The 52697-nt window shown below is 65.3% G+C and carries 38 protein-coding genes; 26 read left to right on the top strand and 12 right to left on the bottom strand.

Annotated features, from left to right (window positions below; all coding sequences use genetic code 11):
* On the bottom strand, window positions 1-1848 hold a 1848-nt coding region (locus J6500_RS27350), incomplete at its 3' end, for an efflux RND transporter permease subunit (protein WP_225715806.1).
* Window positions 1845-2999 carry an efflux RND transporter periplasmic adaptor subunit gene (locus J6500_RS27345; protein ID WP_225715808.1) on the bottom strand — a complete coding sequence of 385 codons (1155 nt, stop codon included), beginning with the start codon at window positions 2997-2999 and terminating at the stop codon, window positions 1845-1847. The genes J6500_RS27350 and J6500_RS27345, both read right to left, overlap by 4 nt.
* Before the next feature lie 845 nt (window positions 3000-3844).
* Between J6500_RS27345 and J6500_RS27340 the strand changes: the two genes are divergently transcribed.
* The 5 genes from J6500_RS27340 to J6500_RS27320 all read left to right on the top strand — a co-directional run bounded on the left by J6500_RS27340 (window position 3845) and on the right by J6500_RS27320 (window position 14649).
* Complete coding sequence (locus J6500_RS27340; RefSeq protein ID WP_225715805.1) at window positions 3845-12157, top strand: cadherin domain-containing protein; 8313 nt, start codon at window positions 3845-3847, stop codon at window positions 12155-12157.
* A gap of 341 nt (window positions 12158-12498) precedes the next feature.
* Window positions 12499-13011: a phage tail protein gene (locus J6500_RS27335; RefSeq protein ID WP_225715804.1), complete on the top strand. Its 513-nt coding sequence runs from the start codon at window positions 12499-12501 to the stop codon at window positions 13009-13011.
* A 41-nt stretch (window positions 13012-13052) separates the two neighbouring features.
* On the top strand, window positions 13053-13544 hold the full coding sequence (locus J6500_RS27330) for a phage tail protein (RefSeq protein WP_249781687.1): 492 nt from the start codon (window positions 13053-13055) through the stop codon (window positions 13542-13544).
* Window positions 13545-13556: 12 nt separating this feature from the next.
* The gene (locus J6500_RS27325; RefSeq protein ID WP_225715802.1) at window positions 13557-14084 is read left to right on the top strand and encodes a phage tail protein; all 528 of its coding nucleotides are present in this window, start codon (window positions 13557-13559) and stop codon (window positions 14082-14084) included.
* 82 nt (window positions 14085-14166) lie between these two features.
* Entirely contained in the window at window positions 14167-14649 is a 483-nt protein-coding gene (locus J6500_RS27320) for a GNAT family N-acetyltransferase (RefSeq protein WP_225715801.1), read from the top strand.
* Here the strand turns inward: J6500_RS27320 and J6500_RS27315 are convergent.
* Complete coding sequence (locus J6500_RS27315; RefSeq protein WP_225715800.1) at window positions 14642-14944, bottom strand: DUF6916 family protein; 303 nt, start codon at window positions 14942-14944, stop codon at window positions 14642-14644. The genes J6500_RS27320 and J6500_RS27315 overlap by 8 nt on opposite strands.
* Before the next feature lie 560 nt (window positions 14945-15504).
* Between J6500_RS27315 and J6500_RS27310 the strand changes: the two genes are divergently transcribed.
* From J6500_RS27310 to J6500_RS27275, 8 genes are all read left to right on the top strand, one after another.
* Complete coding sequence (locus tag J6500_RS27310) at window positions 15505-16659, top strand: iron-containing alcohol dehydrogenase (RefSeq protein WP_225715799.1); 1155 nt, start codon at window positions 15505-15507, stop codon at window positions 16657-16659.
* A gap of 109 nt (window positions 16660-16768) precedes the next feature.
* Complete coding sequence (locus J6500_RS27305; RefSeq protein WP_225715798.1) at window positions 16769-18319, top strand: AMP-binding protein; 1551 nt, start codon at window positions 16769-16771, stop codon at window positions 18317-18319.
* A gap of 97 nt (window positions 18320-18416) precedes the next feature.
* The gene (locus J6500_RS27300; protein WP_225715797.1) at window positions 18417-19304 is read left to right on the top strand and encodes a TauD/TfdA dioxygenase family protein; all 888 of its coding nucleotides are present in this window, start codon (window positions 18417-18419) and stop codon (window positions 19302-19304) included.
* A 404-nt stretch (window positions 19305-19708) separates the two neighbouring features.
* Window positions 19709-21307 carry an ABC transporter substrate-binding protein gene (locus tag J6500_RS27295; RefSeq protein WP_225715796.1) on the top strand — a complete coding sequence of 533 codons (1599 nt, stop codon included), beginning with the start codon at window positions 19709-19711 and terminating at the stop codon, window positions 21305-21307.
* Window positions 21308-21539: 232 nt separating this feature from the next.
* Entirely contained in the window at window positions 21540-22487 is a 948-nt protein-coding gene (locus J6500_RS27290; protein WP_225715795.1) for an ABC transporter permease, read from the top strand.
* A gap of 473 nt (window positions 22488-22960) precedes the next feature.
* A complete protein-coding gene (locus J6500_RS27285; RefSeq protein ID WP_225715794.1) occupies window positions 22961-23854 on the top strand; it encodes an ABC transporter permease in 894 nt (297 codons plus the stop codon).
* Entirely contained in the window at window positions 23854-24867 is a 1014-nt protein-coding gene (locus J6500_RS27280) for an ABC transporter ATP-binding protein (RefSeq protein ID WP_225715793.1), read from the top strand. Before J6500_RS27285 ends, J6500_RS27280 begins: the two co-directional genes overlap by 1 nt.
* Window positions 24864-25859: an ABC transporter ATP-binding protein gene (locus J6500_RS27275; RefSeq protein WP_225715792.1), complete on the top strand. Its 996-nt coding sequence runs from the start codon at window positions 24864-24866 to the stop codon at window positions 25857-25859. Before J6500_RS27280 ends, J6500_RS27275 begins: the two co-directional genes overlap by 4 nt.
* A 141-nt stretch (window positions 25860-26000) precedes the next feature.
* Here J6500_RS27275 and J6500_RS27270 read toward each other — a convergent pair whose 3' ends face one another.
* The 3 genes from J6500_RS27270 to J6500_RS27260 all read right to left on the bottom strand — a co-directional run bounded on the left by J6500_RS27270 (window position 26001) and on the right by J6500_RS27260 (window position 30576).
* Window positions 26001-27980, bottom strand: a complete 1980-nt coding sequence (locus J6500_RS27270) for an acetyl/propionyl/methylcrotonyl-CoA carboxylase subunit alpha (protein ID WP_225715791.1) — start codon at window positions 27978-27980, stop codon at window positions 26001-26003.
* Window positions 27977-29593: an acyl-CoA carboxylase subunit beta gene (locus tag J6500_RS27265; protein ID WP_225715790.1), complete on the bottom strand. Its 1617-nt coding sequence runs from the start codon at window positions 29591-29593 to the stop codon at window positions 27977-27979. Before J6500_RS27265 ends, J6500_RS27270 begins: the two co-directional genes overlap by 4 nt.
* Before the next feature lie 116 nt (window positions 29594-29709).
* Window positions 29710-30576: a beta-keto acid cleavage family enzyme gene (locus J6500_RS27260; protein WP_225715789.1), complete on the bottom strand. Its 867-nt coding sequence runs from the start codon at window positions 30574-30576 to the stop codon at window positions 29710-29712.
* A gap of 212 nt (window positions 30577-30788) precedes the next feature.
* Here J6500_RS27260 and J6500_RS27255 point away from each other — a divergent pair, with 212 nt between their 5' ends.
* Complete coding sequence (locus tag J6500_RS27255) at window positions 30789-32012, top strand: ABC transporter substrate-binding protein (protein WP_225715788.1); 1224 nt, start codon at window positions 30789-30791, stop codon at window positions 32010-32012.
* A gap of 18 nt (window positions 32013-32030) precedes the next feature.
* Here the strand turns inward: J6500_RS27255 and J6500_RS27250 are convergent, their stop codons facing one another.
* Window positions 32031-32849: a helix-turn-helix domain-containing protein gene (locus tag J6500_RS27250; protein WP_249781686.1), complete on the bottom strand. Its 819-nt coding sequence runs from the start codon at window positions 32847-32849 to the stop codon at window positions 32031-32033.
* Between the two features lie 115 nt (window positions 32850-32964).
* A complete protein-coding gene (locus tag J6500_RS27245; RefSeq protein ID WP_225715787.1) occupies window positions 32965-33621 on the bottom strand; it encodes a glutathione S-transferase family protein in 657 nt (218 codons plus the stop codon).
* A 173-nt stretch (window positions 33622-33794) separates the two neighbouring features.
* Here J6500_RS27245 and J6500_RS32025 point away from each other — a divergent pair, with 173 nt between their 5' ends.
* Window positions 33795-34568 carry a helix-turn-helix transcriptional regulator gene (locus J6500_RS32025; RefSeq protein WP_225715786.1) on the top strand — a complete coding sequence of 258 codons (774 nt, stop codon included), beginning with the start codon at window positions 33795-33797 and terminating at the stop codon, window positions 34566-34568.
* 293 nt (window positions 34569-34861) lie between these two features.
* Here J6500_RS32025 and J6500_RS27235 read toward each other — a convergent pair whose 3' ends face one another.
* Window positions 34862-35998, bottom strand: coding sequence for an acyl-CoA dehydrogenase family protein (locus J6500_RS27235; protein ID WP_225715785.1), 1137 nt, complete (start codon window positions 35996-35998; stop codon window positions 34862-34864).
* A gap of 218 nt (window positions 35999-36216) precedes the next feature.
* Between J6500_RS27235 and J6500_RS27230 the strand changes: the two genes are divergently transcribed.
* From J6500_RS27230 to J6500_RS27220, 3 genes are all read left to right on the top strand, one after another.
* Complete coding sequence (locus J6500_RS27230; RefSeq protein ID WP_225715784.1) at window positions 36217-37758, top strand: acyl-CoA synthetase; 1542 nt, start codon at window positions 36217-36219, stop codon at window positions 37756-37758.
* 127 nt (window positions 37759-37885) lie between these two features.
* Entirely contained in the window at window positions 37886-39106 is a 1221-nt protein-coding gene (locus J6500_RS27225) for an ABC transporter substrate-binding protein (RefSeq protein WP_225715783.1), read from the top strand.
* Window positions 39107-39642: 536 nt separating this feature from the next.
* Complete coding sequence (locus J6500_RS27220) at window positions 39643-39804, top strand: hypothetical protein (RefSeq protein WP_225715782.1); 162 nt, start codon at window positions 39643-39645, stop codon at window positions 39802-39804.
* 2 nt (window positions 39805-39806) lie between these two features.
* Here J6500_RS27220 and J6500_RS27215 read toward each other — a convergent pair whose 3' ends face one another.
* Entirely contained in the window at window positions 39807-40571 is a 765-nt protein-coding gene (locus J6500_RS27215) for a helix-turn-helix domain-containing protein (protein ID WP_225715781.1), read from the bottom strand.
* A 248-nt stretch (window positions 40572-40819) separates the two neighbouring features.
* Here J6500_RS27215 and J6500_RS27210 point away from each other — a divergent pair, with 248 nt between their 5' ends.
* The 3 genes from J6500_RS27210 to J6500_RS27200 all read left to right on the top strand — a co-directional run bounded on the left by J6500_RS27210 (window position 40820) and on the right by J6500_RS27200 (window position 46228).
* Entirely contained in the window at window positions 40820-43042 is a 2223-nt protein-coding gene (locus J6500_RS27210; RefSeq protein ID WP_376707867.1) for a marine proteobacterial sortase target protein, read from the top strand.
* A 199-nt stretch (window positions 43043-43241) separates the two neighbouring features.
* The gene (locus tag J6500_RS27205) at window positions 43242-43832 is read left to right on the top strand and encodes a class GN sortase (protein ID WP_225715779.1); all 591 of its coding nucleotides are present in this window, start codon (window positions 43242-43244) and stop codon (window positions 43830-43832) included.
* 173 nt (window positions 43833-44005) lie between these two features.
* A complete protein-coding gene (locus J6500_RS27200) occupies window positions 44006-46228 on the top strand; it encodes an acetate--CoA ligase family protein (RefSeq protein ID WP_225715778.1) in 2223 nt (740 codons plus the stop codon).
* 178 nt (window positions 46229-46406) lie between these two features.
* On the opposite strand, the gene J6500_RS27195 is transcribed toward J6500_RS27200, so the two are convergent.
* Window positions 46407-47168 carry a S1 family peptidase gene (locus J6500_RS27195; RefSeq protein WP_225715777.1) on the bottom strand — a complete coding sequence of 254 codons (762 nt, stop codon included), beginning with the start codon at window positions 47166-47168 and terminating at the stop codon, window positions 46407-46409.
* 110 nt (window positions 47169-47278) lie between these two features.
* Here J6500_RS27195 and J6500_RS27190 point away from each other — a divergent pair, with 110 nt between their 5' ends.
* From J6500_RS27190 to J6500_RS27180, 3 genes are all read left to right on the top strand, one after another.
* A complete protein-coding gene (locus J6500_RS27190) occupies window positions 47279-47911 on the top strand; it encodes an HAD-IA family hydrolase (RefSeq protein ID WP_225715776.1) in 633 nt (210 codons plus the stop codon).
* A 145-nt stretch (window positions 47912-48056) separates the two neighbouring features.
* On the top strand, window positions 48057-49004 hold the full coding sequence (locus J6500_RS27185) for an AAA family ATPase (RefSeq protein WP_225715775.1): 948 nt from the start codon (window positions 48057-48059) through the stop codon (window positions 49002-49004).
* Window positions 49005-49010: 6 nt separating this feature from the next.
* Window positions 49011-50390, top strand: a complete 1380-nt coding sequence (locus tag J6500_RS27180) for a vWA domain-containing protein (RefSeq protein WP_225715774.1) — start codon at window positions 49011-49013, stop codon at window positions 50388-50390.
* A gap of 2 nt (window positions 50391-50392) precedes the next feature.
* On the opposite strand, the gene J6500_RS27175 is transcribed toward J6500_RS27180, so the two are convergent.
* Window positions 50393-51148, bottom strand: coding sequence for a hypothetical protein (locus tag J6500_RS27175; protein WP_225715773.1), 756 nt, complete (start codon window positions 51146-51148; stop codon window positions 50393-50395).
* A gap of 98 nt (window positions 51149-51246) precedes the next feature.
* On the opposite strand from J6500_RS27175, the gene J6500_RS27170 reads away from it, so the two are divergent.
* Together J6500_RS27170 and J6500_RS32125 are read left to right on the top strand one after the other, a co-directional pair.
* The gene (locus tag J6500_RS27170) at window positions 51247-52326 is read left to right on the top strand and encodes a T6SS phospholipase effector Tle1-like catalytic domain-containing protein (protein ID WP_312018243.1); all 1080 of its coding nucleotides are present in this window, start codon (window positions 51247-51249) and stop codon (window positions 52324-52326) included.
* The gene (locus J6500_RS32125) at window positions 52269-52478 is read left to right on the top strand and encodes a hypothetical protein (RefSeq protein ID WP_312018242.1); all 210 of its coding nucleotides are present in this window, start codon (window positions 52269-52271) and stop codon (window positions 52476-52478) included. Before J6500_RS27170 ends, J6500_RS32125 begins: the two co-directional genes overlap by 58 nt.
* The last annotated feature ends 219 nt before the right edge of the window (window positions 52479-52697 follow it).

Genomic DNA, 52697 nt, shown 5'->3' with positions numbered 1-52697 from the left:
CGCGACGCGGACGATGCCCGGCGTATCCAGTGCAATGCGCTCGATCTCGCGCACCACCGCCGTGGTCCGGGCCAGCGACGCGGCGCCGGGCAGCTGCGCCGAGATGATGACGTAGCCGCGATCCTGCGCCGGAATGAATCCCTGCGGGGTGGTGGCGAGCAGCCAGCCGGCGCTGCCGATCAGCACGAGATAGATCGCGAGCATCACCACCGTATGCCGGATCACGAAGTCGGCGGCGGCTGCGTAGCCGTGCGCCAGGCGATCGAACACGCGGTTGAACAGCGCAGTGAAGCTGCCCCAGCCGCGCGCGAGGATGTTCCAGCGTGCCGGCGGCCGTTTCTCCTCGTGCGGCACCAGGATCTGCGAGGCCAGCGCCGGCGACAGCGTCAGCGAGCAGAAGCAGGAGATCGCGGTCGCAACCGCAATCGTCACGGCGAATTGCTGGAAGAACTGCCCGGAGATGCCGCCGAGGAAGGCGGTCGGCACGAACACCGCGCACAGCACCAGCGCGATCGAGACCAGCGCACCGCCGACCTCTTCCATCGTCTTGAGCGCGGCTTCGCGCCGGCTCATGCCATGCTCGAGATGGCGTTCGACATTCTCAACCACCACGATGGCGTCGTCGACCACGATGCCGACCGCGAGCACGAGGCCGAACAGCGTCAGATTGTTGATCGAGAAGCCGAGCGCGGCCATCACCGCGAAGGTGCCGACCAGCGACACTGGGATCGCGATGATCGGGATGATGGCGGGCCGCCAGCCCTGCAGGAACACCAGCACCACGATGACGACGAGCGCCATCGCCTCGTAGATCGTCTTGATCAGCTCATGGACCGACTGCGCGATGAATTCGGTCGGGTTGTAGCCGATATTGTAGTCGAGCCCCTTCGGGAAGCTCGTCTTGAGCTGCGCCATCGCGTCGGAGATGTGCTTGGCGGTGGCCAGCGCGTTCGATCCCGGCCGCTGCGTCACCAGCAGGGCGACGGCAGACTTGCGCAGCAGAAAACTGTTGGTGGCGTAGGACAGCGCGCCGAGCTCGACGCGGGCGACATCGCGCAATCGCACGGTACGGCCGTCGGAGCCGGCCTTCACCACGATATCCTCGAACTGCCTGATATCCTTGAGGCGCCCGGTAAAGACGAGATTCGGCTGGAACGCGCGATCGGCGATCGGCGGCTCCGCGATCTGGCCGCCCGCGATCTGCAGGTTCTGCGCCCGGATTGCCGCCAGCACCTCGGCCGAGGTCAGGCCGAGATTGGCAATCCTGTCGGGGTCGAGCCACAGCCGCATCGAATAGTCGCGCGCGCCGAACATCTGGATGTCGCCGACGCCGTCGATCCGCAGCAACTGGTCGCGGACCTGGAGCAGCGCGTAATTGGAGATGTAGAGCTGGTCGAAACTGTCGTCGGGCGACAGCATGAACACGACCATCAAGATGTCGGGCGAGTTCTTGCGGGTGACGACGCCGTTGCGTTGCACCTCCTCAGGCAAGCGCGGCTGCGCGATCGCGACGCGGTTCTGCACCAGCACCTGGGCCTTGTCGAGGTCGGTGCCGAGCTTGAAGGTGACAGTGATGGTGAGCTGGCCGTTCGAGGTCGCCTGGCTGTAGAGATACAGCATGTCCTCGACGCCGTTGATCTCCTGCTCGATCGGCGCAGCGACAGTGTCGGACACCGTCTGCGCCGAGGCGCCCGGATATTGCGTCGTGACCGTGACGGTCGGCGGCACCACTTGCGGATATTCCGAGACCGGCAGCGTCTGGTAGGCGATCGCGCCGACGATCAGCAGCACGATCGACAGCACCATCGCCAGGATGGGCTGGTTGATGGAAAGCCTTCCGAGATTCATGGTTTGCCACCTGCCGCAGGCGCAGCTCCTGCCGCTGGCTTGGCCTCGGCCATTTTCGGCGTCACCTTGGCGCCGACGCGGGCGCGCTGCAGCCCGTCGACGATCACGTGGTCCTCCGCCTTGAGGCCCTCGCGGATCACCCGCAGGCCGTCATCGAGCGGGCCGAGCACGACCGGCCTTGCCTCCACCGTGTTGTCGTCCTTGACCACGAACACGATCTTGCGCGACTGGTCGGTGGCAATAGCGGTGTCCGGGATCAGCAGCGCCTCATAGGGCGCCGAGCCGATGATCCGGACACGGCCGAACTGACCGGGCAGCACCGAGAGATCCTTGTTCGGAATGATGGCGCGGCTGCGCAGCGTCGCGGTCGACACGTCGAGCCGGTTGTCGAGAAAGTCCATCTTGCCCTCATGCGAGGGTTTCGTTTCGCCGGTCAGCGTGACCTGCACCGGGTTCGGCGTGTCGCGCGAGCTCGGCCGCTTGCCTTCGAACCAGAGCCGGCTGTTGCGCTGATAGGTCGCCTCGTCGACGTCGAAATAGATGTAGATCGGATCGAGCGACACGATCGAGGTCAGGAGCGTCGAGCCACCGTCGCTGCCCTGCACGAGATTGCCCGGCGTCACCAGATGCCGGCTGACCCGGCCGGTGATCGGCGCCAGCACATGGGTGAATTCGACATTGAGCTGGGCGGCCTTCAGCGCGCCCTCGGCCTGGGTCTCGGCGGCACGCGCCGCCTGCAACGCCTGCCGGCGCTGGTCGACGACCTGCTCGGAGACCGCGCTGGTCTGCACCAGGTTCAGGCCGCGCTCGAGGTCGCGCTTGGCAAGCTCGCCTTTGGCACGCGCGTCGGCGAGCTGTCCTTCGGCTTGCAGTTTGACCGCCTCGAACGGCCGCGGATCGATGATGTAGAGCAAATCGCCGGCCTTGACGATCGCGCCGTCCTTGAACTCGACGCTGTTGACGAAGCCGCCGACGCGGGCGCGGACCTGGACCTCCTCGATCGCCTCGAAGCGGCCGGTGAACTCGTCCCAGTCGGTGACGGTGCGTTTGACCGGCTGCGCGACAGTGACCGGCGGCGGCGGTGGCGCGGCCTGCGATTGCGCCGCCTTGTCGTCGCAGCCGCCGAGCGCGAGCGCCAACAGCACAGCGATCGAGGCAGCACTGCGCCCTGCAAGACGGCGAAACGATTCCCGATTTAGGCCGGCCGCCGGAGCCGGATACTCCGTTCTGTCAGTCGCACTCACTTCCGTCTCCCCAAGGACTTCGAATCAAGGACTTCGAGCGTTGCAATTGAAATTGCAGTGATTCGGCGAAAGGTGGGTCGCCGCAAACATCCGCGGCGGACGTCACAGATGTAGCCGCCCCCCAGTCTGTTCAAGATGGCCCGGGGATCAAGCAAATAGTTGCGTTATCTGAAAGCCTTACGAGGACGTCGCAGGCTATGCTGCCGATCAAAGGGGCAGAATCATTGGCCTATCCGGAAATTGGCCGCTCACGGATTCCGGTCTGGAACAATTAGAAGGCGAATCGACGTCACAATCGCGTCATGCGCATGGGATCGTGCGCGGCGGCAGCAAGAACGTCCGGTTGTGGACCGGAAAAACCGTCCAGCAATCGCCTCGCTCTACCTCTCGCTGCATCGCGCCATCGTGGTTAACGCGGCGCATGTCATGCGGACACACATTGACACTCAGAAGCATCGTCAATACGGTGATAGTTGCCAAAGGGTAAATTTTCTTGGCCGCCGCATTTTTCTTGAACATTCATAGGGTTTCGGTCGCGGCGTGAGTGAGTGAGGCGACTACGGTAATGGCAAGCGAATTCGACCTTGCTGATGTGATGGCTCCGCCGCCAGCGCGGACTTCTTCCGATACGGATGGCCCCATGCGATCTCCGGTCGCGGCTAATCAACCTGCAGATGTGAACGAATTCACATCTCCGCTTTCCCAGAAAATGTAATTCTTGACCGGCTTTCATACCGGTCGCGGGAGTGCCCATGACGACCATACCTGCTTTTACAATCGGTGGTTTCACCCGTCCCGAACTCTATCTCGATCCGAGCGGCAACATCATTCTCGACCCGACCGCGCAAGCGTTCGTAGACACGTATGGTCTGCAATACCTCTACATCGGCTGCCCTCCCGGCACGCCGTTTCCGCCGGTCCCCGGCTTTCTGTCGACGCCGACCGACACCAATGCCGCCAGCAATACCGTCGTCGAGGGCGCCGCGGCCAACACCTCGGTCAACCTCACCGCACATTCGACCAGCCTGATCGGCCTGCCGGTCACCTATTCGCTGACCTCGGATTCCTCCAGCGGCGGCTTCAAGATCGATTCGCAGACCGGCGTGGTGTCGATCTCCGATCCCTCCAAGGTCGATTTCGAAAGCTCGGGCGGCAGCTACACCGTTACGGTGCGGGCGACCGACGGCATCTTCGTGTCGTCGCAAAGTTTCACCATCGCGGTCACCAATGCCGCGCCGTCGACGCCGGTCGACAGCTTCACCGGCGACACCGTCGCGGTATATGAAGGTGCCGCTGCCGGCACCGTTGTCGGCATCAACGCGTTCTCGACCGACGTCAACGGTCCGGCCGTCACCTATTCGCTCACCGCGGATACGTCCAACGGCGGCTTCAAGATCGATCCGAACAGCGGCATCGTCACCGTCAATGATCCGACCAAGATCGATTTCGAATCCGCGCCGGGTCACGCCTACGTCGTCACCGTCACGGCCAGCGACGGCCATGGCGGCACCAGCTCGCAGAATTTCACGATCGGTGTCTACGACGTCGCGCCGGCGGTCCCGACCGACAGCAACGCTGCAGCCGACAGCGTGACCGAAGGCGCCGCCGCGGGCAGCGCCGTCGGCATCACCGCATCCGCGCCCGACGTCAATGGCGGCACGGTGCACTACGCGCTGACCAACAGCGCCAACGGCGCATTCCAGATCGATGCCAATACCGGCGTCATCACCGTCGCCGATCCCACCAAGATCGATTACGAGTCCGCGCCCGGCCACGCCTACACCGTGACGGTGCAGGCCTCCGACGGCACGCTGACCAGCACCAAGAACTTCACCATCGCCGTCGCCGACGCCGCGCCGTCGACGCTGACCGACAGCAACGCGGCCGCCAACACCGTGGTCGAAGGCGCTGCCGCCGGCACCATCGTCGGCATCACCGCGGCAGCCACCGATGTCAATGGCGGTACGGTTCACTACGCGCTGACCAACAGCGCCAACGGCGCATTCCAGATCGATGCCAATACCGGCGTCATCACCGTCGCCGATCCGAGCAAGATCGATTTCGAAACCGCGCCCGGCCACGCCTACACGGTGACGGCGCAGGCCAGCGACGGCACGCTGACCAGCTCGCAGAATTTCACGATCGCGGTGACCGACGTCGCGCCGTCGACGCCCGTCGACAGCAATGCCTCGGCCAATACGGTGGCGGAAGGCGCCGCCGCGGGCACCACCGTCGGCATCACGGCATCCTCGACCGACATCAACGGACCGGCCGTGACCTGGTCGCTGACCGGAGACACATCAGGCGGCGGCTTCACCATCAATGCCACCACGGGCGTCATCACGGTCGCCGATCCGACCAAGATCGACTACGAAACCTCGCCCGGCCACGCCTACACCGTGACCGCGCAGGCCAGCGACGGTACGCTGACAAGCTCGCAGACCTTCACTATCGGCGTCAGCAACGTCTCGATCAGCACGCCGGTCGACGCCAATGCCGCGGCCAACAGCATCGCCGAGGGCGCCGCCGCCGGCAGCACGGTCGGCATCACCGCATCCGCGGTCGACCCGAACGGACCCGCGACCACCTATGCCCTGGTGGCCGACAGCTCGCTCGGCGGCTTCACCATCAATGCCACGACCGGCGTCGTCACGGTCGCCGACCCCAGCAAGCTCGACTATGAAAGCGCGCCGGGCCACGCTCACAGCATCACCGTGCAGGCCACCAGCGGCGCCGACGTCACCACGCAGACTTTCACAATCGCGCTTAGCGATGTCGCGCCGTCCGCTCCGGTCGACAGCGACGCCACAGCCAATTCGGTCATCGAAGGCGCCGCGGCCGGGACCGCGGTCGGCATCACCGCCACCGCGAGCGACATCAACGGCGGCGCCGTGACTTATTCGCTGGTCGGCGACACCTCCGGCGGCGGCTTCACCATCAATGCCGCCACCGGCGTCATCACCGTCGCCGATCCCAGCAAGCTCGACTTCGAGACCGCGGCTGGCCACGCCTACACCGTGACCGCGCAGGCCAGCGACGGCACGCTGTCGAGCACGCAGACCTTCTCCATCGCGATCGGCGACATCGCGCCGTCGCTTCCGGTCGACAGCGATCCTGCGACCAATTCGGTCGTGGAAGGCGCGGCTGCCGGTACCACCGTCGGCGTCACGGCGTCCGCCACCGACGTCAACGGACCGCCGGTGACCTGGTCGCTGACTGGCGACACGTCCGGCGGCGGCTTCACCATCGATGCCAACACTGGCGTCATCACCGTCGCCGATCCCTCCAAGCTCGACTTCGAGACTTCCGGCGGCAGCTACAGCGTCACCGCGCAAGCCACCGACGGCACGCTGGTATCCTCGCAGACCTTCACCATCACCGTCGCCGACGTCGCGCCATCGACCCCAGTCGACAGCAATGCCGGCACCAACACCGTCGCGGAAGGCGCCGCCAACGGCTCGACCGTCGGCATCACCGCGTCCTCGACCGACGTCAACGGGGCGGCCGTCACCTACTCGCTGATCGGCGACACCTCCGGCGGTGGCTTCACCATCAATGCCGCCACCGGCGTCATCACGGTCGCCGATTCCACCAAGCTCGACTACGAAAGCTCCGGCGGCAGCTACACCGTCATCGCGCAGGCCAGCGACGGCACGCTGGCTTCCTCGCAAACGTTTACGATCGCCGTCTCCGATGTCGCGCCGTCGACGCCGGTCGACAGCGACCCCGGCGCCAACCAGGTTGCGATCAACTCGTCCACCGGCGCCTCGGTTGGGGTCACCGCGTCCTCGACCGACGTCAACGGCCCGCCCGTGACCTATTCGCTGGTCGGCGACACCTCGGGCGGCGGCTTCACCATCGATGCCACCACCGGCAAGGTGACAGTTGCCGATCCGAGCAAGATCCTGCTCGCCGATCCGTTCTATGACATCACGGTCGATGCCAGCGACGGCACGCTGCACAGTCAGCAGACCTTCACGATCGCCGTCGTGATCGATGCGGCGCCGGTCGTCACCGCCGGCCATACGCTGAACTACACCGAGAACCAGGCCGCCACCGCATTCGATCCGGCGATCACGGTCACCGATTCCGACACCGCCACCCTCACCCATGCGACGGTCCAGATCACCGGCGGCTATGTCAACGGCCAGGACATCCTCGCCTTCGTCAATACCCCGAACATCACCGGCTCGTTCAATGCCGCGACCGGCACCCTGACACTGACCGGCACCGACACGGTCGCCAACTACCAGGTGGCGCTCGCCGCGGTGACCTATTTCAACAGCAGCGACAATCCGTCCGGCGCGGCGCGCACCGTCACCATCATAGCCAATGACGGCACGCTCGACAGCTCGCCGGTCACCGGCACCATCAACGTCACGCCGGTCAACGATCCGCCGTCGGTCACCGCCGGCCACACGCTGAGCTACACCGAGAACCAGGCCGCGACCGCCATCGACCCGGCGATCACCGTGTCCGATCTCGACAGCGCCAACCTGATCGGCGCGACGGTGCAGATCACCGGCAACTACGCCAACGGCCAGGACATCCTCGCCTTCCTCAACACCGCCAACATCACCGGCTCGTTCAATGCGGCGACCGGCATCCTGACGCTGACCGGAACCGACACGGTCGCCAACTACCAGGCCGCGCTCGCCTCGGTGACCTATTTCAACAACAGCGACAATCCGTCGGGACTGGCGCGTACCGTCACCTTCATCGCCAATGACGGCGCAGCGACGTCGACACCCGTCACCGGCACTATCAATGTCACACCGGTCAACGATGCACCGGTGACGACGGCGGGCGGCACGCTGAACTACACCGAGAACCAGGCCGCCACCGCGATCGATGCGACGGTCAACGTCACCGACGCCGACAGCGCCAATCTGTCCAGCGCGACCGTGCAGATCACGGGCGGTTACGTCAGCGGCCAGGATATCCTCGGCTTTACCAACCAGAACGGCATCAGCGGCTCGTTCAATGCGGCCACCGGCACGCTGACCCTGACCGGCTCCTCCAGCGTCGCCAACTACAAGGCCGCGCTCGACTCCGTCACCTATTTCAACAACAGCGACAACCCGTCCGGCGCCGACCGCATCGTCAGCTACACCGTCAATGACGGCTCGCTGAACAGCAACACGTCGACCTCGACGATTCACGTCACGCCGGTCAACGACGCACCCAGCATCAACGCCACCGGCACCCTGGCCTATACCGAGAACCAGGGCGCCGCCGCGGTGGCTCCTGCGCTCCTGGTGACCGACGTCGACACCGCGACGCTGAGCAGCGCCACGGTGCAGATCAGCGCCAACTACGTCAACGGCGAGGACTTCCTCGGCTTCGCCAACACCGCCAACATCACCGGCTCGTTCGACGCGGCCACCGGCACGCTGACCCTGACCGGCACCGACACGGTGGCGAACTACGAGGCCGCGCTGCGCTCGGTGACCTATACCGACAACAGTGAGAATCCGTCGACGGCGGCGCGGACCGTGACCTTCACGGTCGATGACGGCCAGGCCGTGAACCACCAGAGCGCCGGCTCAAACCACACCATCAACGTCACCGCGGTCGACGACGCGCCGATCAACAACGGCGTGCCGGCGAGCTTCACCGTGATGTCCGGCTTCACCCACGATATCACCGGGCTCTCGATCTCGGACGTCGACGCCGCGGGCGGCAACGACATCACCACGACCTTGACCTCGGCTGGCGGCGGCATCGTCAATATCGCCGCGGTCGGCGGCGGCGCCGCCATCACCGGCAACGGCACCGGCGTGGTCACGCTGACCGGCACCATCGCACAGATCAACGCCTCGCTCGCCGGCACGGTCACCTACACCGCCGCCGACGGCGCCACCGGCTCGTCGACGACGACCATCACGATGGCGACCAACGACCACGGCCATACCGGCACCGGCGGCCCGATCACCGACACCGACGTGATCCAGGTCGGCGTCACCCAGCAGGTCTGGTTCATCGATCAGGCCCAGACCATCACCGACGCGACCGCCCCGCGCGGATCGCAGGCCAATCCGTTCACCGACATCCACGAGTTCAACACCTCGACCGGTCCCGGCGTCAACGACATCATCTACCTGAAAGCCGGCACCTATACCGGCGAGGGCATCAACCTCCAGAACGGCCAGACGCTGCTCGGCGACGACCAGGCGCTGTCGCTGCCCGATCCGTTCGGCGGCCCGGCGATCCAGATCGAAACTTCCAGCGGCGCACGGCCGACCATCAACGTCACCAGCGCCGGCGACCAGGGCATCGATCTCGCCCAGAACAACGTCATCCACGGCATCAACATCACGACCGGATCAGGCACCACGGGCCTCGATGACGGCAACAACTCGGTCGGCAACCTGACCGTCGACCAGGTGTCGATCACCGGCTCCGGCCAGGCGGTCGATATCGACCAGGGCGGCAACCTCAACGTCGCGCTCGGCACGGTGAGCTCCTCAGGCGGCGCCTTCGGCGTCCAGCTCGGCGGCGCGCTGACCGGTAGCTTCTCCGCCACCGGCGGCACGCTGAGCGGCCACACCACCTCGGAGTTCGACGTCAGCGGCGGCACCGGCAATATCAGCTACGGCGGCGCGATCGGCGACGGCACCGGATCGTCGGTCTCGGTCGCCAACCACACCGGCGGCACGGTCGGCTTCTCCGGCACCATCACGGACGGCGGCGACGCCGGCGGCGGCGTTTCGCTCACCAGCAATACCGGCGCCACGATCAACTTCACCGGCGGCATGACGCTGAACACCGGCGGCTCGAGCGGCTTTGCCGCCACCGGTGGCGGCACCGTGAACGTGACCGGCACCAACCACATCACCAGCACCACCGGCACCGCGCTCAACATCACCGGCACCACGATCGGCGCGAGCAACGTCACGTTCCAGGACATCTCGGCCAACGGCGCCGCCAACGGCATCGTGCTCAACAACACCGGGACCAGCGGACACCTTGTCGTTACCGGCGTCGGTACCACGGCCGGCTCGGGCGGCACCATCCAGAACACCACCGGCGACGGCGTCAGCCTGACGTCCACCCAGGACGTCACGCTGAGCAACATGAACATCACCGGCAATTTCGGTGATGGCATCGGCGGCTCCAACGTCAACGGCATGGTGCTGAATCGCCTCACGATCTCCGGTAACGGCGACGATCCCGCGACCGACGAGTCCGGCATCAACATCACGGGGCTTACCGGCACCGCCTCCAACGGCGCACATGCGACCTCGATCAGCAACTCGACGATCAGCAACAACGAGGAATTCGAGATCCAGATCAGCAACAGCTCGGGTACGCTGACAAACCTGCAGCTGATCAACAACACGATTTCTGCCAACGGTGTCGCGATCCACGGCAATGCAAGCTCGCCGCACGGCAATCTCGTCAATTTCCTCGGCCTCGGCACATCGGTGATGGGCCTGACCGTCAACGGGGGCAGCTTCACCGGCAATACCGTGTCGGACGCGACCCACATCATCACGGGAACCGGCGTGTTCGCCAATTCCGGCGGCACTAGCATGACGGCGAACATCTTCAACGCCACCTTCACCAACAACAATGCCGGCGTCGATGTCTCCACCGATCCGGCGGCCACCTCGCTCACCTTCGATATCGAGGGCAATACGTTCCTCGGTCAGCGGTCGACCGCGATCAACCATTTCGACAATGGCAACGCACCGTTCAACCGCACGGTCAACGGGACCATCAGGAACAACATCATCGGCGACGATGCGGTCACCAACTCGGGTTCGCAGGTCGGCTCCGGTATCGTCATTCAGAACGAAGGTGCCATCAACGGCAAGTACCTGATCGACAACAACACCATCTCGCAGATCGCCACCGGGCCGGGCATTTCCGTCAACGTGGGCCTCGCCGGCCAGGCCACCGGCGGCGGCGAAACCGATCTCACCATCACCAACAACACGATCCAGCATATCAACGGCAGCCGCGGCATCACCATCCAGGACAACCAGGTCACCGACATCGCCAATCCGCCGGGGGCCGGGCCATTCCCGACGATATGGGTCAATATGTCGGGCAACGACTTCAACAATATCGCGGGTCAGGCGGGCAACGGCCAGTTCGTACGAATTCGCGAACTGAACGGCACCGTCAAGGTGACGCAGGATTCGCCGACTGCCGGCAATGCCGCGACAGAACTGGATAACGCCAACGGTTCAACCGATCCGACCAAGTTCAACATCAGCGGAACCCCTGACTTCGGTCAGGGCGCAGCACCGCTGCCGACCACAAACCCGTTGCCCCTGCTCTCCGCGCCGGGCGGTGTCGAGGCCGTCTCGCCGAGCCCCGGCGCAATGCACCTGACGCAGTCCCAGCTCGACGGAGTGGTGGCCGCAGCGATCGCCCAATGGGCTGCAGCCGGCGCATCCGCGGCACAGCTCGCGGCCCTGCATGCGACCACCTTCAGCGTCGCCGATCTCGCCCCCGGCATTGTCGGCGCCGAACAGGCGCCGGCGCACATCACGATCGACGTCGATGCCGACGGCCACGGCTGGTTCATCGATCCGACGCCGTCGGACAACTCTGAATTCGCGCATGCGGCAAACGCGGCCGGCACCGATCTGTTCGCCGATCCGACCAGCCCCGCTGCCGGCCACCTCGATCTGCTGACGGCCGTGAGCCATGAGCTGGGCCACGTACTCGGATTGCCCGATACGGCGACCTCCTCCAACGCCAACGATCTGATGCATATCAGCCTCGTCGATGGTGAACGCCGGATGCCGGATGCGGCCGATGTCGCGCAGGCCAACGCCGCCAGCTTCTCCTTCGCGGCGGTCGGCGCCCGCGCCCCGGCAGCGGCAAGCGCGCCGAACTTCGTGTTCGCGGCCAATGCCGCTCCGCCCCAGACGGCGGGCGACGCCAATCACGCGGCGGCACCGGCGCTGTCCGATCTGTTCAGCGGGCACGTCGAGAACAACGGTCTGTGGTGGGCGGCCAGTATACCGGCTCACACCGATATCGTTGCCCAGACGACGGTCGACCATCACATCCAGCCCGGACCCTACCAGCACGACCTGCTGGTTTGATCAGGCGTTATACGCACACAGCAGGCGCTCGCCGACATAGTTCGGCGGGCGTCTTCATTTCCATGCGATGGAAACGTCGCAACCGTCGATGAAGACAATTTGAATAAGCGTTGCCGCGCATCGGACGTATCCGAATCAAGACGACTGCCCCCGCTCAACGTGTCCGTGCAGACATCGCCCGCAACGTCCAACAACGAGAGATTGAACAAATAAATTGAGAGTCGCCGACAATCGTTGAGGTTGCACTCCCAGGAAAACACGCTATCGTGCAGACGCTGGTGACGCGATGTCATCGTCTTGCATTGTGTGCAAATCATTTTGAAGTAATTGGCGGAGGACCCATGGCCGAACCGTTTATCGCGGAAATCCGCATGATGTCGTTCAACTTCCCGCCCAAGGGTTGGGCGCTTTGCAATGGTCAGTTGCTTCCGATCAATCAAAACCAGGCACTGTTCTCGCTGCTCGGCACCACCTATGGCGGCGATGGACGGGTCAATTTTGCGCTTCCCGATCTGCGCGGCAGGGTGCCCCTCCACATCGGTGCGGGCCACACCCTTGGCGAGCACGCCGGCCAGGAGTCGCACACGCTCACGATCAGCGAGATGCCGGACCACTTTCATACCCTGAGCGGCTCGACCGTACAGGGAAATTCACCCAATCCCAATTTCAGCAATGTTGGTAACGTTCTGGCGCCGGATCCCGGCAACGCATACGGTCCGCCGAACAACGCGACCAATTTGAATACGGGTTCGATTGGCAATGTCGGCGGCAGCCAGCCGCATCAGAACATGCAGCCTTTCCTGACCATCAACTTCAGCATCGCCCTGCAGGGCATTTTCCCGTCGCAGACCTGAGGACAAGCTCCATGGCACAACCCTATGTAGGCGAAATCCGCATGTTCGGCGGCAATTTCGCGCCGAACGGATGGCTGTTCTGCGATGGCAGCCTGCTGCCGATTTCCGAGAACGACGTGCTGTTTCAATTGATCGGCACGACCTATGGCGGCGACGGCCAAGAGACCTTCCAGTTGCCCGACCTTCGCGGCCGTCTGCCGCTCCACATGGGCACCAACACCGGCACCGGCACGACCTATCAGATCGGGCAGAATGGTGGTGTCGAAGAGGTCACCATCTCGACGTTGCAGATGCCGCAGCATTCGCATTTATTGATTGGTTCGAAGAATAACGGCACGCAGGCGGCTCCATCGAACAACGTGCTTGCCTCGTCGACCTTGATACAACCGTACGCGGCGGAGACCGCAAACGCCCCCATGGCCGTCTCCTCGGTCTCGTTTGTCGGCGGAAGTCAGCCGCACACCAATCTACAGCCGTTCCTCTGCGTCAACTTCATCATTTCGCTGTTCGGCATTTTCCCGAGCCAGACCTAGGAGCGCGAGACTATGGCAGATCCATTCGTTGCTGAGATTCGCATCTTCGGTTTCAACTTTCCGCCCAAGGGCTGGGCATTCTGCGATGGGCAGCTCCTGCCGATCTCGCAGAACACGGCGCTGTTCTCGCTGCTCGGCACCACCTATGGCGGCGACGGCAAGTCGACCTTCGGGCTGCCCAACATGCAGGGCAGTGCACCGATGCAGCCTGGCCAGGGTCCCGGGCTATCGCTCTATGATCTCGGCCAGAGTGGCGGCTCCGACAACGTGACGCTGCTGCAAACCGAGATCCCGAATCACACCCACCAGATGTTCGCAACTGTCGAGAATGGCACCCAGGGCACGTTGACGACGAACATCACGCTGGCAACGTCGATGAACGGAAAGCTGTTCCAGACCGCCACCTCGACCAATCTGGCCGCGATGAGCGTCAGCGCGCTCACGACCGCCGGCGGTAGCCTGCCCCATAACAACATGCAGCCCTATCTCACCTTGAATTTCTGCATCGCGTTGCAGGGCGTCTTCCCGCAGCGGCCCTGAGGTCCGTTTGACACTCGACGCTTCCGCAAACGGCCCCGCGGCGCCCGCTGCCTTCGGATGGCAGCGCGCCGCGGATGCAGGCTTGACCTTTCGCCGCATTGCCGATTCCGACCTGCCTTTCCTCGCGCGGCTCTATGCCTCGACCCGCACCGAGGAGTTGGCAGCCGCACCCTGGAGCGAGGAGCAGAAGGCGACGTTCCTGGCCATGCAGTTCATGGCGCAGCACGCCCATTACCAGCAATATTATCCGGCCGCCGATTGGCTGGTAACGGTGCGCGCCGGAGCGGACATCGGCCGTCTCTATATCGAGCGCTGGCCGCGCGAGCATCGCATCATCGATATCGCCTTCCTGCCGGAGCATCGCGGATCGGGGCTCGGCGGCGCGCTGATGCGCGACCTGCTCGACGAGGCCGCCGCGGCCGGCAAGAGCGTGTCGGTTCACGTCGAGAAGTTCAATCCGGCGATGCGGCTCTACCGCCGGCTCGGTTTCCTCACCGAGGAGGACAAGGGCGTCAACGACCTGATGCGCTGGCGCGGCCCCGTGCAGGGCACGACGCTCACGTGAAGATCGCCTGGTAGCCGTCGCCGCCGTTCAGCGGCCCGATCGGCACCAGGAAGATATCCATCACGCCCAGCGCCGGATGCCGCACCGCATGGATCTCCTGCTGCAGCGGGCGCCCCTTCGCCACCGTGAACAGCAGCGAGAACGCCCCGCCGGGCCGGCCGCTGTTGCCGGCCGGTTCGACTTTGACGAGCGTCAGCGGCACGACGCCGTCCGCCACCTGCACCTCAAAGACGGCGTCCTTGTGCGCGGCGAAGTCGTCGATATGCAGCTTTGCGAGATCCACCGATGATGTCATGCCATGCCCCCGTTTGCCGCCGAGATGTAACACGCGGCGATGCAAAGCGCGAATGGCATGCACGGACGATGACAGGCTCCGCGCGAGGCGGAATGACGAGGACTTCCGTCGGGAACGTCAGATTGATCCGGTTGCAGGAGAAGCTCGGACAAATCATGTCGCGAGAGCGCGAAGCTGCGCCCCCAACCACACTGTTATCGCCCGGCTTGACCGGCGATCCAGTATTCCAGAGGCAGTCGTTATTGAGCCGATAGCCGCGGCGTACTGGAATCGCCCGGTTCATGTGCGCAATTGCGCACAGGCCGGGCGATGACAGCGGTGGGTGAGGACAAAGCATCACCCCCTCTGAGGTGCGGGCACTTGCGAGCCTCGAAGGATGAATCGGCCCGGCTCATGGCCGTCGATCGCCTCGGGATGACGGTTCGGGCAGCGCCGCATGCGCGGCAGCCGGTCCGAGCTTGGAGGCATTGCCCGTCCCCTGATGACGCCCCCGCTTTCCTCCGCTAACCTGCCCTCAAAGCCCGCCGGCAATGGCCGCATATAGAAGGGAGGAATAGCGCGTGCATCAGGGACGTGTCGTATTCGGCACCATGGACGAGGTCGTGTTCGGGCGCCCGGCACGTGAGGCCGTTGTCGAGCAGCTTGACCGGCTCGGTTCGCAGCGCGCTTTCCTGATGGTATCCGGCACACTCAATCGCGAGACCGACGAGATCGAGAAGGTGCGCCACGCGCTCAAGGGCCGCTGTGTCGGCATCTTCGATCAAATGCCGGCGCATACGCCGCGCGCCGCGGTGATCGCAGCGACCGCGCAGGCCCGTGCCGCCGGCGCCGACCTGATCGTCACCATCGGCGGCGGCTCGATCACCGACGGCGCCAAGGCGGTACAGCTCTGCCTCGCCAACAATGTCACCACCACGGACGGCATCGACGAGATCCGGACCCGCGGCGGCGTCGCGCCCGAGATGAAGCCGCCGGCCGTGCGTCAGATCAGCGTGCCGACTACGATCGCCGGCGGCGAGTTCTCCGCGATCGCCGGCGTCACCAACGAGGCCAAGCGGCAGAAGGAGATGCTGCGCCATCCGCTGGTGATGCCGCGCGCCACCATCCTCGATCCCGAACTCTCGGTGCACACGCCGGCCTGGCTGTTCCTGTCGACCGGCATCCGCGCCGTCGACCACTGCGTCGAGGGCATCTGCTCCCGCGAGGCGCATCCTTATGGCGACGCGCAGGCACTCAAGGGACTCGAGATGCTGGCCCACGGCCTGCCGCAGGTGAAGGCCAATCCGAACGACATCGCCGCGCGGATGGACTGCCAGATCGGCACCTGGCTCTCGACCGGCCCGCTCGCGTCGGGCGTGCCGATGGGCGCGAGCCATGGCATCGGCTACGTGCTCGGCGCCGAGTTCGACGTGCCGCACGGCTACACCTCCTGCGTCATGCTGCCGTCGGTGATGCGCTGGAACAGGCCCGGCAATGCCGAGCGACAAGCGCTCGTGTCAGCCGCGATGGGCCATCCCGGCGAAGACGCCGGCGACGTGCTCGACCGCTTCATCCGCGAACTCGGCATGCCGGGCAGCCTGCGCGAGGTCCAGGTCGGTCCCGAGCATTTCGACCGCATCGCGGCGCAAGCGATGCGAACCCCCTGGGTGCCGCGCAACCCGCGCCGGATCGACGATCCGGCACAGGTCCGGGAAATTCTCGAATTAGCGGCCTGACGCATGATTCCGGCCGCGGGAACCGCTATCCAAAACGATCGACGGGAGATGAGACCGTGATGTGATCGCGCGTCGTCGCATCATGACAAAACGGGGGATCTGAAGCTCGATGTACACCGGCAAGCATGCTTATCTGCGTCCGCTGCAGCCCGCCTTCATCATGGCCGGCACCGGCGAGATCGTCACCTATCGCGAGCTGGAGGCGCGCAACAACCGCCTCGCGCATCTGTTCCGCCGGCGCGGGATGAAGCGGCTCGACCACTATTCGATCTTCATGGAGAACAACAACCGCTACCTCGAGGCCTGCGGTGCCGGCGAGCGCTCCGGGCTCTATTTCACCTGCGTCAATTCCTTCCTCACCCCAAGCGAGCTCGCCTATATCCTCACCAACAGCCAGTCGCGGATCCTGATCACCTCGCAGCTGAAACTCGACATCGCGCGCGAGGCGCTGAAGGAGTGTCCGCAGGTCGAGCTCTGCATCGTGGTCGACGGGACGAGCGAAAGCGAGCGCATCGTCGGGCTCGAGCAGGCCACGGCCGGCCTGCCGTCGACGCCGATCGCGGACGAGTTTGCCGGCACCGCAATGCTGTATTCGTCGGGGACCACCGGCCGCCCGAAAGGCATCCTGCGGCCGCTGCCGGAGCAGCCGCCCTCGCAGAACCTGCCGCTGTTCGATTTCCTGACCAAGCTCTGGCATTACCGCGAAGGCATGGTCTATCTGTCCCCCGCGCCGCTCTATCACTCGGCGCCGCAGGCCGCGGTCAATCTCACCATCCGGATGGGCGGTACTGTCGTCATCATGGAGAGCTTTGATCCGGAGCGCTATTTGCAGCTCGTGCAGCAATGGGGCATCACCCACACCCAGCTGGTGCCGACCATGTTCTCGCGCATGCTGAAGCTGCCCGAGGAGGTGCGCAGCCGCTACGACCTGTCGTCGCTGGAGATCGCGATCCATGCCGCGGCGCCCTGCCCGGCGCTGGTCAAGGACGACATGATCAAATGGTGGGGCCCGATCATCCATGAATATTACGGCGCCACCGAGGGCCTCGGCTTCACCGCCTGCAACAGCGAGGAATGGCTGGCGCATCGCGGCACCGTCGGCAGGGTGCTACTCGGCGACCTGCACATCCTCGACGAGAACATGAACCCTTGCCCGAAGGGCCAGCCCGGCACGGTGTGGTTCAAGACCGCATCGCCGTTCGAATATTTCAACGATCCGGCCAAGACCTCCGAAGCGCGCTCGGCCGACGGCAGCATGAGCACGGTCGGCGACGTCGGCTATGTCGACGACGACAATTTCCTCTATCTCACCGACCGCGCCACCTTCATGATCATTTCCGGCGGCGTGAACATCTACCCGCAGGAATGCGAGAACCTCCTGATCACCCACCCCAAGGTCGCCGACGCCGCGGTGTTCGGCGTACCCAATGCCGATCTCGGCGAAGAAGTGAAGGCGGTGGTGCAGCCGGCCGACGGCATTGCGCCCGGTCCGGAACTCGCCGAGGAGCTGATCGCGTTCTGCGCGCAATCGTTGTCGCGGCAGAAGGTGCCGCGCTCGGTCGATTTCGAGGCCGAACTGCCGCGGCTGCCGACCGGCAAGCTCTACAAGCGCCTGTTGCGCGACCGCTACTGGGGCAACAAGACATCGCGCATCGTGTGATGGAGACGCGCATCAGCTCCGCGCACGACGAATTTGCGGCCGGTGCGGCTCTGCCATAGGCTCGGCCCAACAAGAAAGAAAAAGGGAGGATTTGCCGATGGACGTGATCCCGCTCACCCCGGGTTTCGGCGCCGAACTGCGCGGCGTCACCCTCGCCGATGTCGCCCAGAGCGACGCCGCCTATGCGGCGGTGCGCGCTGCGTTCGAGGAACATTCGGTGCTGGTGTTCCGCGGCCAGGACGTCAACGACGACATCCAGCTCGCCTTCTCGCGCCGGTTCGGCCCGCCCGAGGTGACAAAAGTCGGCTCGATGGGCACCGGCTCGCATTTCGTCATTCTCTCGACCTTCGGCCCCGACGGCAAGGTGGTGCCATCGGATCACCGCCAGCAGCTGCGCGCCAAGGCGAACCAGCTCTGGCACACCGATTCCTCGTTCAAGCGCACGCCGGCGCTGACCTCGATCCTGTCGGCGCGCATCATCCCCGAGCATGGCGGCGAGACCGAATTCGTCTCGACGCGGCTCGCCTTCGAGCGGCTCGACAAGGAGCTCGCCAAGCGGCTGGAGAATTCCTTCGCCTGGCACTCCTACGCGCATTCGCGCAGCAAGGTCGCCGCCGGGCTCGCGACGTCGGAGGAAGTCGACGCGCTGCCGCCGGTGTGCTGGCGCATGGTGTGGCGCAATCCGGTCAACGGCCGTGGCGCGCTCTATCTCGCCTCGCACGCCTATGGCGTCGAGGGCATGGATGCGGAGGCGGGCAAGGCGCTGATCGAGCAGTTGACCGAAGCCGCGACCGCGCCCGGCGTCAGCTATCTGCATCCGTGGAAGCAGGGCGACGTCGTGATGTGGGACAACCGCGCCACCATGCACCGTGGCCGCCCGTGGCCGGCACATGAGGGCCGCCTGATGATCCGCACCACGATCTCGGCCACGGAGGCCGACGGCGTCGCGAGCGTGGCCCCGCCGTCATCGCAAGCGGCGGAGTGATGTGTAGCGTTGCTCTCGCACCGTCATCCTGAGGTGCGAGCCTTGCGGCGCACTTGCGCCGCTGGGCGGAGCCTCGAAGGATGAATCGGCCACCAGCCGGGCCGTGCATCCTTCGAGGCGCGCAAGGGCTCGCACCTCACGATGACGGGCGAGGCGTTGAGTTCGGTGAACCATCACATCGGCGACAAACTGTCGCTGATTGCAGAACGGAAACTCATCGCTGCATAGCAAAACAAACCGCGAGTTCCGTGCGTCTCCACATTATTCCCGGTCCATGGAAATTTTTGGTCTCGCGTGTCATCCGAATTGCCAATCCCGGCGCAACCTGCGCCGGTTGCCCGGCGGGCTCACCGTGGTATCGTCGATGCCAATCGGCCTTTGAGACCGAGTTTGTGGAGGGGACCATGCGGAGCGTGCAAGCGCTGGCCGTCGCGGTGTTGTTTGTTCTGGCGATCAGCGACGTCTCTTATGCGGCCGGCGAGCCGAAGTCGGGCGGCATCTTCAGGATCTATCACCGCGACAGCCCCGGCAGCGCCTCGATCCACGAGGGAGCGACCTATTCGCTGAACGTTCCGTTCATGCCGATCTTCAACAACCTCGTCATCTTCGACCAGCACATCGCCCAGAACAGCGTCTCTACGATCCGGCCGGAGCTCGCGGAGAGCTGGGCCTGGAGCGGCGACAACAAGACGCTGACCTTCAAGCTGCGCAAGGACGTGAAGTGGCACGACGGCAAGCCGTTCACCGCGGCCGACGTCAAATGCACTTTCGACATGCTGATGGGCAAGTCGCAGCAGAAGTTCCGCCAGAACCCGCGCAAGTCCTGGTACGATCAGGTCGACGAGGTCACCACCAACGGCGATTATGAGGCCGCGTTCAAGCTGAAGCGGCCGCAGCCGGCGCTGCTGTCGTTGCTGGCCTCGGGCTACACGCCGGTCTATCCGTGCCACGTCTCGCCGGCCGAGATGCGCACCAAGCCTGTCGGCACCGGCCCGTTCAAGTTCGTCGAGTTCAAGGCCAACGAGTCGATCAAGCTGGCCAAGAACCCGGATTACTTCAAGAAGGGCCTGCCCTATCTCGACGGCATCGAATTCACCATCATCACGAACCGCTCGACCGCGATCCTGGGCTTCGTGTCGGGCAAGTTCGACATGACGTTCCCGACCGAGGTTTCGATCCCGCTGCTCAAGGACGTCAAGGCGCAGGCGCCGAACGCCGTCTGCGTGGTGGAACCGAACAACGTCTCCACCAACATCATCGTCAATTCGACCTCCCCGCCGTTCGACAATGCCGACATCCGCCGCGCGCTGGCGCTGTCGCTCGACCGCAAGGCGTTCATCCAGATCATGTTCGAGGGCCAGGGCGATATCGGCGGCACCATGGAGCCGGCGCCGCAGGGGCTATGGGCGATGCCGAAGGAGATGCTGGAATCGATCCCCGGCTACGGCCCGAACATCGAGCAGAACCGCGAGGAGGCGCGCAAGCTGATGCAGAAGGCGGGCTATGGCCCGGACAAGCATCTGCAGCTCAAGGTGTCGACGCGCAACATCGCGGTCTACCGCGATCCCGCCATCATCCTGATCGACCAGCTCAAGAGCATCTATATCGACGCCGAGCTCGACGTCGTCGACACCGCGCAATGGTTTCCGAAGGTCGCGCGCAAGGACTATTCACTCGGGCTCAATCTGACCGGCAACGCCGTCGATGATCCCGACCAGTCGTTCTACGAGAACTACGCCTGCGGCTCGGAGCGGAACTATACCAACTATTGCAACAAGGATATCGAGAAGCTGTTCGACAAGCAGTCGGAAGAAACCGACGTCGAGAAACGCAAGAAGCTGGTCTGGGAGATCGACAAGAAATTGCAGGAGGACGTCGCGCGCCCGATCATCTTCCACGCGCGGACCGGCACCTGCTGGGCACCTTACGTCAAGAACATCACGGTGATGTCAAACAGCTCCTATAACGGCTATCGCTACGAGGACGTCTGGCTGGACAAGTAACGGTATCGACGAGATGAGACGGCCGCTGCCCGACATGCGACGTTCTTCACCTCTCCCATCGGGAGAGGTCGCGCCGAAGGCGCGGGTGAGGGGTGACGGACTATCGTGGAGCTGCGGCCCCTCACCCGGCGCTTCGCGCCGACCTCTCCCCGCTGGGGGAGAGGTGAAGGTCTCCGCCGGCCAAGTTCAACCGAACATCCCATAGCGGGTCGGACAAAGGGAGAGAGCCAGGGTGTTTGCCTATATCGTCCGGCGCCTGTTCCTGATGCTGATCACGCTGTTCGGGATTTCGGTCATCATCTTCGTGCTGCTGCGCGTGGTGCCCGGCAACATCGTCGACATCCTGTTCGCCGCCGCCGGCTACGTCGATCCCGCCGACAAAGCCAATCTCGAGCGCGAGCTCGGCCTCAACCAGCCGATCGTCGTGCAGTATCTCAGCTGGATCGGCGGCCTCTTGCACGGCGACCTCGGCTACTCCTACGTCTCGGAGAAGCCCGCGCTCGATGAAATACTGCCGCGGATCCCGATCACGGCGCGGCTCGCGGGGCTGGCGCTATTGTTCTCCGCCTCGATCGGCATTCCGCTCGGCGTGATCAGTGCCGTCCACCAGGGCTCGAGGCTCGACTATGCGCTGCGGGTGGTCAGCCTCAGCGGCCTGTCGCTGCCGTCGTTCTGGCTTGGCCTATTGATCCTGATGGCCTCGGTCTCGATGTTCGGCACCATGCCGATCTTCAACCCGAACCCGAAGACCTGGTTCGAGGCGTTCACCATCTATGCCGTGCCGGCTGCGGCGGTCGGCTTCCGCAGCGCGGCGCTGACGATGCGCATCACCCGCTCCTCGATGCTGGAGATCCTGCGCCAGGACTACATCCGAACCGCGCGCGCCAAGGGCGCCTCCGAAGCCTCGGTCAACTACCACCACGCGCTGAAGAACGCGGTGCTGCCTGTCATCACCGTGATCGGCATCGAGGCGGCGTTCCTGATCGGCGGCCTGATCGTCACCGAGACGGTGTTCAACATCCCCGGCATCGCCCGCTTCCTGGTCGAGGCGCTGCGCTGGCGCGACTATCCGATCGTGCAGAACCTCGTGATGTTCATCGCCGTCGTGGTGGTGGTCATGAACTTCATCGTCGACATGCTCTACGCCGCGATCGATCCGCGCATCCGGTTTGGGGATTAGAATGGCAACGTTCATCAAGAGCCATGTGCAGCCTTCACCTCTCCCCGCTTGCGGCAGGGCAATCGCATATGAAAACTCTGGTGGCGCCAGTATCGGCAGTCGGCTCCCTCGCCCGCTTGCGGGGGAGGGTTGGGGTGGGGGTCTCTCCACGAATCATACTGTGGAAATAGCCCCCACCCGGATCGCATCTGCGATGCGATCCGGCCTCCCCCGCAAGCGGGAGAGGCGAAGTGAGCCAGCGGCTCATCCAGCGCCCTTCATATGCGATTGCCCTGCCGCTTGCGGGGAGAGGCATAGGCCCCCGTTGGCGGCCGTCGAGAAGAACGCCGAAGCAACGCTTCGGCTATGTCGCATCGCAGATGCGATCCGGGTGAGGGGGAGTCGCCGCGCGCCCGCTGAACACCATCCTCGCGGAGACTCCCCCTCACCCCGACCCTCTCCCCGCAAGCGGGGCGAGGGGGAAGGGAGCTAACGTGGCCACGATCAACTTCGATAGCGAACTGCGGCGCGCCGGGGCCAACGCCACCAGCGGCTGGGGACGGTTCGTCTTCCTGGCGCAGCGCCATGTGCTCGGCACCGTCGGCCTGACCATCATGGTGCTGTTCGTCTGCACGGCCCTGTTCGCCGACCTGATCAGCCGCTACGATCCGCTCAGCGTCGATTCCGCGCACCGGCTCGCGCCGCCCTCGGCGCTGCACTGGTTCGGCACCGACTCGTTCGGGCGCGACGTCTGGAGCCGCATCATCCACGGCGCGCGGATCTCGCTGGCGGTCGGCATCGGCTCGACGGCGCTCGGCGCCACACTCGGCGTGATCGTCGGGCTCACCTCGGGCTATCTCTCCGGCTGGGTCGATCTCGTGTTCCAGCGGGTGACCGACATCCTGCAATCGCTGCCGCTCCTGGTGCTCGCGCTGGTGATGACCGCGGCGCTCGGCCCATCACTGCAGAACGTGATCTTCGCGATCGCGATCCCGCTGATCCCGACGGTTGCCCGCGTCATCCGCGCCAACACGCTGGCGCTGCGCGAACAGCCGTTCGTCGAGGCCGCCAAGTCGATCGGCATGAGCGAGATGCGGATCGCGTTGCGCCACGTGCTGCCGAACACCATCGCGCCGCTGATCGTGCTCGCCACCGCACAGCTCGGCTCCACCATCCTGACCGAGGCGTCGCTGTCGTTCCTCGGCCTCGGCATTCCCGAACCCTATCCGTCCTGGGGCCGCATGTTGTCGGAATCCGCCGCCGAATATGTCCGCGTCGCGCCATGGCTGGTGATCTTCCCCGGCATCGCGATCAGTCTTGCGGTGTTCGGCACCAATCTGTTCGGCGATGCGCTGCGCGACATCCTCGACCCGAGGCAGCGCGGCTGATGAGCGAGACAAAGGCGAGCGAGACGGTTCTCGACGTGAAGAACCTGCAGACGGTGTTTTTTACCAATTCCGGCCTGTTCCGCGCGGTCGACGACGTCTCGTTCTCGGTCGGCCGCGGCGAGACGCTGGCGATCGTCGGCGAGTCCGGCTGCGGCAAGAGCGTCAGCGCGCTGTCGATCATGCGCTTGGTGCCCGACCCGCCCGGCCGCATCGTCGGCGGATCGGTGATGCTCGAGGGAACGGATCTGCTCAAGCTCGACGATGCCGCGATGCGCGACATCAGGGGGAACCGCATCTCCATGATCTTCCAGGAGCCGATGACCTCGCTCAATCCGGTGATGCGTATCGGCGACCAGATCATCGAGGCGGTGCGGCTGCATCAGAATGTCAGCAGCAAGGAGGCCTGGAAGCAAGCGGTCGACATGTTGCGGCTGGTGCGAATCCCGGAGCCGGAGCGGCGCGCGCTGGAATATCCGCACCAGCTTTCCGGCGGCATGCGCCAGCGCGCGATGATCGCGATGGCGCTGGCCTGCCGACCGGTGCTGCTGATCGCCGACGAGCCGACCACCGCGCTCGACGTCACCATCCAGGCGCAGATCCTCGCACTGATCGTCGACCTGCAGAAGCGGCTCGGCACCGGGCTGATCCTGATTACCCACGACCTCGGCGTCGTCGCGCAGACCGCGCAGCGCGTGATCGTGATGTATGCCGGCAAGAAGGTCGAGGAGGCCACCGTCGAGGCACTGTTCGAAACGCCGCTGCATCCCTACACACGCGGGCTAATGGCCTCGATGCCGGCGGTGATCGCGCTCGGCGCCAGAACCGATGCGCGGCTGACCGAAATTCCCGGGATGGTGCCGTCGCTGACAAAACTGCCGCCAGGCTGCGCCTTCGCGCCGCGCTGCAAGCTGGCGGTCGACCGCTGCCGCCAGGAATATCCGCCGCTGAGCGAGATCAAGAGCAACCACTGGGCGGCGTGCTGGCGCGCCGGCGAATTGGCGGAGGCGTCATGACCGGACAGCGGCCGCTCCTCGAGGTCACCGATCTCGTCAAGCATTACGCCGTGCGCGGCGGCGTGCTGCGCCGGCAGGTCGGCACCGTGCATGCGGTCGACGGCGTCAGCTTTACGCTCGGCGCCGGCGAGACGCTCGGCCTGGTCGGCGAATCCGGCTGCGGCAAGTCGACGGTGGCGCGCACCGTGCTGCGGCTGGTCGAACCGACCAGCGGCGCGATCAGGCTCGATGGCGAGGACATCGCGCCGCTCAGCAAGGCCGCGCTGCGGCCATATCGCCGCTCGATGCAGATCGTGTTCCAGGATCCGTTCGCCTCGCTCAACCCGCGCATGACGGCCGGCGACATTGTCGGCGAGCCGCTGAGCGTGCATGGCCTCGCCACCGGCGCCAAGAAGCAGGAACGGGTCGCGGAGCTGTTCCAGCAGGTCGGCCTGCGTCCCGACCAGATGAAGAACTTTCCGCACCAGTTCTCCGGCGGCCAGCGCCAGCGCATCTGCATCGCACGCGCGCTGTCGCTCGGGCCGCGGCTGATCGTCTGCGACGAGCCGGTGTCCGCGCTCGATGTCTCGATCCAGGCGCAGGTGATCAACTTGTTGATCGACCTGCAGCGCGAACAGAACTTCTCCTACCTCTTCATCGCCCACGATCTCGCCGTCGTCGCCCATATCAGCCACCGCGTCGCGGTGATGTATCTCGGCCGCATCGTCGAGATCGCCGACAAGCAGGAACTGTTCGCCAATCCGCGCCATCCCTACACCCAGGCCCTGCTCGCTTCGGTGCCGATCGCCGACCCCAAGGCCAAGCGGCTCGCGCCGCAGATCGACGGCGACGTACCGAGCCCGATCAACCCGCCCTCCGGCTGCGCCTTCCACACCCGCTGCCGCTACGCATTCGATCGTTGCAAGACCGAGCGGCCGGCGCTGAAGGCGGCAGGCACGGGACATCAGGTGGCATGCTGGCTGAATGACGGGACGGGGCAAGCGGCCCCATAATCACTGTCGTCCCGGCGAAGGCCGGGGCCCATTGCCACAAAAGGCGGTTGTTGCACGACGCTGGGGCCGCGGACCTCTTCAACAACTCAATCCTGTGGTTATTGGTCCCGGGTCGCGCTTCGCTTGCCCGGGACGACGGGGTTATGCGGCCGCCTCGATCTCCACCACGATCCTCCCCGTCGTCACCTGCTCGCCCTCGGCGACATCGATCGCCGACACCGTGCCGGCGACGCCCGCGATGTGGACGTGCTCCATCTTCATCGCCTCCAGCGTCATCACCGGCTGGCCGGCCGCGACCTTGTCCCCGGCCTTCACCAGCACCGCGACGACGCGGCCGTTCATGGCGGCGCGGACCTTGCCGTCGCCGCCGGTGGCGGTTGCGCTCTCCGGCGGCGCGAGAGTGAGATCGCGGACCGCCAGCGTGACGCCGCGGTGCAGGATGAAGAGCCGGTCGCCATCGCGCAGGAATTTCGCCGAATCCATCAGGCCGTCGCGGCGGAAGCGGATGTTGTCCGAACCGAGATCGTCGATCTCGAAGCTGAGCCGGTCGCCATTGCGGGCTATGAAGTAGCCGCCGTCGCGTTCGCGAAACACCTCGATCTCCTGTACGCCGTGGCCGAGATCGATCCGCAGGCCGAGCGGAAATGTCGCTGCCAGCGACCGGCCGCGCTGCCAGGACGGCGCGTGCGGATGGGTGACGTAGAGCAGCAGCGCCGCCAGCGCGAGGTCGCTGCCGCGATCGGCGCGCGGCGCCAGCAGCGCATCGCGGTTGTCAGCGATAAAGGCTGTGGTCGCCTTGCCTTTGGCAAATACCGGATGGCGCAGGCAATCGATTAAGAAGCCCTGATTGGTGGTGACGCCAAACGCCGTGACCTGCTCCAGCGCGCAGATCAGTCTGCCGCGCGCCTCATCGCGGGTCGCGCCATGGCTGATCACCTTGGCGATCATCGAGTCATAGAACGGCGGAATTTCGGACCCGGATTGCAGCGCGTGCTCGACGCGGATATCCGCCGGCATCTGCCACCGCGCCATCCGCCCCGACTGCGGCATGAAGTCGTGCACGGCATCCTCCGAGCACAGCCGCACCTCGATGGCATGGCCGGAGAAGCCGATATGCTCTTGCTTCAATCCGAGCGGCTCGCCGCGTGCGACACGGAGCTGCAATTCGACCAGATCGAGCCCGGTGATCGCCTCGGTCACGGGGTGCTCGACCTGCAGCCGCGTGTTCATCTCCATGAAGTAGAAATGCCCGTCGCGGTCGAGCAGGAACTCCAGCGTGCCGGCGCCCTCGTAGCCGATCGCCTTGACCGCCTGCACGGCGACCGCGCCCATCCGCGCCCGCAGCTCCGGCGTCACAGCCGGCGACGGGGCTTCCTCGACCAGCTTCTGATGCCGCCGCTGCACCGAGCAGTCGCGCTCGCCAAGATGGATGGCATTGCCATGGCGGTCCCGGAACACCTGGATTTCGATGTGGCGGGGATCGACGATGGCACGCTCGAGAATCACGGTGGGATCGCCGAACGCGCCCTGCGCTTCCGAGCGCGCGCTACGCAGCGCATCTGGGAACGCGGCGGCATCCGCGACCAGCCGCATGCCGCGGCCGCCGCCGCCGGCGACCGCCTTGATCATCACCGGAAAGCCGATCGTCTTTGCCTCGGTCAGCATGACGGCGTCGCTCTGGTCGGCGCCCTGATAGCCGGGCACACAGGGCACGCCGGCCCTTTGCATGATGTCCTTGGCACCGGCCTTGTTGCCCATCGCGCGGATCGCTTCCGGCGACGGGCCGATGAACACCAGCCCGGCGTCGCGGCAGGCCTGCGCGAAAGCCTCTTTCTCGGCGAGGAAGCCGTAGCCGGGATGCACCGCACCGGCGCCGCTGGCCTTGGCCGCAGCGATGATCGCGTCGATCTTGAGATAGGATTGCGCCGGCAGCGCCTCGCCGATCCGCACCGCCTGATCGGCCTCGCGCACATGCAGCGCGTCGCGGTCGGCATCGGAATAGACCGCGACCACGCCGTAGCCGAGCCGCCGCGCTGTTCGCATGATGCGCAGCGCGATCTCGCCGCGGTTGGCGATCAGGATCTTGAAGAACGGCGTCCGCTTCACCTCTGCCCCGCTCATGGCCGCGCCACCGAGAACTGCATGCGCTGCGGGTTGCGGGCCTCGGCCTCACGGCAGATCGACAGCACTTCGGCAAGCACGCTGCGGGTGTCGCGCGGATCGATCACGCCGTCGTCGAGCACGCGGGCGCTGGTCGAGAACACGTCCATCTGGTCGTCGAACACGCCTGTTATCTGCGCCTTCATCGCCTCCAGCTTCTCCTTCTCGACCGGCTTGCCGCGCCGTGCCGCCGCGGCTTCAGTGACGATCGCCATGGTTTCGGCGGCCTGCTCGCCGCCCATCACGGCGGTCTTGGCATTCGGCCAGGAGAAGCAGAAGCGCGGGTGGAAGCCGCGGCCGCACATGCCGTAATTGCCGGCGCCGAACGAGGCGCCGCAATACAGCGTGATCTGCGGTACCGTCGCCGAGGTCACCGCCTGGATCATCTTCGAGCCGTGCTTGATCATGCCGGCCTCTTCATAGGCCTTGCCGACCATGTAGCCGGTGGTGTTGTTCATGTAGAGGATCGGCGTGCGCGACTGGCAGCAGGCCTGGATGAAATGCGTCGCCTTGTTGGCGCCGGGCACGTCGAGCGGGCCGTTATTGGTGATGATGCCGATCGCGTGGCCCTCGATGCGGGCGTGGCCGCAGACCGTCGCCGGGCCGTAATTGGCGCCGAACTCGGTGAAATCGGAGTCATCGACGAAGCGCGCGATCGCCTGCCGCATGTCCACGGGCCGCTTGTGGTCCATCGGCATGATGCCGAGCAATTCCTCCGCATCGTAGCGCGGCGGCTTGAATGAAGCCACCTCGTGCTTCGGCCGGTCCCAGGGCAGCTTGGCCATGATGTCGCGCGCGATGCGCAGCGCATCGCGGTCGTCCTCGGCAAGGTAATCGCCGAGGCCGGAGATCGAGGTGTGCATTTCGGCGCCGCCGAGCTCTTCCTCGGTCGCGATCTCGCCAGTAGCGGCCTTCAGCAGCGGCGGCCCGGCGAGGAAGGCGCGGGTGCGGCCGCGCACCATCACGATGTAATCGGACAGTCCGGTCTGATAGGCTCCACCCGCGGTCGAGGAGCCGTGGGTGACGGTGACGACCGGAAGCCCCGCCGCCGACAGCCGCGCCAGATTGCGAAAGATGTTGCCGCCGCGGACAAAATCCTCGACGCGGTAGCGCAGCAGGTTCGCGCCCGCGCTCTCGACCAGCTGCACATAGGGCAGCTTGTTCTCCAGCGCCAGTTCCTGCACCCGCAGCGTCTTGTCGAGGCCGTAAGGCTGCAGCGCGCCGGCATCGATGCCGGCATCATTGGCGCTGACCATGCAGCGGATGCCTGAGACGAAGCCGATGCCAGCGACGAGGCCGCCGCCGGGCACGCTCTTGTCCGCATCCGGGACGTCGAACATGTAACCGGCGAGCGTCGAGAGCTCGAGAAACGGCGAGCCGGGATCCAGCACCAGTGCGACCCGCTCTCGCGGCAAGAGCTGGCCGCGCTTGTGAAAGCGATCCTTTGCCGCGGCGGACGCAGCACGCGTCCGCTCCTCCAGCGCCCGCATCCGGGCAATCAGCGCCAGCATGCCGTCGCGATTGGCAAGGTAGGTGGCGCTGCCGGTGGCGATGGTGTTCTCAATGATGGGCATGAACTAATCCCCTTCCATCATTCCGGGGCAGCCCGAAGGGCTGAGCCCGGAATCCATACTCACGATCGTGGTTATGGATTCCGGACCTGCGCCTGCGGCGCATCCCGGAATGACGATCAATGCCTCGTTCCAAAGATTGTCCGCGCTTCGGCCGGGCTCGCAATCTCGCGCCCGGCGCGCCGCGCGCAGGCGGCCAGCGCCTCGACCAGTTGCCCGTTCGACGTTACCTTGGTGCCATCGCCGAGATAGAACGTATCCTCCAGCCCGCTGCGCAGATGGCCGCCGAGGTCGGCGCAGCGCTGATGCAGCGGCCAAATCTCGACGCGGCCGATCGCTGTGACCTGCCAATGCGCCTCCGGTGCCTTCAGCTTCAAAAGGATCGGCAGCAGTTCCGGATCGGCCGGCATGCCCGAGGCGACGCCCATCACGAAATTATACTCGAGCGGGCCGGAATACATGCCGGTCTGCCGGTACATGCCGACGCAGCGCACGATGCCGACATCGAAGCATTCGAACTCCGGGATCGTGCCCGCTTCCTTCATCACGTCGAGATAGTCCTGCACCTTCTCGACCGCGTTGTCGAACATCATCGGCGGCCACGCCCAGGTGTTGTCGGCCTTGACCTTCAGATAATTCAGCGAGCCGGCGTTACAGGCCGCGATCTCGGGCCTGGTCTCACGCACGCAGTTGAGCGCGCCCTGGTAGTTCGGGCCTGAGGTGCCGGTGGTGTGATTGATGATCACCCCGGGGCAGGCCTCGCGGATCGCCTGCTGAATCTCCTTGCTGACGCTGACCTCCCACGACGGCAGATGGCCCTTGTTCGGCTCCTGCTGGCGCAGATGGATGTGCATGATGCTGGCGCCGGCGTTGAATGCGGCCTTGGCCTCGCGCGCCATCTCTTCCGGCGTCACCGGCACATTGTGCTGCTTCGGGTCGGTGAGCACGCCGTTCAGCGCACAGGTGATGACGGCCTTGTCGCCCATGTTCGATTGTCCCGGTTGCAGCGCGACAGCGCTGCTGATTTTCCCATGATGGGAAATTTGTCTTGGCGTCATCTTGCGTTGACTGGCTACCCGCCCGCGCTCGCGCCGCGACAGGCACCAGCCGGTTAACACAAGACGCAAGGCAGCATCGCCGCGTAACCTCCGCGGCAAGCAAAGGCGGCAAAACAAGCCGGGATTCGGGGGAGGACGTCATGATCTCGATCAACCGCCGTACATGGCTCGCGGGCGCCGCGAGCGCCGGCCTCACCGCAGTCTCCGGCATCCGCCCTTCGCTCGCCGAAGACACACCGGGCGTCACCGCGACGGAGATCAGGATCGGCAGCACGACATCGCTAAGCGGCCCGGTGTCGGCGCTCGGCGTGCAGGCGCGCTGCCAGGAAGCCTATTTCAGGATGCTGAACGAGCAAGGCGGCATCGCCGGGCGGCAGATCAAGTACATCTACTACGACGACGCGTTCAATCCGGCGAAGACGGTCGAGCAGGTGCGCCGCCTGATCGAGAGCGACAATGTCGCCTTCCTGTTCAACATGCTCGGCACCGCGCCGAACTCGGCCGTTGTGAAATACATCAACGCGGCGAAGGTGCCGCATCTGTTTCTGTCGGTGAACGGCGACAAATGGGGCGACTACAAGACCTATCCCTGGACCATGGGCTTTGCGCCGAGCGCGCGCACCGAGGCGCAGGTGTTCGTCAAATATGCGCTGAGCCGGAATCCGAATGCGAAGTTCGCGGTGCTCCATCAGAACGACGACCTCGGCAAGGATTTCGTCGCCGGCGCCAGGGACGTGCTGGGCGAGAAGTTCGCCAGCGCGGTGACCGTGGCCTCACACGAGGTCACCGATCCCACAATCGACTCTCAGATCGTCGCCCTGCGGAGCAGCAATGCCGACGTGCTGATCTCGGGCACCACGGCCAAATTCTGCGCACAGTCGATGCGCAAGATCTATGAGCTCGGCTGGAAGCCGATGCATTTCATCGCCAGCGGCGCGGCGTCGATCTCATCGACCATCGCGCCGGTCGGCTTCGACAAGGCGCAGGGCACGATCTCGTCGGCCTATGTCAAGGACGTCGCCGACCCGGCCTGGACCAACGATCCCGGGGTAAAGAATTTCCTCGCCTTCATGGAAAAGTACTTTCCCGACGGCAATCCGAAGGAGGGCTACAACCTCTATGCCTACACGGTCGCGCAGGTGCTCAAGATCGTGCTCGAACAGTGCAAGGGCAATTTCACCCGCGACAATATCATGGCGCAGGCGAACGATCTGAAGGATGTCGAAGTGCCGACGCTGCTGCCGGGCATCCGCGTCAACACCAGCCCGACCAATCACCACCCGCTGCAGCAGCTGCAGCTGCAGCGGATCGAGGGCTCGGGATGGCTGCGGTTCGGCGAGGTGATCCAGGGCGCGAATTTGTAGTCACGCCGTCATTGCGAGCTACGGCAGCGCGCGCTCCCCCACCACCTGCCCCGCGCGATAGATCGCGAGATCGCGCGAGCCGGAGAAGATCGCGCGCGGCTTCAGACCGTAGAAGCGGCGGATCGAGTGGCTGAAGTGGGTGCTATCGGGATAGCCGATGTCCTGCGCGAGATGCGCGAGGTTGATGTCCTGGTTGGCGAAGTGCAGCAGATGCCGCGCGCGCTTCCAGGCGCGGAAGGAGCGGAAAGAAATCCCGGTCTCTTCCTTGAACAGATGCAGGAAGCGCGACGGCGACAGTCCGGCTTCAGCCGCGCAGCCGGCCGCCGTCACCGGCTCGCCGGAGAACTGGCCGATCCGGGCGATCGCCCGCACCACGCGCGGATCGAGCACGCGCTGCGGCAGCGCGTCGCCGAAACACATGGTGTCGAACTCGGCGTTCGAGATCGCGTCGCGATACTGCATGTCGGCGAGCGTCGCATAGGCGGCGCGGATGCGGTTCGCGAACAGGCCGGCGTCCGGCCCCTGCAAGCGGCGCGCGACCGCCTCCAGCGTGCCGTCGGGCACGCTCTCCGGCTCGATCGCGACGCAGATCGCCGCGCGGTATTCGCTGGTGATGGTGTGGCGCAGGTTCGGCATCGTGACGGCAAGCTCGCCGTGCGCCTGTTGGCCGTCGCTGGTCGCCAGGTGGAGGGCATCGCGGATTGCGACATAGACGTGGAAGGCGCCCGGACACCGCTCGCGCGGACGGCCGAGCAAGCCGGCATAGAACACACGCTCCGGCGTGATCAGCATCCGGTGGCCGGAATCCTGGCGTTGTGGGTCCACGACGGCGTCCATGGCGGTTCCTCCTCGCGCGGCTCTTTTGGCCGCTGCGGCGGGCTACCATAGCGCAAAATCGCAGGCTGTCACCGACGCTCTGGATCAATTCCGGGACGGATCGCCGCCGCCGCGATCACGGCCGCATCCTTGGCGCAACATTCTGTTCCTGCCCGGCTTTTTGTTCCGCCGCCACCGCGCGCCGAAAGCCGTCGCGCTGCTGCAGGCGGGCCCAATAGGCCGTGACCTTCGGCCCGAAATCCTTGGCGAGGCCGATATTGTCGGCAAGCCGGAGCGCATAGCCGTTGGCGATGTCGGCGGCGGTGAAACGGCCGGCGCAGAGGAATTCCGCATTTGCGGTCGCCGCCTCCACTGCGCGCAGGCGGCCCAGGAACCATTTTGCATAGTCGCCCGCGACCTGCGGGTTGCGCCGCTCCTCCGGCTCGAGCTGGCTGTAGCGCAGCACCAGCGTCTGCGGAAAAGTCAGAGTGGCGTCGGAAAAATACATCCAGTTCAGGAAGGCGCCATAGGCCGGCTCGTCGAGGCCGACGATCAGCGGCGTCGGCCCGTATTTGGTACCGAGGTAATGACAGATGCCGGAGGACTCCGTCATCTTCGTCTCGCCGTCGATCATAAAGGGGATGGTGCCGAGCGGATTGATGCCGAGATACGCCTTGGCGAAGACGCGCGGCGGGAACGGCAGCATCTTCAGCTCATAGGGCAGCCCAAGCTCCTCCAGCATCCACAGCGGACGGAACGAGCGCGCAGCGTCGCAGTGATAGAGCGTGATCATCGGGCGTTTCCTCCTGCAACAAGGCCTCGTACGAGCAGCGGCGCGACGATGCCGAAAAGCGCCACGGCCAACTTGCGCTGAGTGGCTGCCCCTCGCTGGTGGGATCGTGCAATTCATCCTAGGATGAATCGGCGTCGGGCAGGGCGGAAATGATGCGGAGATCGGGGCGGCGAGTGCAGGGCTCGAAGGGCGGCGCCCGCAAGCAGGCCAAGGCCGTCGCTACCGCGAGCATCTCCTCTGGGCTCGACCTCAAGGCCTGGGGCGACGCCCTGGGCGCGGTCCCGGCGGGCGCGATTGCGGAGAGCCAGATCGTGAGCTGGGTCGAAGGACCGCTGCGCAGCTTCTTCCCGTTCGAGCGCTTCCTCGGCAGCTATGGCCGGCTGTCCGGCGGGCGCATTCGGATGCGCAACCTGGTGACCTCTGGCCACCAACCGGACTTCATCGCAACCCTCGATACCGCGTTCGATCTCGCATCGCGCGGCTGCTTCGCCTGGTGGGTGCAGAACCGCGCCGCCTTCATCCTCGACCCGGCCGCGCCGCCGCCATTCGCCAGCAAGCGCGAGCTCGACGAGATCAGGCAATTCTCGCTCGGGGTGATCGCGGCGCATGGCGTCGTCGATCCCTTCGCGAGCACCGGCACCTATATCAGCTTCGCCGGCATCGCGGCTGACGATCCCGTCCGCACGCGAGCCTCGCTCAATCTGATCGCCCCGGTGCTGCACGCGCTGTTCCTCGCCACCGAGCAGGTGGCGGCGTCGGCTATCGACCTGTCGAAGCTCACGGACCGGCAGCGGCAGCTGGTCGACCTCGCGCTGATGGGCCTACCGGACAAGACTATCGCCGCCCGCCTCGGCATTTCCGAGAACACCGTCGGCAATCATTTCCGCGGCATCTATGAGCGCCTCGGCATCAGCAAGCGCAGCCAGCTGATCGCCGCGCTGAAGTAGTATGCCGTCCTATCGTCATTCCGGGGCGCGCCAACGGGTCGCGCGAACGCGCGCCCGATGCGCACGATTCCGGAATCCACTTTGCATCGAGTCCGCGGCTTGATGGATTCCGGGCTCGCCCGCTTTGCGGACGCCCCGGAATGACGACCTTCCCCAAATCTCGAAAAACAACCCCATGCAAAGGAGCCGGTGGCGGCCGGCGCTGGACCGGGCGGCTCGATCATGCGGCTTGACACGTCGGGCAACTCACCGGTATTATTCCATTATTCCGAAACTGCACCGGCCTGGGCGCCTCACAGCCCCATCTGCCGCGACGCCAGGTCCTTCATGATCTCCTCGGTGCCGCCGCCGATCGCATTGACCTTGACCTCGCGGTAGATGCGCTCGACCTTGACGCCGCGCATGAAGCCGGTGCCGCCAAAGATCTGCACCGCCTCGGAGGCGCAGTGCGCCATGGTCTGGGTGGCTTGGTTCTTCATCATGCAGATTTCGGCGACCGGGCTCTCGCCCTGGCCGAGCCGCCACGCCAGCATTTCGAGCATCGCCTGCGAGGCCGCGACCTTCTGCGCCATGTCGACGATCTTGTGCCTGATCACCTGGTGCTGGGCGATCGGCTTGCCGAACGTCTTGCGCTCTTTGGCATAGGCGATCGCCTCGTCGAGGCAGACGCGGGCATAGGCGGTGCAGCTCGCCGCCATGCCCATCCGCTCGCTGTTGAAATTCTGCATGATGATCTTGAAGCCCTGGCCTTCCTCGCCGATCAGGTGTTCCACGGGCACGCGGCATTCGTCGAAATGCAGTGTCGCGGTGTCGGAGGCCCACCAGCCCATCTTCTTGAGCTTGGTGCGGGATAGCCCCGGCGTATCGCCCTCGACCAGTAGCAGGCTGACGCCCGAGGGGCCTTCGCCGCCGGTGCGCACCGCGACCGTCAGATAGTCGGCCCGCATCCCCGAGGTGATGAAGGTCTTCTCGCCGCTGACGATGTAATGATCGCCCTCGCGCCGTGCCCTGGTGCGCAGATTGGCGACATCGGAGCCGCCGCTCGGCTCGGTGATGGCGAGCGCGGAGATCTTCCTGCCCGCCAGCACCTCGGGCAGCACCCGCGCCTTGACCTCGGGTCGTGCGGCGCGGGCGATCGGCGGCGAGCCGATGGTGTGGCTCATCAGGCTGGAGGAGACGCCGCCGGCGCCGGCCCGTGCCAGCTCCTGCGAGGCCACGATCTTCATGAACTGGTCGGCGGCGATACCGCCATATTCTTCCGGGAAGCCGAGGCCGAGCAGCCCGATCTCGGACGCCTTGGCATAGAGCTCGCGCGGAAACTCGCCGGCCTCGTCCCATTGATGGGCGTAGGGCTCGATTTCCTTCGCCACAAAACGGTGCATCACCTCGCGAAACGCCTCATGCTCGCTGGTGTAGAACGGGTTTGCCATGCGCCTTGCTCCGTTGATTCCTGCATCCGACGATGTCCGGATTTCCCCGGGCTAACTTGCGTCGAGTGGCTGCCACTTGGGCAGGCACCCGTTCCGGCCGATGCGCCAGCCACTAGACGCAAGACAGTATCCCGCCGCCGCCCCTCCACTGCCAATTCATAGCATCAATCGAACCAGGAGCAGGCGGCGCAAGACTGCCGCTCCTCGAGGAGGGACACTTGCCGGTTCGTTATTACGACTGGATCGCGCATCATCGCCGGCGCGCATCGGACAAGATCGCGCTGGTCGATCTCGCCAGCGGCCGCAGCTTCACCTATGCGCAACTGGACGACCGCGTCTCACGGCTCGCCACCCATCTGCGCGACCGGCTCGGGGTTACCAGCGGCGATCGCGTCGCGGTGCTGGCGCTGAACACGACGGATACGCTGGAGGTGCAGTTCGCCTGCTTCCGGATCGGCGCGGTGTTCCTGCCGCTCAACACCCGCCTCACCGTGCCCGAATTGCACTACATCGTCGGCGACGCCTCGCCCAAGGTCATGATCCATGACGACGATCTCGCCGAGGCGGCACTCGCGGTCGCCAAGCTGTGCAATGTCGCATCTGCAATGCGGTTCGGTCCCGGCAGTTCGTATGAGGCCGGCATCGCGGCGGCAAAGCCGCTCGAGCGGTTCGAACAGGTCACGCTCGATGACATCTCGACCATCATGTACACCTCGGGCACCACGGGCCAGCCCAAGGGCGCGATCATCACCCATGGAATGACGTTCTGGAATTGCGTCAATCTCGGCGGCCCGGCCTGCATCTCGCCGTCGTCGGTTCTGCTCACGGTGCTGCCGCTGTTCCACACCGGCGGGCTGAATTGCTACACCAATCCGGTGCTGCATGCCGGCGGCACGGTGCTGATCATGCGCGTGTTCGATCCCGCAGAGGCGCTGCGGCTGATCAGCGATCCCGCACAGGGCATCAACGTGTTCTTCGGCGTGCCCTCGATCTACCAGTTCATGTCGCAGCACCCGGCGTTCGCCAGCGCGGATTTCAGCCGCCTGATCGTCGGCGGCGTCGGCGGCGCGCCGATGCCGGTGCCGCTGCTCAAGACCTGGGAGGCGCGCGGCGTCGCGCTGCAACAGGGCTACGGCATGACCGAGACCTCGCCGGCGGTGATGGTGCTCGACCGCGAGGACGCCGCGCGCAAGGCCGGCTCCTCCGGCAAGCCGGTGCTGCACACGGAAGTGCGGATCGTGCGGCCGGATGGCACGGATGCCGCGGTCGGCGAACTCGGCGAACTCTGGGTCAAGGGCCCGAACATCACGCCGGGCTACTGGAACAGGCCGGACGCCAACGCCGCCTCCTTCACCGACGGCTGGCTGCACACCGGCGACGCCACACGGATGGACGAGGACGGCTTCTACTACATCGTCGACCGCTGGAAGGATATGTACATCTCCGGCGGCGAGAACGTCTATCCGGCCGAAGTCGAGAGCGTGCTGCATCAATTGAGCGCGGTCGCCGAGGCCGCCGTGATCGGCATCCCGAGCGAGCAATGGGGCGAGGTCGGCATGGCCATCATCGCGGTCAAGCAGGGCCATACGCTGGCGGCGGCCGAGATCCACGCCCACTGCCAGGCCAATCTGGCGCGGTTCAAATGCCCGCGCGTGGTCGAATTTGTCGACGCCCTGCCGCGCAATGCGACGGGCAAAATTCATAAGCCGACCCTGCGGCAGCAATTCAGCCAGCCGAAGCCGACCGATACCGCGGCGTGATGGCGCAAACGTGTCTCGCGTTTGCCTGCTCATGCCGCGATAAACCGAGTGCCCCGTAGCCGTCTATCGGGACCGGCTGCGGGTTTGTCGCAGTCCCCAACCAAAATCAAATCGAGGAAATGCCTTTATGAAAACGAAAAAAATATCGCTGCTGGCAGCCGCCGCGGCACTCTGCCTGCTCTCCACCCAGGCCGCCTTTGCGCAAAAGAAATACGACACCGGCGCCTCCGATACCGAGATCAAGATCGGCAATGTCGAGGCCTATAGCGGCCCCGCCTCCGCGTACGGCATCATCGGCAAGACCGAGGAAGCCTATTTCAAGATGATCAACGATCAGGGCGGCATCAACGGCCGCAAGATCAACTGGATCTCCTATGACGACGGTTACTCGCCGCCGAAGACGGTGGAGCAGATCCGCAAGCTGATCGAGAGCGACGAGGTGTTTCTGGTGTTCAACGCGCTGGGCACGCCGACCCAGACCGCGGTGCAGAAGTATCACAACGCCAAGAAGGTGCCGCAGCTGTTCCTCGCCACCGGCGCCAGCAAGTGGAACGATCCGAAGGATTTCCCGTGGACCATGGGCTTCCAGCCGAGCTATCGCGTCGAGGCGCGGATCTTCGGCAAGTACATCCTCAAGGCCAAGCCGGATGCCAAGGTCGCGATCTTCTATGCCAATGACGATTTCGGCAAGGACTACCTGATCGGCCTCAAGGAGATCCTCGACAAGTCGAGCGTCAAGATCGTCGCCGAGGAAAGCTACGAGACCACGGAGCCGTCGATCGATTCCCACATCGTCAAGCTGAAAGACACCGGCGCCGACGTGTTCGTCAACATCGCGACCCCGAAATTCGCGGCGCAAGCGATCAAGAAGATCGCCGAGCTCGGCTGGAAGCCGATGCAGGTGATGACCGACGTCTCGATCTCGATCGGCGCCGTGATGAAGCCCGCCGGCCTCGAGGCGAGCGAAGGCGTGCTGTCGGCCGGCTATCTGAAGGACGCCTCCGACCCGCAGTGGAAGGACGACGAGGGCATGAAGAAGTTCATGGCCTTCATCGACAAGTACATGCCGGGCGCCAATATCTCCGACGCCAATTTGGTCTATGGCTACGCCGCGGCGCAGACCATGGTGCAGGTGCTGAAGCAATCCGGCGACAATCTCACCCGCGAGAACGTGATGAAGCAGGCCGCCAGCCTGAAGGATTTCACGCCCGACACGCTGATCCCCGGCATCCGCGTCAACACCAGCGCCACCGACTTCGCCCCGATCGAGCAACTCAAGATGATGCGCTTCAAGAACGGCCAGTGGGAGCTGTTCGGCGACATCATCAGCGCGGAGACCGGGGGATAGCGCCGGCGCCAACGTCGCATTGCCGAGAAGCCGCCCCTGCGGGCGGCTTCGTTGTTTTGTGGCCCACGAGCGCAGCGACATCGGTGTCGTCCTGGCGAAAGCCAGGACCCATTACCCCAGCCGCTTGTTGGTGCGCGACGCTGGAGACAATATCACGCTCTCAATCAGGTTCGGTGGTTATGGGTCCTGGCCTTCGCCAGGACGACGACGTGGGAGGCTACTTGAAATACTTCATCCCCGTCACCCTGAGAGGGTGTGAAGCTTTGTCCTCACCCACACTGTCATCGCCCGGCCTGTGCGCAATTGCGCACATGGACCGGGCGATCCAGCACGCCGCGGCCTATCGGCTCAATAACGACTGTCTCTGGAATACTGGGTCGCCCGGTCGAGCCGGACGACGACAGCGGTGAAGGAAAAAGCTTCACATCCTATTGCAGCTTCGCACGATGACGGATTTCGCAATGTTCTTGCGATCTCGTCCTAAAACTCCCGCCTAACAAGACGAGAGCTGCGACGAAACCAGGCCGCCAAATCAGATGCATTCCCGCGTTCATTGTCTGCCGCTGACGCCCGCTGGCCTCTATCGGCGGCTCAATGGGCACCTGCTCGTCGCCGATCTGCTCAACCTCGACAAGATCGGCATTCTCGCCGTGCTGATCGCCGGCGTCGCCGCGCCGGCGCGGCCAAGGCCGGCGTAGGTCTAAGGCTGCAACAAAATCGCAAACGGCTCGTCGATCGTGCGCCGCAGATGCTCGCGATAGAGCTTGTAGTTCGCATCGTCCGACGCGACCCGCCCGAGACTGGGATTGGTCACGTTCTTGATCGGCAGCAGCGCGATCGGGGCCGCGATAGGCGTCAGCACCGCGCCGCGTCCGGCCAGCAGGGTGGTGATGATGCCGTACATCTCGCCGGAATTTCGCGGCCGCGACACCGTGATGACGCGATGCTGACCGTGCCGGTTGGTCACGAGGTAGACGAAGCCGGACTCGTTGGGCACCGCGACCTCGCCGAACTGGGTGTAATCGGCGTCCTGCCGCTCGCTCTCGCGAAAGCCGAGCGCCGAGGCGGCCTCGTCCCACGCGATGACAGTGCAATAGGCGTAGATCGCATCCTTGTCGCCGAATGACGGCCGCACCGTGATGTAGGTGCCTTCGATCCGCGCCACCGCGCGGCGGACATAGGAGCCGAGGCTGTCGGGTGCGACATCGCGATTGGCCGGCGGCGCAATCGTCACGACGTCGGGCAGCTTGCGCAGGGGGACGCCGAGCGCCTGCTCCAGCCGCACCGTGGTCGCCAGCGTGAACGGACGGCGGCCGCCGAGCACCTTTTCCAGGGTGGAGAGGCTGAGCTTGGCCTGCTCCGCCAGTGTCTGACGCGAGATCCGGCGGCGCGCGATCTCCTCGCGGATGGTCTCCGCCACCTGTCGGCTCAGCTCGGCGGAAAGCTGCTTGTCCGGCGTCGACATCAAGTTCCCTTGATTCCCCTTCGATTCAATCAGCCTAGCAGACCGGACAATCCATCACAAAGCCGCACAAACCCGCCTCACGCCGCGGCGGGCCGCGCCCGAGGGCGGCCAATCATTGCCGATCATTCTGCTCGCGCCAAAGCGGCCGTTCTCCATGATTGCGAGGTGCGAAAACCTCGCTCGGAGTGACGAAAATGACGATTTACGATGCATGTGAGAGCAGCCCGCAGATCCGCCTGTCGCGCAGGATGCGGATCGCGCTGTTCTTCCTGGTGGAAGGCGTGGCCGCGCTGGTGATCGGCCTTGCGGCGCTGTTCCTGAGCTTCGATCCGGCGTGGTCGGCGGAGCAGCCGCACCATGCGGTGTTGCGGCCGAGCGAGGCGCGCTCCGGCTCGCTGCTGCTGAAGACCGACGACGGCTATGCCGATGCGACGCGGCTCGGCATTGATGTCGACCTCACGGTATCGGGCCCGACGGTGCGCGCCCGCGTCACCCAGATCTTCCGCAATCCGACCAAGGACTGGATGGAGGCAACGTATGTCTACCCGCTGCCTTCGGGCGGCGCGGTGGACACGCTGAAGATGGTGGTCGGCGACCGCATCGTGGTCGGCGACATCAAGGAGAAGCAGCAGGCCCGCGCGATCTATGAGCAGGCCAGGCAGAACGGCCAGAAGGCCGCGCTCACCGAGCAGGAGCGGCCGAACATCTTCACCAACTCGGTCGCCAATATCGGCCCGGGCGAGACCGTGCTGGTGCAGATCGAATATCAGGAGCCGGTGCAGCAGAGCGGCAACGAGTTCTCGCTGCGGGTGCCGATGGTGGTCGGCCCGCGCTACAATCCGAAGCCGGTGGTGCAGAGCGTCGACCTGCGCGCCGACGGCAGCGGCTGGGGCGCTGCCAGCACCGATCCGGTGCCGGATCGCGACCGCATCACGCCTGAGGTGCTCGATCCCGCCGAGCATGCGCCGATCAACCCGACCAACATCACGGTGCGCCTCAATGCCGGCTTCCCGCTCGGCGAGGTGAAGAGCCATCATCACCAGGTCAAGATCGAGAGCCCCAACAACGCCACGCGGATCATCAAGCTGACCGAAGGCCCGGTGCCGGCGGACCGCGATTTCGAGCTGACCTGGAAGCCGGCCGCCGAGAAGGCGCCGTCCGTCGGGCTGTTCCGCGAGCATGTCGGCAATTCCGACTATCTGCTGGCCTTCGTCACCCCGCCCGCGGTCGAGCAGGCGCAGCAGAAGCCGTTGCCGCGCGAAGTGATCTTCGTGATCGACAATTCCGGCTCGATGGGCGGCACCTCGATCATCCAGGCCAAAGCCAGCCTCTTGTACGCGCTCGGCCGCCTGCAGCCGGCGGATCGCTTCAACGTGATCCGCTTCGACGATACCATGGACGTGCTGTTTCCGACGCCGGTCGCAGCCAGCAGCGCCAATGTCGGCACCGCGAGCTCGTTCGTCGGCGCGCTGCAGGCACGCGGCGGCACCGAGATGGTGCCGGCGATGCGCGCCGCGCTGTCCGACAGCAACCGCGAGGACCCTAATTACGTCCGCCAGGTCGTGTTCCTGACCGACGGCGCGATCGGCAACGAGCAGCAGCTGTTCGAGACCATCAGCGCGCTGCGCGGCCGCTCCCGCGTCTTCATGGTCGGTATCGGCTCGGCGCCGAACACCTATCTGATGACGCGCGCCGCCGAGCTCGGCCGCGGCACCTTCACCCATATCGGCTCGGTCGAGCAGGTCGACGAGCGGATGCGCGGCCTGTTCGCCAAGCTGGAGAACCCGGCGGTGACCGGCCTCTCGGCAAAGTTCTCCGAGGCCAATGCCGACCTGACGCCATCAGTGCTGCCCGACGTCTATCGCGACGAGCCGCTGCTGCTGGCCGCCAGGCTCGACAAGCTCGCCGGCTCGGTCGAGATCAAGGGCCGCATCGGCGACCGCCCGTGGAGCGTGACGCTGCCGCTGGCCAATGCCGCCGAAGGCAAGGGCCTCTCGAAAGTATGGGCACGCCGCAAGATCGCCGACGCCGAGGTTGCACGCACCACGCGGCAGGCAACCCCGGAAGATGCCGACAAAACGATCCTCGCGCTGGCGCTGGAGCATCAGCTCGTGACGCGGCTGACCAGCCTGGTTGCGGTCGACAAGACGCCGAGCCGTCCCGACGGCGAGCCGCTGAAGCTCGCGGAGCTGCCGATCAACCTGCCCGCCGGCTGGGATTTTGCGAAGGTGTTCGGCGAGCGTCCGCGCCAGCCTGTGCAGCCGGCCGAACGCCGCGCTGACACTGGCGACGGAAAGGTGCAGGTCGCGGCGCTGAAGCGGCCGGTGCCGGTGGCCACTCCTTCGCCGGGCACGGTGCAACTGCCGAAGACGGCGACCGATGCGGAGCTGAAAATGATCGCGGGCGTGATCCTGCTCACGGTCAGCCTGCTGCTCTTCATGTTCACTCGACATCAGACCATGCCCAACTGATGTCGGATGAAAGGAGAAGGTGCCCCCGACCTCCTCCTTCCAGGGCGCGCGCGGCTTTCTCACCCGTCCCCCAAGGGCCGCGCGCGCATTTCTTCTCTCTCCCCAACCGTCATTGCGAGCGAAGCGAAGCAGTCCATCGCGCAGCATATGCGGAACCATGGATTGCTTCGCTTCGCTCGCAATGACGAGGAAAAATACGATGCCCCGCTTGCTTCCCGTACTCGCACTCGCGCTCCTCGGCCTGATCCTGTTCGGCCAGGGCGCCTACATCCACGCCAAGGCGCTGCTCGCACAGGTGCTGCTGGAGCGCGCTTTCCGAAAGACCATCGCGACCGGACATCCCGTCAAGCCGTGGCGCTGGGCCGATACCTGGCCGGTGGCGAAGATCGAGGTGAAGCGCCTGCATGCCTCGGCGATCGTGCTTGCCGGCAGCAGCGGCCAGGCGCTGGCGTTCGGTCCCGGCCATGTCGAGCAGACCGTCGACGCCGGCGAGCGCGGCGTCGCGGTGTACTCCGCGCATCGCGACACCCATTTCCGCTTCCTCAAGGAGGTCGCGATCGGCGACGAGATCGACGTCACCAAAAGCGACGGCAGGACGTTCCGCTACCGGGCCGACGGAAGCACCATCGTTCGCTTCGATCAGTCCGGCATCGATCCGCTGACCGACCGCCATGAGCTGGTGCTGTCGACCTGCTGGCCGTTCGACGCGCTGACATCGGGACCCGAACGCTATCTGTTGCACGCGACGCTGATCGAACCGGATTCGGGCAGGCCCGAATCGGGTTCCTGATGCGCATGAATTTTGCGTGAGATGGGATATCGCGCGCGATGCCCTGACTTGCGCGCGCGTGAGTTGCCACCCTCTTCCCTCGGCCATAAAAACAATGAAAATCACCGCCCACGGCGAACGACCGTGCGGCCGGACGACATGGCCAGGGAAACAACCAGGTAAGGGCAGACTCCATGGAAGCTCTCGCAAGCACCGCGTCCCATCCGACCGTCAAATGGACGCCTTCGGACGATGCCAGCGACATCGTCAAGAGCATTCATGCGATGCTGCACCCGCGCAACATCGTGCTGGTCGGCGCAACCGACAAGCCCGGCAACTATGCCGAGCGGATCTGGAACAACCTGATCAAGTACAAATTTGCCGGCGGCCTGTTTCCGATCAATTCCAAGCGTGAAACGATCTGGGGCGTCACCTGCTACAAGGATTTTGCCAGCCTGCCCGAGAAGCCGGACCACGTGCTGGTGCTGGTGCCGGCGCGCTTTGCCGTGCAGGTGGTGCGTGACGCCGCCGCGGCCGGCGCGCGCTCGGCGACCATCGTCACTTCGGGCTTCAGCGAGCTGCAGGACGAGGAGAGCCAGCGGCTCGCGGTCGAGCTGAAGCAGACGATCAAGGAGACCGGGCTCGCGGTTACCGGCCCGAACTGCCTCGGCAATCTCAGCGCCGGCGAGAACCTGTTCACCAATATCGACGACCGTATCGTCACCATGGAGCAGGGCGCGGTGGCGATCGCCGGGCAATCCGGCGCGATCGTGATGGCGATCCGCCAGGCGCTGGAGGATCGCGGCGTCGGCGTCGGCTACATGGTCACGACCGGCAACGAATCCGGGCTCGAGACGCCCGACCTGATGAGCTATTTCGCCGCCGATCCGAGCATCCGCGTCATCGTGGTCTATCTCGAAGGCGTCCGGAATACGAAAGTGTTCCGCGAGGCCTGCAAGGCCGCGCGCGCCGCCGGCAAGCCGGTGATCGCGCTGAAGCTCGGCGCCTCCGAAGGTGGCCGCGCCGCCGCGATGGCGCATACCGGCGCGCTCGCCGGCTCGATCGAAACGTTCGATGCGATCTCGACCCGCGAGGGCGTGATCCGCGTCCGCGGGCTGGACGAGCTGATCGAGACCACGGAATGCTTCGTCCACGCCGATCCGCCGAAGGGCAACCGGCTCGCCGCGGTGTCGCTGTCCGGCGGCAAGCGCGGCCTTCTGATCGACGCGTTCCATTCCGCCGGCCTGAATTTTGCGCCGCTGAGCCCGAACGCATCGGCGCAACTGGCGCAGATGCTCGGACCCGGCAGCATCGTCGGCAACCCGCTCGATGCCGGCTTCGCCGCGGTGGTCGATCCCTCCGTCTACATGAAGTCGATCAAGATCATGATCGACGACCCCGATACCGACATCGTCATCATCGATGCCGAGCTGCCGAAGGCGCCGCATGAACTACGCGAACGCAATCTGCGCATCGTCAACGAGATGGCGGGCCAGGCCAACAAGCCGGTGATCTATATCAGCGCGATGTCGATCGGCTTCACCGAATTCACCAAGGGGCTGCGCAAGAGCCTGCCGAACATCGCCGTGATGCAGGGGCTCGATCGCGCGGTCGGCGCGACCAAGTCGCTGATCGAATATGCCGGCCTGCGCAAGGAGGTGCCCGACATCGTGTCGAGCTCGAAAGCCTCCGCCCGCGCCGTGCTGGAGAAGACGCTGAAGGCCGCGGATGGCGCCGCCGCGCTCGACGAGGTCGCCTCGAAGCGGTTGCTCAAGGCGTACGGCATTCCGATCTCGAAGGAGGCGGTGGCGCAGACCGCAGCCGAGGCGGTCAAGATCGCCAAGCAGATTGGCTTTCCGGTGGTCGCAAAGGTGGTCAGCCCGGACATCCTGCACAAGTCGGACGTCGGCGGCGTGGTGCTGAACCTTGCCAATGCGGCCGAGGTGAAGAAAGCCTTCAACGACATCACCGCGCGGGTGAAAAAGCTGAAGGGCAAGCCGAAGCTCGAGGGCATTTTGATCGCGCAGCAGGTCAAGGCCGATGTCGAGCTCGTGGTCGGCGCCTCGCTCGACGCCGAGATGGGCCCCGTGGTGCTGTTCGGCACCGGCGGCGTCGACATCGAATTGATGAAGGACGTCGCGCTGGCCGGCGCGCCGCTCGATGCCGCCGAGGCGAAACAGCTGATCGCCAAGACCAAGGCCGGCGTCAAGCTGAAGGGCTATCGCGGCAGGCCGGCGCTGCACGAGCCCTCGGCAGTGAAGGCGCTGGTCGGTCTCTCCAATCTGATGGCCGACGCCGACGGCCGCATCGCCTCAATTGACGTCAACCCGTTCCTGATCAACAGCAAGCTCGGCGTCGCCGTCGACGGCCTGATCGTGCTGAACAACGCCGCCGCGAGGAAGGCCGCGGGGCATTGAGATCGCATCAGCGCGCCCGCAACTCTGTCCCCGTCATCCTGAGGTGCGAGCCTCTTCGGCGAGCCTCGAAGGATGCACGGCCCGAACTGTGGCCGATTCGTCCTTCGAGGCTCGCAAGAGCTCGCACCTCAGGATGACGGGACTGCTAGGGTGCGATCGCCCCGAAAGCACAGCCGCGTCAAAAGCTCGCGCCCCATTGCCGCGCGGTCTGCATCAGCCAGTCGCGGTACAGCGTCAGCGGCGTGACGCCGGTGAGGCCGCCGCAGCCGGCGGCGCCGTTCGGGCCGGTCGACCAGCTCACCACGCCGACGATCGCCGGCCCGCCTGGCTTGTCCTCGAACACCGGCGCGCCGGAATCGCCGGTGCAGGCGCCCAGCCCGTCGCGCGCGCCCTGCGCGACCGGATCGACCAGACGGATCTGCAAGGTGCCGGGCTTGCCGGTCGTGATCAGGCTCGCGACACGGACGGTGCCGCCGCTCCTGCCGTCGCCGCTTACGGTGACGCCGACACCGGCGATGGTGAAGCGGCCGCCGAGCTGGATCGGGATGGTGGGCGCACCGAGCGCCGCCGGCGCCTTGCCGGCAAGCGGGGCAGTGAGCTGCAGCAGCGCCACATCGGCGGTCGCGGCGTGATTGGCCATCGCCTGCATCTTGAACGCCGGATGGATCGCGACGGCCTTGACGTCGTGCAGTTTCGGCTGCCGGTCGGCGCCATATTCGACGATCTTGTAGTCGGCACCGGACGGCACGCAATGCGCCGCGGTCAGCACCACCTTCGGCGCGACCAGCGCGCCGGTGCAGAAATTGCCGCGCGAGCCGACGATGGTGACGACGGCGCGCGCGACCCCTTCGGTCGCGGGCGCGCCGCCGCCGACTATCGCCAGCGCGGGCGCGGACAGCAGCGACAGCATCGCCGCGAGGATGAGCCGAGGGCATTTCATCGGCGCAGCAATAGCCCGCGGCGCAGCGATCGCCAAGCGCCGGATCGGGCTGGCCCCATCCCCCAATTCATGTTAGCCGCTCCCTGACAACGAACATTGGGCAGGACAGCATGATCGAGGCAGTGATCTGGGATTTCGGCGGCGTCTTGACCACCTCGCCGTTCGAGGCGTTCGCGCGGTACGAGGCCGAGCGCGGCATCCCTGCCGACATCATCCGCCGCACCAACGCCGCCAACCATCTGGAAAACGCCTGGGCCAAATTCGAGCGCGCCGAGATCGACATCGACGCATTCGATGAATTGTTCGCCGCGGAATCGCGGGCGCTCGGCGCCGAGGTGCGCGGCAAGGACGTGCTGCCGCTGCTGTCGGGCGATCTGCGCCCCGAGATGGTGGAAGCGCTGAAGCGCATCAAGGCGACATTCAAGACCGGCTGCATCACCAACAATCTGCCGGCCAACGCGATCGGCAGCCATAGCGGGCGCACGCTCTATGTCGCCGAGGTGATGGCACTGTTCGACCACGTGATCGAGTCGGCGAAGATCGGCCTGCGCAAGCCCGATCCGCGCATCTACCGGATGATGGTGGAGACGCTTGGGGTGAACCCGAAGCACTGCGTCTATCTCGACGACCTCGGCGTAAATCTGAAGCCGGCGCGCGAGATGGGCATGACCACCATCAAGGTGCTGAACGCCGCGCAGGCGATCGGCGAGCTCGAGGCCGCGACCGGCCTGACGCTGCGGTGAAGGCGGGCTACGCACTTCCGCTCCGCGGAAATAGCCCGAACCATGCGCTAACCCCATGGCTTTGCGGGCCGAACGAGCCTTGTGCTTTGCCCGCAACGGGCGCAGAACAGGCAAGAGTTCAAGCAAACCCCCGGAGCTGATCCTCGTGGCTGACACCAGGCCCACCGCCTCGATCGAGGCCGTGGAAAGCGGCCTCGCCGCGCAAGGCTATATTGCGAGCCGGCAGATCGCGACCGCGGTCTATCTGTCGCAGCAGATCGACAAGCCGATCCTGGTCGAAGGCCCCGCCGGCGTCGGCAAGACCGAACTGGCGAAGGCGATCGCCGCTTGGCGCGGCATGAAGATGATCCGCCTGCAATGCTACGAGGGCCTCGACGAGGCCAAGGCCCTGTATGAGTGGAAATACGCCAAGCAGTTGCTCTACACCCAGATCCTGAAGGACAAGCTCGGCGAGGTGCTCGGCGGCGCGCAAACCTTGGGCGCCGCGCTCGACCAGCTCCACACTTTCGGCGACGTGTTCTTCTCCAAGGAATTCGTCGAGCCGCGCCCGCTGCTGCAGGCGCTGGAGCAGCCCAATGGCTGCGTGCTCTTGATCGACGAGATCGACAAGTCGGACGCCGAATTCGAATCGCTGCTGCTGGAAATCCTGTCGGATTTCCAGGTGACGATCCCGGAGCTCGGCACCGTCTCCGCGGTGGCGCCGCCGACCGTGATCCTGACCTCGAACAGCGAGCGCGATCTCGGCGACGCGTTGAAGCGGCGCTGCCTGCATTTGCATATCGGCTTCCCCGAACAGCGGCTGGAAGAGCGCATCGTCGAGAGTCGGGTGCCCGGCATCTCGCAGACGCTGCGCCGGCAGATGGTCGGTTTCATCCACGAGATCCGCTCGCTCGATCTGAAGAAGCTTCCCTCGGTCAGCGAGGCCATCGACTGGGCGCGCGTGCTGGTGCTGCTGCAGGCCAATGAGCTCGACCACGAGATCGTCAAGGACACGCTCAACGTGCTGCTGAAATACGAAGCCGACATCGAAGCCGCGACGCCGCAGATCTCCGCCTTCATCGCCAAGGCGTCGCGGCAAGGCGTGTTCAGTTAGGGCAAGATGCGCGAGAACCTGCATCGCTTCTTTCGTGCGGCGCGGGGGGCCGGGGTCCGGGTCTCGCCTGCAGAAAGCATCGATGCGATGCGCGCGATCGCCCAGGTCGGCTTTGCCGACCGCGCCATCCTGCGCGACACCTTCCTGCTGACGCTGGCCAAGACCCAGGACGAGAAGCGCGCGCTCGGCGACTGTTTCGACCTGTTCTTCAGCCAACCCGAGCCGCAGCAGGAGGCATCGGAGCAGAGCAAATCGGACGAGCAGCGCGAGGCCGGCAGCAATCCGCAAGCCGACGCGCATGGCGATACGAGCGGCGGCGGCGCCGAAAGCGAGAATGTCGGGCCGCTGGCGCAGATGCTGCTGTCGCAGGACCGCACCGCGATCTCGACCGCGATCGCCAACGCCTCCGGCGCGGCATCGCTGTCGGATATCCGCTACTTCACCCAACGCGGCATCTTCCAGACCCGCATCCTCGATGCGATGGGCATCCAGCGCCTGCGTGACGACATCGACAACGCAACCGCGAACAACCCGGCGCTGGCCGAGCGGCTGCAGGACGCGCTCACCGGCCTGCGCGGCACCGTGCGCGACGCCGTTTCGCAGGCGCTGCTGCTCTACGGCCGCGAGGAGGCGGAGAACCTGCGCAACGAGATCCTGCGCAACGCGCCGCTGGCACGGATCGAGCCGCGCCAGGTCGAGCAGATGCGTAGCCTGATCCGCCAGATCGCGCGCCGCCTGCGCGAGCGCTACTCGAAGCCGCGCAAGCGGCAGCGCCGCGGCCATCTCGACGTCCGCCGCACGCTGCGGCGCAACGCGGCCTGGGGCGGCGTGCCGTTCCTCACGGCGTGGAAGCGCAAGCACCGCGACCGGCCGAAGATCGTGGCGCTGTGCGACGTCTCGGGCTCAGTCGCCCGCGTCTCGGATTTCTTCCTGCTACTGATCCACAGCCTGCACGAGGTGGTCGACGACGTCCGCTCGTTCGCCTTCTCCGGCCATCTGATCGAGGTCAGCGACATCCTCGACAAGAAGCCACCGGAAGAGGCTATGCAAGAGATCATGTCCAAGGTCGGCTTCGGCTCGTCCGACTACGGCAATTCCTTCGCCGATTTCGAGGATGGCTGGATGAACACGATCACGCCGCAGACCACGGTGATCGTGCTCGGCGATGCCCGCAGCAATAACCTCGATCCGCGCGCCGACATCCTGCGCCGGATCGGCGAGCGCTCGAAGCGGCTGGTCTGGCTCAATCCCGAGGGCCGCATGACCTGGGGCTTCGGCGATTCCGAGATGCCGCGCTACGCCACCTTCTGCACCGTGGTGCGCCAATGCGCCACTGCCAAGCAGCTCGAACGCGCGGTGTCGGACATCGTCGCGTCGTATCAGTAGCTCTATGCGATGGTGATCGGCGGCGGGCTCCGCAGCAGCCATACGAGCAGCGACAGCACCGTCACCACAACCGCGGCGGAAATGCCGGCTAGCTTGATCGTCGTGATCGCCTTCAGGGTCGAGACCGACCGCGCCGCGGCCTTCGGATCGCCGCGCAGCAATAGCCAGGCCAGCAGGCAATCTTCGATCAGATCGCTGAGCAGATACACCGCCGGTACCAAGAGCCCGAGCCACGCCGCAGACGGATAGGTTTGCACCAGCCAGTACGAGGAGGCCGCGCCCATCGCGCCCGCCAGCGCCAGCATGACGATCAGGTCGAGCGGGAACAGGATCGGACAGACATATTTCATCCGCAGATCCGACGTGACGAGACCGCCGAGTTGCTCGGCTGTATAGCTCAGCGTCTTCTCGGGAAAACGGGTGCGAAATCGCTTGGCGAAGATCCGGTCGGAATATGTGTCCACCCACCAGAACAGGCCGAACGCGATTGCGACGAGACCGGCGAGGATCAGGGTGACGACGGCCTGATGGCTCATGCCGGCACGCCCTTCGGCAATGTGCCGCAAAAATCCGCGAGCGAGACGATCGCGTGCACCGGCGAAAGACTCCGAAAGCGAGAAGTATCGACGCGCTATCGCAATGGCTGTCCGGCAGATTCCCATCTTTTCGGCAGCGTTGCAATTGAATTCCCTGCGTTGCCCACGCGCGTGGCGCGGCGGCTCGAACGGTTTCCGGCACACGGCGGCGCGGGCGGTCATCCCGGGTACATATAATCGTCTTCAATTGGAGATTGAATCCTGGCCGTGATCTGCCTTACGATGTTGTCGGGATTCACACGGCGACCGCGAGGGAACGGATGCCGAAGGATATCGTGATTTGCTGCGACGGCACCGGTAACGAGATCGGCGCCAATATTTCCAACGTGCTGAAGCTGTTTCGCGTCGCCGACAAGGATGCGCGGCAGCGCATCTATTATCATCCCGGCCTCGGCACGATCGGCCTGCAAAACACCTGGGGCCGTTTCAAGCAGCAGGTTCGCGGCCTGTGGGGGCTCGCCTTCGGCGCCGGCCTCGACAAGGATACGCTCGACGCCTACGGCTTCCTATGCAAGGCGTGGGAGCCGGGCGATCGGGTCTGGATGTTCGGCTTCAGCCGCGGCGCCTACACGGTGCGTGTGCTGTCCGCTTTCGTTCATGTGATGGGCCTGTTGCCGGTCGACCAGCTCGACCTCGCGGGCTATGCGTTCTCGACCTACAAGAAGGCGAGCGCGGACGCCCAGGCCTCCGACGGGACGCTCAACCTTGCCGCGCTCAAGGAGGTCTGGCACTTCAGCCAGATCGCCGGCGGCCGCAACATCGACATCGAGTTCGTCGGCGTCTGGGACACCGTCGCCTCGATCATCGTGCCGCGGCAGGACAACTTCCTGTTCGACCTGCAGACGCTGCTGTTCACCCGCACCAATCCGAGCGTCAGACGCTTCCGCCAGGCGATCTCGATCGACGAGCGCAGGCGCATGTTCCGCCTCAACCGCTGGATCGAGCCGCAGAAATTCCGTGCCGATCCGTTCGATCCCGCAACCGAAAAGGAGCAGGATATCCGCCAGGTCTGGTTCGCCGGCGTACACTCCGACGTCGGCGGCGGTTATCCGGAGGACCAGAGCGGAGCGTCCAAATTCCCGCTGATCTGGATGCTCGAGCAGGCCAAGGCCGCCGGGCTGCACGTCGACCAGGCGCTGATCGATCATCTTGCCTGGGGCATGCCGCTGCCGCCGCACAAGCACGAATATGTGCCGCCGAGCGTGACCGCGCCTTTGCACAATTCGCTGACGGGATTCTGGAAGATCCTGGAATGGATTCCGAAGAGCGACAGATGGAAGGAATGGCCGGAGCGGAAATCGTTCTCGGCTTCTATCTGCCGATGGGCGAGCCGCGGCTGATCCCTGAGGGCGTGCTGATCCATCGCTCGGTGCTGGAGCGCATGGACAAGGATCCGGCCTATCGACCGACCAACCTGCCGAAGGACTATCGGATCGAGGAACTGACGCCGGCGCCCGCTCCACCGGCGGAAGTGGCCGCCCCCGCCGCCTGACGGACCGCGATGAGATCAGGCCGAACTGCAGCCGCACGATGACTCGGCTCCCTCTCCCGCTTGCGGGCAGGCTATCGCATATTAGGTGCACAAGCGCATCAGCTGGCTCACTTCGCCTCTCCCGCTGGCGGGGGAGGCCGACGCGCATCGCGAGATGCGTGGCGAGTGGGCGTATGTCCACGGTGGGATTCGCTATGCGGAGGCACCCCCACCCCACCC

Source organism: Bradyrhizobium semiaridum (assembly GCF_020329505.1).
GTDB lineage: Bacteria > Pseudomonadota > Alphaproteobacteria > Rhizobiales > Xanthobacteraceae > Bradyrhizobium > Bradyrhizobium semiaridum.
The sequence above is the reverse complement of the archived record's forward strand: the minus strand, read 5'-3'. Positions and strand labels throughout refer to the sequence as shown.

Coding starts and splice junctions, on each gene's coding strand:
- J6500_RS27250 (WP_249781686.1), bottom strand. CDS start 32,849: ATGGACGCCGTCGTGGACCCACAACGCCAGGATTCCGGCCACCGGATG.
- J6500_RS27190 (WP_225715776.1), top strand. CDS start 47,279: ATGATCGAGGCAGTGATCTGGGATTTCGGCGGCGTCTTGACCACCTCG.
- J6500_RS27295 (WP_225715796.1), top strand. CDS start 19,709: ATGCGGAGCGTGCAAGCGCTGGCCGTCGCGGTGTTGTTTGTTCTGGCG.
- J6500_RS27275 (WP_225715792.1), top strand. CDS start 24,864: ATGACCGGACAGCGGCCGCTCCTCGAGGTCACCGATCTCGTCAAGCAT.
- J6500_RS27325 (WP_225715802.1), top strand. CDS start 13,557: ATGGCAGATCCATTCGTTGCTGAGATTCGCATCTTCGGTTTCAACTTT.
- J6500_RS27260 (WP_225715789.1), bottom strand. CDS start 30,576: ATGGGCGACAAGGCCGTCATCACCTGTGCGCTGAACGGCGTGCTCACC.
- J6500_RS27200 (WP_225715778.1), top strand. CDS start 44,006: ATGGAAGCTCTCGCAAGCACCGCGTCCCATCCGACCGTCAAATGGACG.
- J6500_RS27300 (WP_225715797.1), top strand. CDS start 18,417: ATGGACGTGATCCCGCTCACCCCGGGTTTCGGCGCCGAACTGCGCGGC.
- J6500_RS27305 (WP_225715798.1), top strand. CDS start 16,769: ATGTACACCGGCAAGCATGCTTATCTGCGTCCGCTGCAGCCCGCCTTC.
- J6500_RS27175 (WP_225715773.1), bottom strand. CDS start 51,148: ATGACCGCCCGCGCCGCCGTGTGCCGGAAACCGTTCGAGCCGCCGCGC.
- J6500_RS27245 (WP_225715787.1), bottom strand. CDS start 33,621: ATGATCACGCTCTATCACTGCGACGCTGCGCGCTCGTTCCGTCCGCTG.
- J6500_RS27235 (WP_225715785.1), bottom strand. CDS start 35,998: ATGGCAAACCCGTTCTACACCAGCGAGCATGAGGCGTTTCGCGAGGTG.
- J6500_RS27335 (WP_225715804.1), top strand. CDS start 12,499: ATGGCCGAACCGTTTATCGCGGAAATCCGCATGATGTCGTTCAACTTC.
- J6500_RS27215 (WP_225715781.1), bottom strand. CDS start 40,571: ATGTCGACGCCGGACAAGCAGCTTTCCGCCGAGCTGAGCCGACAGGTG.
- J6500_RS27210 (WP_376707867.1), top strand. CDS start 40,820: ATGCGGATCGCGCTGTTCTTCCTGGTGGAAGGCGTGGCCGCGCTGGTG.
- J6500_RS27330 (WP_249781687.1), top strand. CDS start 13,053: ATGTTCGGCGGCAATTTCGCGCCGAACGGATGGCTGTTCTGCGATGGC.
- J6500_RS27225 (WP_225715783.1), top strand. CDS start 37,886: ATGAAAACGAAAAAAATATCGCTGCTGGCAGCCGCCGCGGCACTCTGC.
- J6500_RS27205 (WP_225715779.1), top strand. CDS start 43,242: ATGCCCCGCTTGCTTCCCGTACTCGCACTCGCGCTCCTCGGCCTGATC.
- J6500_RS27280 (WP_225715793.1), top strand. CDS start 23,854: ATGAGCGAGACAAAGGCGAGCGAGACGGTTCTCGACGTGAAGAACCTG.
- J6500_RS27195 (WP_225715777.1), bottom strand. CDS start 47,168: ATGAAATGCCCTCGGCTCATCCTCGCGGCGATGCTGTCGCTGCTGTCC.
- J6500_RS32125 (WP_312018242.1), top strand. CDS start 52,269: ATGGCCGGAGCGGAAATCGTTCTCGGCTTCTATCTGCCGATGGGCGAG.
- J6500_RS27270 (WP_225715791.1), bottom strand. CDS start 27,980: ATGAGCGGGGCAGAGGTGAAGCGGACGCCGTTCTTCAAGATCCTGATC.
- J6500_RS27170 (WP_312018243.1), top strand. CDS start 51,247: ATGCCGAAGGATATCGTGATTTGCTGCGACGGCACCGGTAACGAGATC.
- J6500_RS27255 (WP_225715788.1), top strand. CDS start 30,789: ATGATCTCGATCAACCGCCGTACATGGCTCGCGGGCGCCGCGAGCGCC.
- J6500_RS27220 (WP_225715782.1), top strand. CDS start 39,643: ATGCATTCCCGCGTTCATTGTCTGCCGCTGACGCCCGCTGGCCTCTAT.
- J6500_RS27180 (WP_225715774.1), top strand. CDS start 49,011: ATGCGCGAGAACCTGCATCGCTTCTTTCGTGCGGCGCGGGGGGCCGGG.
- J6500_RS27340 (WP_225715805.1), top strand. CDS start 3,845: ATGACGACCATACCTGCTTTTACAATCGGTGGTTTCACCCGTCCCGAA.
- J6500_RS27265 (WP_225715790.1), bottom strand. CDS start 29,593: ATGCCCATCATTGAGAACACCATCGCCACCGGCAGCGCCACCTACCTT.
- J6500_RS27315 (WP_225715800.1), bottom strand. CDS start 14,944: ATGACATCATCGGTGGATCTCGCAAAGCTGCATATCGACGACTTCGCC.